The following is a 57,671-nucleotide window of genomic DNA, read 5'->3' as shown; positions in this document are numbered from 1 at the left end:
CTAGGCCAGCCTGCATCATGTAGTACAGTTCATTTGCTTTTTCCCAGGTTTCTTTGCTTAGATTTTCTCTGATAATCCTCGCATTTTCCCTTGCATTGGTCACAGCCGAAAGCATGGAATTGGAGTTCTCAGGATCAAAAGTCAAAAAATACATGACCTGATCTCTTTCAAAATCATTGTATTTTTTCTGGTACAATTCTAAATCCCCTGTAGCCATGACCAAAGGCTCCCATTGTTCCTTTAAGCCTGCCGGAAGATCCTGCATCAGATTAAAATTAACATCAATAAATCGGGCATAGTTTTCGGCTCTTTCCAGATACCTACCTAGCCAATAGATATGACTCGCTACTCTACTTAGCATGTTTGTTTTGATTAGTTATACAATACCCAGGTATCTTTACTACCCCCACCTTGGGAGCTATTCACGACCAAAGATCCTTTTTTCAGAGCCACTCTAGTGAGCGCACCGGGAATCACCTCTATTTCATCTCCATATAAAATATAAGGTCTCAAATCTACGTGTCGGGCATCTATTCCTTTGTCCGTAAGACAAGGAACCGTAGAAAGAGAAAGGGTGGGTTGGGCGATATAATTCTTGGGATTATCCTTTATGAGCTGACGAAATTTATCATGCTCTTCTTTCGTGGATTTGGGCCCGATCAGCATCCCATAGCCTCCTGCTGCATTGGTTTCTTTGACCACCAGCTCCTCAATATGATCTAGGACATACTTCCGATCCTCTTCCTCTCTACAGAGGTAAGTCGGTACATTATTCAAAATGGGATCTTCGTCCAGGTAATATTTAATAATTCTCGGAACATAGGCATAAACTGCCTTATCATCAGCTACCCCCGTCCCAGGAGCATTGGCAAAGGCGATATTTCCTGCCTTATATGCTTCAAAAATCCCAGGTATTCCAAGCATAGACTCAGGATTAAAGGTCAAAGGATCTAGGAAGGAATCGTCAATTCGACGGTAAAGGACATCGATCTGCTCCAAGCCTTTTGTAGTCTGCATATAGACGACCTTATCTTTGACTATGAGATCTACGCCGTTTACTAGCTCCACTCCCATCTGAAGAGCCAGATAGGAATGCTCAAAATAGGCCGAATTGTAAATGCCAGGTGTCAATACACCTACCACAGGTTTAGGTTTGTCTGATAAAAACTGAAGCATCTTAAGCAACTTAGCCGGATAATCCGAGACAGGCATTACCCCCTCATCATTAAATAGCTGAGGGTAAGCTCTTTTGATGATTTCGCGACTTTCAAGCATATAAGAGACTCCTGAAGGGCACCTGAGATTGTCTTCTAGAATGTAATATTCACCGTTTTTATCCCGAATCAAGTCTGTACCGGTGATATGACACCAGATGCCTTTGGGAGGTGTGAGCCCCATACAGGGCTTCAGAAAATCTGAAGAGCCTAAAATAAGCTCCGATGGGACAATTCCATCCTTTAAGATTTTTTGATCATTGTAGATATCCTGCAAAAACAAATTCAGGGCGTGAATCCGCTGCTTCAAACCAGCTTCTAGTTTTTTCCACTCCGAATTGGAAATAATCCTAGGAACTATGTCTAGGTGAAGGATTTTTTCCAAGCCTTGATTATCATGATATACATTGAAGGTCATTCCCATCGCCTTTTGGGCTTTGTTGGCAGAATGCTGCAATTGATTCATTTTTTTTGGCGAAGCCTTATTTAGATACTGAAAATACTCCTCGTAGTGTGGTCTGATTTTACCTTCTGAGTCAAACATTTCATCAAAATGCTCGTCACTTTTATACCCTTCTGTCTTCATGTTTTTTATTTAAAAACCAACCATAAGATAAAAAAATAACCTTGAAATCAAATTTTTAAGATGAAATTAGGCTAATACGCTTAATTTTTAGGGCAATTCCTTAAATGTGCTTTTTTACTTATTGTTAAATGGTTCTGCGGATAAGTTTATTGTCTTTTTTTCCTCAAATCGATATGATATCAAAATTTAATCGCGCTATTAAGGAGAAATGGTATTTTTGACTTATGGTAAAGCGTATACTGAATATACAAGATGCAGCTTGGGTGCAGCGAGTCACGGTTTGGAGGCAGGTCAAAGATGTCCTTTTTATTGGTATCGGTGTGGTGATGGCTAGTATAGGGCTCAAAGGATTTCTGCTACCGAATGGTTTTTTTGATGGCGGAGCTATGGGAGTTTCTCTTCTCCTTGAGATGGTCACTCCCTTGGACCTTTCGATTTTAATTCTTTTGGTCAACCTACCCTTTATCTATCTAGGCTACAGGCAAGTATCGCTTCGATTTGCTATCAAAAGTACCGTGGCAATTTTAGGACTTGCTCTTTTAGTTCATTACATAGAGTTACCCACTATCACCGCAGATAAGTTGCTAATTGCAGTTTTTGGAGGCTTTTTCTTAGGCAGTGGTATCGGCTTTTCGATACGAGGAGGTGCGGTGATCGACGGTACAGAAGTCCTGGCGATTCAAGTATCTCGTCGGTCTAGTTTGACTGTAGGTGATTTTATTACAGTATTTAATGTTTTTCTCTTTATCGTGGCAGCCTTGATTGTCAACTTGGAGACAGCGATGTATTCTATGCTCACTTATTTTTCCGCATCTAGGACGGTAGATTTCATTATCAATGGAGTGGAAGAATACCTAGGAGTCATGATTGTATCCAATCACTCCGATGAGATTAAAGATAAAATCACCTATGACCTTGGTAGGGGAGTGACGGCCTTCAAAGCAGACGGGGGTTTTGGTGAAAAGGCTAAAAATCCGGATCGCCATGTTTTGTTTTGCGTAGTGACTCGACTAGAAGTCACCCGTGTGCTGACCGAAATCGAGAAAATTGACCCCAAAGCCTTTGTGATTCAATACCCGATCAAAGACACCAAAGGAGGAATGATCAAAAAAAGACCGCTACACTAGCGGTCCAAGATTCGATTGATTGAGGGGATTTATCTCTTTGTAGGAAAGGCTTATTTCCCTTCCTGCAAAATTGATTTGATCGTCTGCACCAACACTTCAAACTCACTAAACTCAGTAGGCTTGCTACAAAATATTTTAGGGTCATATTTATTAGCCTTCCGCTTATCTTCCATATTAGAAGAGGTTGATAAAATCATAACAGGGAGATCAACAGTAATTGGATTACCTCGGATTTCTCTCAATACCTCGAAACCATTTTTGACAGGAAGGTTAATATCCAAAATCACCAAATCAGGCAAATCTTCTCTGGAAAGATCCTGCAGAAGATCAATCGCTTCTTTACCCGTTCTCGCTATTTTTATCTCAAAGGGAAAATCCGCTTCTTCCAGAGCCTCTGAGGTCAACAAAACGTCCCCCTCATTATCCTCCACCAAAAGTAATTGATAGGTTTTCATATTAAGGTAATTTTTTAGGAAGTGTAAAATAAAAGGCAGTACCCTCACCTACCGTAGATTCCAACCATATTTTTCCTCCAAAATTTTCAATGATTTTTTTTACTACTGACAGTCCTATACCCGTCCCTGCGTGAATATTTTTTAAATGAAGCCTTTGGAAAATAACAAATATCTTATCAAAACTGTCTTTGGGAATTCCTATACCATTATCACGAACCGAAAACTCATAAACTTCTCCGCGCGAAACACATTCAATTTCAATTTCTACTGGCACATTAGGTCGACCGTATTTAAGCGCATTATTGATGAGGTTGGTAAAAATTTGAAGTATGGGAGTCCGGTAGTTTTTTAACTTGGGCAGCTTTCCTATACTAATGGAGGCATTTTTTGATTGAACAAGCTTTCGCTGCATCTTGATCGCCTCATCTACTACTTCGGCTAGCTGAAAGGTTTCTTTTTGCTCCAAATGACTACCTACTCTAGAAAACTCCAAAAGATCCAAAATTACCTGTCGCATCCGCTTGGCACCATCTACGGCAAAATGAATGTATTCCAAGGCTTTTTCATCGAGATTATCTTTGTATTTGCGCTCCAACAGGGAGAGAAATGAAGAGATCATCCGCAGGGGCTCCTGCAAATCATGAGAGGCCACGTAGGCGAATTGCTCCAGCTCGGCATTGGATAGGGCCAACTCATGGGCTCGAGCTTCTAATTTTTCATTGAGGGATTTAAGAGAATTTTCAAATACCTTCCTATCAGAAATATCCGAAATAGCTCCTATTATCCTATTAGCCTCTCCCTTACTATTCCGGATGATTATCGCTCGATCAATCACATCGGCATACCTACCATCCGCTCTAGCAAAACGGTATTCATTTTGAATTTTTTCCTGATTGGGGTTTTGAATATGCTGATTGAGAGTAGTTTTGACTCGCTCCTGATCCTCAGGATGAATAGCAGATTCCCAGTTTTCGAAATTCAAATTCTCCTGCTGATGATCAATACCAAATAATTTTTTGAAGCCTTCGCCCCAGTATAAAGTATCTTTTGATATATCCCAATCCCATATCGCATCCTGAGTGGCCTGAGTGACTTTTTCAAAGCGTTCATTGGATTGACGGATCAGATCTTCTGCTAGCTTTCTAAGCGTGATATCCTTTAAATAAATAGAAATCCCCATGGAAGAAGGATAGACATTAAGCTCATACCATCGCTGCTCCTTGAAAAAATACTCCTCCATCTGTACAGGATCGTTAGTACCCATCAAATCAAGGAAGGTTTGATGAATCCGAGTTTGGGTCAACTCCGGGAATGCGTCCCAAACATTGGTACCCAATACTTTTTCTCGTTTATGCTTGAAAATATCCTCAGCCTGCTTGTTCCAATAGGTAATATTCCAATCCTTATCTACAGATAAGAAGGCATCACCAATACTCTCCAAGATCCTATTTTTCTCTTCTAAAGCTGATTGTAATTCTAGTTTAGCCTTTTTCAGAGGAGTAATATCCTGAATGGTACCAAAGACTCTTATCAACTTTTGATTTCTAAACTCTGCCTGCCCTTGAGTTCGTATCCAGATTTCATTTCCTTTGGCAGTGATGATAGGAAGTTCCAAATCATAGGGAACACCTTCTGTCATGCATCGGGTAAAATGATCGGTGATCACAGGAATGGCTTCCTTTTTATAAAACTTGATGCCATTTTCGATCAAGGGCACATAGTCCGGCTCCACCTCATGAATTTCTTTGGTAATCGGGCTCCAATATTGAGCGTCCTTGATGGCATCCCAATCCCAAAATCCAATTCGAGCCATTTTATTGGCACTTTCTAAAAGGGACTGAAGCTCTTGCTCTTCGGAGATGTCTTTGGCCATCAGGTAGACCAACTCTTCCTCTAGGTAGACAGTACTACTCCATTCCAGCCAAACCTCCTCTCCATTTTTGGTGCTTAGTCTACTTTGAAATTGTTTGGTGGCTTTTTCTTTGATGATTTCATCCCAGATAGCCTGGAATTTATTTTTCTCATTTTCTGGAAAATACTCAACAAGACTACTTTTAATTAATTCTTCCTTACTAAAACCCGTTAGTCGGACCATCCCCTCGTTGATGTTTTTCAGCTTTCCATCAAAACCTAGAACACAAATTATTGTCTGAGTTGAATCGAAAAGTTGAAGCAACTCCTCTTCGATTTTTTTACGCCGAATTTGAGCTCCTAGATCCTCTGAAATAGACTCTAGGATAGTCAGTGTAATCTTGGATATTTTGGCTGGATCATCCGATGCAAAAGAAACCACTCCAATCAGCTCCCCATTGACTTTCAGAGGTGTGGAAAACACGGCCCGAATACCTGATTTAAGTGCGTTCTCTCTTCTCTTTCCTTGCACTCCTGAGAGATCCGGAAGATAAATCGACTCCTCCTTTTGCCATACCGCACCGGGGATTCCTTCTCCTATTTCATAACTATGCCAGGCAGTCTCTCTTTCATAGTATCTTTTGCCCAAGGAAGAGTTATATGCTTTTGCCATCAGATTGATCCTAGTGCGGTCCTCATTGATGAGCCAAATTTCTCCTAAATCGAACCCACCAAATTTGACCAAATAATCGATGGTGTTATACAGTGACCCTTTGAATCGCTCCTCATTCCCAAAAAAGCGCACTGAATCAGCGATGATTTCTTTTGTGGTTTCTTCAATTTTCTGCTTTGTGACATCCCGTTGGATAGAAATCCAATGCGTATACAATCCATTTTCGTCTGACACAGGACTGATCGAAAAGTTTACCCAAAACTCATCTCCATTCTTTTTATAATTAATGGTTGTAGTATTACAACTTTCCCAGTTCGTAATTGCCAAACGAAGCTTATCGAGCTCAGATTGATTTGTTTTTTTACCCTGTAAAATCCTAGGTGTCTTTCCGATAATCTCATGAGGCTGATAGCCCGTCATTTGAGTAAAGGCCTCATTGACAAAAATCACCTTAGGCCCTGGATAATTGGAAGGGTATGCCTCCGTAATTAAAACTGCATCGGAGGTATTAGTGACTACACTTTCCATCAGTAAGAGTCGCTGCTCCTCCATCCGCTGTTTGGTCACATCATTAATCGCACCTACAAAACGGATCGCCTTGCCCCATTTGTCACGGCTGATAAACCCACGTTCATTGACATAAATCACTTGCCCGTCAGCTCTTATCATCCTGTAAGAAAGATAAATCCGATCTCTTCTTTCATCGATAACCGACTGCCATACCTGCTCCAAAATTTTATTTCTATCCTCCTCAACAACCTTACTCTCCCAATCTTCAATAGAATAAATCTCATCAGAAAGTTTATAACCCAAAACCTTCTCGAAACTTCCTCCCCAGAAAAGTCGATCATCTTGCACGTACCAATCATAGAAAATATCGTTGGTAGCCAAATTCACAAAGTTATAGCGCTCATTGCTGAGAATAAGTGCTTGAGAATTTGCGTCTTTTTCCATCACCACTCCGAGAAGGGAAGTGAATCTTTGCAAGTATTCCAAATCCCGATCATCCGCGGTGACAATCTGTTTGAATAGCACCGTAAATAGGGCCATTACTTTTTTATTGGAATCAAAAATCGGCTGTACCCAACAGGTACGGATTCCAAATTCATTTAAAAATGTTTTAAAATTTGCACTAATCTGATGCTTATTGATTGCTGAAACCTGACCTTCACCTGATAAAACCGCCTTTCCAAAAGGCCCAAGTTGGGCCAGGGAAGAAGGCTCGTCCAAAAAGCTAAAATCTCGCTGAGCAAAAGAAGGGGCTGCAAAAGGTCTTAATTTTACATTTTTTACTTTGATGACAGCCATTCTCCTATCCACTCCAATGTACTCTAGGCCTTGAAGGAAGTTGGTGAGAATTTCCTGAACTGGCTGGGTCCCCGCCATCGATTCTTCCAAAAGTTTTATTTCCAGCTCCTCCAATCGATCTCCAATAACCTGATTGGTCTGATCTATCGCCAAACCGATCATAGTCTCTTGTCCCAAAAATTTAGCTTCTTTACAAGTAAACTCCACATAAAGAAGCTTTCCATGCTTGGTAAAGTGCTTCAGTGGACGTTCACGAAGCAATTGATTTTCTTCTACATTTTCTATTTTTTGAGAAAATCGCTCAAATTCTTTAGTATCAAAAAGCTGATCTATCTTTAGTTTCAAAAATTCTTCTCTACTGTATCCATACTGATCACAGGCTTGATCATTTACCTCGACAATCTCAAAAGTCCCTTTTTTAAATACCCATTTGGGTATCGGACTCAGATCAAATACTGTTCGATACTTTTCTTCAGACTCCAGAAGCTTCTTCTCTGCCTGGACTTTCTCCGTGATATCATGTACCGTAATAAAAGAGGACCTCCGGCCTTTAAAATAAATCATCTGACCGTTGATTTCAACGTCAATCAGTCGTCTGTCCTTGGTAAAATGCCTGGATGTACCGTGAAAACTATTATCCCCATAATTGGAGTAGCCTTTCAATCCTTTTTTTAATTTCTGAATGCGAGGAATATCCTCCGGGGGACGGAGATCCATCACTGACATTCCGAAAAATTCTTCCCGGGTATAACCATAAAGCTTCAGTGCTCTTTGATTACAATCGAGTACTTCATCGGTCTCCAAATCCCACACATAGATACAGGCAGGATTATTTTCAAAAAGGTATTTGTATCGGCTCTCTGACTCCTTTAGGCTTTCTTCAATTTTGATCAAATCAGAAACCTCTGAGCTCGTAACTATAATCCCATGAATGTCGGGATCATCAAGCATATTGGTCCCAATTGACTGCAGCCATAGATAGGTACCATCCTTTCGCCGGATTCGATAGGGACTTGCCGTGACTTTATTTTCTGAAAAAATTCGATGAAACTCCTCTTTAATCCGCGCCAAATCATCAGGATGAACCAAGTCAAAAGCCAAAAAACCCTTCAATTCATCGATCTGATAACCCATCATATTCGTATAAGAGGGGCTATTATATAGGTAATGTCCTTCAGGATCCAAAACTGCAATCATTTCTACACCTTGATTGAGCATTTTTTCCATCCGGGAAAGTTCTGATCCCAAGTGGTGTATTTCAAAAATTAAGCTAACCGAATTTGGCTCTCCTTCATGACTAAAGCCTAGATTTGCAGCTACTAAAATCGATTTATTGTAAGTTTGACCGTCTAGAAAAACTGACTGCTTCCAGTGTCCATGAGTCAAAATAACTTGCCAGACTTGATCGCTGATCAGTGCTTTCCCTCCACTTTTCAGATCTTTAATAGTTCCAAATTTAAAAGAATCAGGCAATCCCAAGGTACTGGAAAAAATCTTCCATGAATCCGTCACCTTGAGAAGCTTTCCCTTCAAGTCAAATACCAAGAGGCCATAATTCTGATAATCAGGAGCGTTCCGGTATTCGTTAGAGTCATTGTCCCCATACCAATCAGCACTTTGCTTACTCATGATTTTTAATTAAATCCACACTATAATCTTAACTCCATCTATGTACCTTTCAATATAAATCAAAAAATAGTATCTACTCTTAAAATTTTACTACTTTTTCAAAGTGAAATAAACAGTACTTCCTCTCCCAACTTCAGACTCTAACCATATTTCACCTTTATGCTGATTGACTACCTTTTTGCAAATCGCCAAGCCCATACCCGAACCTTTATATTCCTGATTGGTATGTAATCTTCGGAATAATTTAAACACCTCTTTTTGGTATTCTTCTTTAATTCCGATGCCATTATCACTAATGCTAAATTTCCAAAAAGAACCTTTATCCTCACCTACAATTTTGATCAATGGCAATTCACCTATTTTTTGGTATTTCAATGCATTGCCGATGAGATTCTGAAACAAAAGCTTCATCGGTACCCGCTTTGCCCTAATTTTAGGAAGTTCTGAAAAATAAATTTTCGCACTTTTTCCCTCAATCAAATCAGTGTATAAGTTTAGTACCTCTTGAATCAATTCCTGGGTATTTATTTCTTCTTTTCCGGTCAGTTCATCACCCACTCTACTGTATTCTAGCAGATCGTCAATCAGCAAACCCATACGCCCCACAGCATCTAGCATAAAACCAATGTATTGCTGGCCCTTTTCATCCAACTTTCCCGCATAATGGCGTTGAAGTAACTGGCCAAAGCTCTTTACCATCCGGAGGGGTTCTTTCAAATCGTGGGAGGCGATGGAGGTAAATTGCTCAAGCTCTTCATTATTCCGAATCAGTGCATTCCTAGCATCTACTATATCTTGAATCAGCCTGCCTTCCGCGATCAAGGCTATCACCTCATGGGATTCCCCAAAGACAGGTTTCAGATTAAACAAAATAGTGGATGGCGTACGGTCTCTCCCCCACACCTCTACCTCATACTGAATAAACTCGCCTGCTGCAGCCTTTTTGATACTTTTCTTAAGTTTCTTCTGGGTGCTAGGAGAAATCTGCCACCAATAACAGTCCCAGAAGTTTTTACCTATGACATCCTCCGGTTTCAGTCCAGCAAAGTTTAATGCCGTTTGATTGGCCTCATAGACCAGACCCTCAGTATTTAAAAAACCGATAAACTGAAAGGTAGAATTGAATATACCTCGAAAAAGACTCTCTTTCTCAGCAAGTAGTTCCACAGCCTCTTTTTCCTTAGTAATATCCTGAATTTGGGCGATGTAATAGCGAAATGACCCATCTTCATTCCATACTGCCGAACCGCTCAAATTGATCCAAAGGATACGGCCTGATTGAGTGATGTAGCGTTTTTCGATCTGATAGGAATCAATTTCCTTTCCATACAATTTTCTAACCTTCTCCAGGTCTTTCTCCAAGTCATCCGGGTGGGTGATGTCTTGAAAAGTAAGCTTCTGCAGTTCCTCCTGACTGTATTCCAATAGCTTACAAAGACTATTGTTTGCTATGATCCATCTTCCTTCTTGATCTACCAAAGCCATGCCGATAGCCGCGAATTTAAAAGTCCTGCCAAATTCAGAATTCAAATCAATGACTATCTTCTTACCATCGAGGTACTTTATTACAGAAGGCTCATTTTTTTTATTCATAGCTGTCCATCTTAGTATATTCCTATCCTTTAATATCCCCGAAAGTTCTGAATAGCCTTGGAAAAAAACATGAACCAAAGGACGATATCTATCTTTTGCTGAAAAAATTTAGAAAAAGCACCGATAACCCACTTTATTAAAAGTTCTGTATCTTTTGCTTATAAGAAATTTTGAAAGAAGGGTGATATTTTATAATGGGAGAAATGTAATCAAAAAAATTATTTGTTGTATATGACTTTTATCACAAAACTTTAATTGGTGAAATAAAAATAAAAAGACCGATTGGCATCGGAAATAAAGATGGAATTATGTAACAAAAAAAAAGCCCACCTAGATTATCCGGTAGGCTTTGAAAAGTTTCATATAATTCTGATTCTTTACACTTAGGATATAGTAGAACCATTCGCGGTCACTTCGTGAGGCTGAAGAAGTTTGAGTTTACCATCCTTATCTTCAGCCATCAAAATCATCCCCTCCGAATCTATCCCCATCATTTTTCTCGGAGCAAGATTAATCAGCATGACTACTTGCTTTCCGATTAGAAATTCAGGTTCAAAATGCTCAGAAACCCCACTCAAAACCGTGCGCTGACCTACTCCGGCATCGACCTTAAGCTTGAGTAATTTCTTGGATTTAGGCATTTTCTCCGCTTCTAAAATAGTCACTATTCTCATATCCAATTTAGCAAAATCATCATAAGTGATGAGCTCTTTCATCGGAGTCACCGGTGCATTGGCTGCTTCATTCATCTTTTTCGAGTTTTGAAGTTTTTCTAATTGATTATCTACTACATGATCCTCTATTTTTTCAAAAAGAAGACCCATTTGACCTATCGTTTTACCTTCAGGCAGCAAATCTCGCTGCCCGGCTTCCTGCCATTTACTATCTTTCATCTGAAAGAGATCAAACAACTTCTGTGAAGTAAAAGGCAAAAAGGGCTCAGAAACAATAGCTAAACTGGCCGCAATGTTCAGCGCAATATTCATAATTGTTGCGGTTCTTACCTCATCGGTTTTGATGGTTTTCCAAGGTTCGGTATCAGCTAAGTATTTATTACCTAATCGGGCCAAATCCATCATCAGACCTAGCGCTTCTCTGAATCTGTATCGCTCGATAGAAGAGGCTACTTTAGCAGGAAATTCGGCTAAAGCCTTCAAAACCTCCTCATCGTATCCAGTCAACTCACCCTTTTGAGGTATCTGCCCCTGATAATATTTATGAGTCAGGACTACTGCTCTATTGACAAAATTCCCATAGATGGCCACCAGCTCAGAGTTATTTCTGGACTGGAAATCCTTCCAACTAAAATCATTATCCTTGGTTTCCGGAGCGTTGGCCGTCAGCACATAGCGTAGAACATCCTGTTTTCCGGGAAATTCCTCCAAGTATTCGTGAAGCCATACGGCCCAATTTCGAGAAGTAGAAATTTTTTCTCCCTCCAAATTCAAAAATTCATTGGCGGGAACATTATCGGGAAGCACGTAGCCTCCATGAGTTTTAAGGATGGCGGGGAAGATAATGCAGTGAAAAACAATATTGTCTTTTCCGATGAAATGCACAAGCTTGGTATCCTCACTTTTCCAATATGGCTCCCAATCTTTCCCATTTTGCTGGGCCCACTCTTTGGTCGAAGAAATATAACCTATCGGTGCATCAAACCAAACGTAGAGTACTTTACCCTCAGCATCTTGAAGAGGTACCTGAATTCCCCAATCCAAATCCCTAGTCATCGAGCGCGCCTGAAGTCCATCCCCTGCTTCTAACCAAGAGCGGCACTGACCAAGTACATTGTTTTTCCAATCCTCAGCATGATCTTCCAAGATCCATTTCTTCAAAAAACTTTGGTAACGGGCCAAATCCAAAAACCAATGTTTGGTCTCTTTCAATATCGGCGTACGTCCACTGAGTTTTGAGCGGGGATGGATCAGCTCGGAAGGGCTGAGTGAGGAGCCGCATTTTTCACACTGATCTCCATAGGCATGCTCAAATCCACACTTGGGGCAGGTTCCCTCAATGTATCGATCTGCCAAAAATTGTCCTGCCTCTTCATCAAAGTACTGTTCGTTGCTTTGCTCCAGAAACTCCCCTTTTTGGTACAAATCAGTAAAAAAACCTTGGGCTGTCTCATGGTGAATCGGGGCAGAAGTCCGCGAATAATGATCAAAGCTAATCCCAAACTGCTCAAAGCTTTTCTTCATCAACTGATGGTAATGATCCACCACTTCCTGTGGGGTCTTACCTTCTTTTCGGGCTTTGATTGTGATGGCTACACCGTGCTCATCAGATCCGCAGACGTAGAGGACATCTTTTTCTTTGGATCGGAGAAATCGTACGTAAATATCCGAAGGCACGTAGCATCCCGCCAAGTGACCGATGTGCAAGGGTCCATTGGCATAGGGCAAGGCGGAAGTAACAGTATATCTATTGAATTTTTTGCTCATAATGGGCAGGAAGTATTTTTCGGGAAAATAAGAGGGGCAAAGATAAGGAAATCAAAAGAAGCTAGCTCGATGCATTGGCAAATTCATTGCGGGCCTCTTCGGTAAGAATCCCCTCATAGATAATCGATATCGCCTGATCATAAATATCCGAAGCCGGGATATCCAAACCTCTCTGAAGAATAGTTGGAAATTGAGACCGGTAGTTTGGGTCCAAAAGGGATTGAACAGCAGCAGCATACATCATGACCACTAAACTGACGTTGAGATTAGGCTTGATCAGCCCTAGTTCTACTCCTTCTTCGATAAGCTTTTGGAAGCGGAGATAGGCGGATTCATTGATGTAATTTCGAAGGTCCTCCCATATTTCGGGAGCCATTACTTTCAAATCTTCAAACAACTCCGGACTGATAGGGGCCAAGTGCGTAGCCACAATCGAAAGGGTAGATTTTAATTTTAAAGGATAGCTGATGTAGCGGTTGTCCAAGATCGCTTCCGTTTTGGCAGTGAGTTTGGTTTTGAGCTTTTCAAATGACGCCGAAAGCAATTCTATTTTTCCAGGATAATAATTGTAAAGGGTTTTTTTGCTCATCCCCAACTCTTTGGCAATTTCTTCCATCGTGGTTTTGCGGTAACCTTTTTTTAAAAAATACCCAAAAGCGACATCGAGGATTTTACTTTCTAAACTTGCCTTAGCAGCCATTTCAGTTTTTTTGTCAAAGATAGCCATTCAAAAGTAACAGCCTAAGCCAAATTGAGTTGTAAATCCAGGACTTGCGAAGCCAAAATCCTTGGGTATTTTTACCCTCTAATTCTTTCAAATCTATCCATCATGACGCCACAGGAAGCCGCTGCTCGAATCGATCAACTCACCCGAGAAATCAATCACCACAATCATCTTTATTATCAAGAGGATAGAATAGAGATTTCCGATTTTGAATTTGATCAGTTACTTGAGGAGCTGATCCGTCTGGAAAATCAATTCCCTGAATTACTCAGCTCCGATAGTCCAAGTCAGCGAGTTGGAGGCACCATTACCAAAGAATTTAAGACCGTTGCCCACGAGTACAAAATGCTCTCCCTTGGCAATACCTACACGTTGGAGGAATTGATGGCCTTTGACGAGCGGATAGTGAAAGGCCTGGGAACTACGGCTTACGAGTATTTCTGTGAGATGAAATTTGACGGTGTAGCGATCAGCTTAGTGTATGAAGGAGGAAAATTGGTTCGGGCCGTCACCAGAGGTGATGGCAGCAAAGGCGATGATGTCACAGCCAACGTACGAACGATACGAAATATTCCTCTTTCAATCGAGGGTAATGAGATACCTGACAAGTTTGAAGTCCGAGGGGAAATCTTCCTTCCTCATCGGGAGTTTGAAAAAATCAATGCCGAACGAGCTGAAAAAGGAGAGACACTGCTGGCCAATCCCCGCAATGCTGCATCCGGAACCATCAAAATGCAGGACAGTGCAGTAGTGGCCAAAAGACGACTCAATTGCTACTTCTATCAATTACTAGGCGAGGAGCTCAGCGTAAACACTCATTCGGAGGCGATTCATCTTATTGAAAAATGGGGCTTCAACGTATCCCCTACTTATCAAAAGGCCGCTACGATACAGGATGTGATTCAGTACATTGAAGAATGGAGAGAAAAACGCCATCAACTTCCTCTAGATACCGATGGAGTAGTGCTCAAAATCAATGATTACGATCAGCGTGAGGAACTGGGATTTACCGCAAAAAATCCCCGGTGGGCGATTGCGTATAAGTATAAAGCTGAAAGTGCCGAGACCGAACTTCTATCCATCACCTATCAAGTCGGCCGCACAGGAGCGATTACTCCCGTGGCCAATTTAGCTCCCGTCAGTCTCGCCGGTACTACAGTGAAGCGAGCTTCCTTACATAATGCTAACGAAATCGAGCGGCTCGGTATACACGAAGGAGATTTTGTTTTTGTGGAGAAAGGAGGAGAAATCATCCCCAAAATCACTGCTGTCAATAGTGCCAAACGAAAAGAAAATGCGGCTGCAATCACTTACATCGATACCTGTCCAGAATGCGGTAGTACTCTTGAGCGAAAAGAAGGGGAAGCCAAGCATTTCTGCCCTAATGCCAACTCTTGCCCGCCACAAGTTTTGGGAAGAATCGAGCACTTTGTACACAAGCGGGCCATGGACATTGACTCCATGGGAACAGAACGAATCCGGGCTTTAATTGATCAGAAATTCATTCAAAACTATGCTGACATCTACGATCTGGAATCTAAAGAAAAAGATCTTCTAGGCCTTGAAATGAATCAGGATCAATATGAAAAAGAAGGTAGTGGTCTCCTCTATATTTCATTGGAAAAAGCCCTATTTGCCCTCACGGAAGGTATTTCCTTCAAACAAATCCAAGAATTCCTTCTCCAAACTGCTGAGTTCCCACTGCTTGATACCCTAAAGCGATTTCAGGATCAAATCCGACAATGGAGAAAAAAGGTACCTTCCAACGTAGGAATGGTAGACTACCTGATCAATTCCATAAAAGATCACGCAGAGCTTCCTAAACTGGAAGATTATGTACCTGTAGCTTTGGTTTTGGAGATTTTTCTGGGACGGAGAATTGCCTTTGAGCAAATTTTAGAAGCCAGCAAAAAGGAAGGCACAGTACATGGCATGCTCCTGAGACTGAACCTTGATCTACCCGACGAAATCCGCGATCGAATCAAAAAACTCAAAGCCAATACCTTTCAAGAAGGGGTCATTTCCAATATGCTTGAAGGAATCAGAGCTTCCAAAAGCCAGCCTTTTGAAAAGGTTCTTTTTGCTCTGGGCATCCGAAATATCGGAGAAAATACCGCTCAATTACTGGCTAGACATTTTGGGAGCATTCAAAAACTACAAGAGGCAAGCGCTGAACAATTATTGGAAATCAATGGCGTAGGCGAGACTTTGGTCCAAAGTGTTCAAGAGTTCTTTGCCGAAGAGAACAATCTCCAAATCATTGAAAAATTGGAAAAGCAAGGCCTTAATTTTGAAATTGATCAAAGCAACCAACAGCCACAAAGTCAAGCTTTGGCCGGTAAGAAAATTTTAGCCTCCGGCAAACTCGAACATTTCAAGCGCGATGAAATTGTAGATTTTGTCCAATCCCACGGAGGGCAATACCTTTCCTCAGTTTCTAAAAATCTTGACTTCATCATAGAGGGAGAAGGCATGGGGCCCAGCAAAAAGGAAAAAGCCCAGAAATTAGGCGTAAAGATGATCTCAGAAGAAGAATTTTTAAAAATGGTCAATCAATCTGACCTTTAGGTAAAAGGTAAAGCTTAGAGGCAAGCTAAAAGTCAAAAATCAAGATTCAGGAAACTAAATCCCTTTCCCAGCTCTTTACTATACAAGTCACAAATTTCAAAAGGTTGGGAAAATCGGATATTATTTCCCTAAATGGCTTCGTATTACAATGAATTTCTTCCAACGGAGAGGAAAAAACACCTCCCATCACGAGAAGCTTTTCTTTCTCTTTTTGCGATCCGAGATTTGATTGCGAAAAAATTTACATCACCTGACTTTCCGATAGGAAGGTCTTATCTTTGAGTCTTCAATTTAATATTACAATGAATTCATTTGCAGGCACTGGTGTGGCACTTGTCACACCTTTTCATGATGATTACAGTATTGATTTCGAATCCCTAAATAAACTGATCGATTTCACTCTAGCTGGTGGAGTAGATTATCTGGTGGTTTTAGGGACCACTGGAGAATCTGCCACCCTTTCACCAGGAGAGAAGAAAATAGTGCTTCAAGCCTGCATTGACCATAATAAAGGAAGAGTCCCTCTAGTTTACGGTCTCGGCGGTAATAATACGCAGGCGGTTTTGGATGAAATAGCCCAGACAGATTTTAGTGGAGTCGATGCTATCTTATCTGTCAGTCCTTACTACAACAAGCCAAGCCAATCCGGAATCATAGCACACTATAAAATTATAGCTGATGCCTCACCGGTCCCAGTCATTCTGTATAATGTCCCGGGTAGAACCATGTCCAATATGACTGCAGAGGCTACTTTGGCACTAGCGGAGCATCCCAATATCATAGGAATGAAGGAGGCAAGTGGAAGTCTCGAGCAGTGCATGCAGATAGCGGCAAACAAACCCGATGATTTTTTATTGATTTCGGGAGATGATTTATTGAGCAAAGCGATACTGAGTATTGGTGGAGTAGGAGTAATTTCTGTCTTGGCCAACGCGCTGCCGTCCACTTTCAGAGACCTTTGTCATGGCACCGAATCTGCAAGTCTCAAAGCAGCTTTTTCGCTCTTGCCAATCAATGATCTGATGTATAAGGAAGGAAACCCCGTAGGTATCAAAAATTTACTTTCGCATTTAGGGATTTGCGGAGATCAGGTACGACTTCCAATGTTAAGGGCGAGTATTGACCTCAACTTAAAGATTCAAGAAATTTACAAAACACTAGTCTAAGCCGTGCAAAACGCCTATTCCATATCCCAATTGGGCGAATTGATCAAGTTTACCCTAGAAAATGAGCTTGAGCCTACTTATTGGGTGATAGGAGAAATCGCAGATTTCAGACAGGCACCGCAGGGGCATGCCTATTTCGAACTGGCAGAAAAACAAGGCAATCAAGTGGTGGCCAAAATGAGATCCAACTGCTGGCAGTTTACCTTTCGGGGAATTGCCGCTCGATTTGAAAGTATCACGGGAGCAGGACTGAAAAACGGTATGAAAGTCTTGGCACAGGTACAGGCCACTTTCCACCCTATTTATGGCTTTAGCTTAAATATCAAAGACATAGACGCCTCTTTTTCGCTTGGTGAAAGAGCTCGTGTGCGACAGGAAACGATCGATCGATTGACAAGAGAAGGCCTTTTACGAATCAATGCCAGTCTTCCCTTTCCTCAGGTAATCCAGCGAATCGCTATCATTTCCAGCCCTACCGCTGCTGGATATGGGGACTTTATCAATCAATTAGAAAACAATCCTGCAGGCTACAAAATCTATCACCGGCTCTATCCAGCTCCCATGCAGGGAAATGAAGCTGTCAGTGGGATCATAAAGGCTCTCGAGAAAATAGAAACTGATAAGAGTGAGTTGGATTACGAGGCGATTATCCTGATTAGAGGAGGTGGTGCACAGCTGGACTTGGACTGCTTTGATGATTATCGACTAGCTGCTAAAATCGCACAGACTTCTTTACCAGTATTGACAGGCATCGGCCATGAGCGTGATGAAACAGTGGCAGACCTCGTAGCACACACTCGACTCAAAACCCCTACAGCCGTTGCTGAGTTTTTGCTTTCAGCATTTCGGATTTACGAAGAAAATATCAGTATGCTAATGAATAGAATTGACCGCCTGAGTAGGCAGCGGTTACAAGTAGCTGCTGACCAGCTTTCGCAGACCAATCATCGACTTAAAAGTGCTGTGCAATCCAAATTGAGCCTTGAGGCTGAAAAATTAAACTCACGGCATCAACGCATCGCTTTAAGTGTAAAAAACAACCTTAGTAATCAGCAGAGAAAACTAGATCAAATCACGCAGGAACTCGAAAGAGGAATACTTATTTTTATGAAAAACACTAGTTCAAAACTAGATTTTATAGAAAAGCAACTGCAACAGTTAAACCCCAAGTCCATTTTGGAAAGAGGCTATACCAGAAGCGAATTGGATGGAAAGCCAGTTCATCTGACCAATCCCCAGATCAATGACGAACTCCTCACATACAGTCAAAGCCAAAAAATAAAAAGTAAAATCACAGCTATCGATAAGCCATGAATGAATTGAATTATACTACAGCCATGCAGCGACTTGAGTTGATCGTCGCCCAGTTGGAGGAAGGAAAAAAAAGCGTAGATGAACTTTCCGAATTAGTCAAAGAGGCCTCTGATTTGGTCAAACTTTGCCGTACGAAGTTAAAAGCCACTGAAGAGGACATTCAAAAAGCCTTTGAAGACTCCTGAGAATCAATTAAACTAAAGAGGATTTTACCAGGTTCCTTCTACTTTAAACCGAGTTAATCAAGCTCATTGGCATACTTGTTGTCATTTTTTGATTAACAGTTTACAGCATTAATGCTGAATATTATGAAAAATACCTTCCCGATTTTGCTCCTAGTCAGTGCACTTCTTTTAAGTACTAGTGCCAGCGCACAGAATTTTTACAAAGAACGCATTTCAAGAGATCATCTTATCAGCTTGGGCATTGGACCTTCTTTTGCCTACATGGATAATGGTGGTCAGTATCGCTCTTGGAATTTTGAAATTAAGCCGTCTGTATCTGTCGCGATGACCAAGCGAATGAGTAAATTGCTCGACTTGAGAGCTACCACGGGAATTCAGTGGATCCAAAGTGGCGGGAGTCCGGGCCAAGTGCTCCAAGATGCGTGGACTGCTAATAATGCTTCCTTCACGGCTACAGGATCTGCGATCTATCTCGACATCATGCCCAGTATCAACTTGATTCCATTTTCAAACCACATGCATCGTTCTCGATTTAACCTGTACGGTGGACTAGGACTGGGAATTATGCAAGTGAATACAGAGCAGACAAAGTCATTTAGCTCTGAAGAAAACCCGAGTAAAAATAATCTGACTACAGGTTATGTGCCGATCAGAGCAGGGCTAAGCTACAGAATCGGTCCCTACTTAGATATCGCTGGAGAAGGTACCATGCTGTTGACTTTTACGGATAATTTGGATGGAAACATTGGATTCAACCGTTTTGGAGATCATATGGCCCAAGCCCAACTAGTGATAAGAAAATACCTTTCCCCTAAAATCAAGGAGTAAAAAATCCCCTAGCAGTTACTAGGGGATTTTTTTTGAAAACTCCAACTATTCAAGACTCTACCTTCTTTGGGAGCGTTTCTAAAAACTTTCGCTCTATACTTACTAGCATATTTTGATAAATTCCTGGGATTCTAATGACAAAGTAATCCTTATTACCTTTTTCTATACATTCCCCTTCCATATTCATCAAAGGCCCACCGATCACCTTTACTTGCTCTCCAGGTTCGATTTCAGAGCCATCAGTTTCTACTGCTACTCCTGTTTCGACGATTCTTTTGATCGTGTCCAAGTCTTCTTCTCTCACAGTAGCATGTTGTCCGCTGAAGTGAACAAATTTGACTGAACCGGGAACTTGCAGGCATTCCCAAAGTTGATTTCGCTTGGTTTTTACAAAAACATACCCGTTAAAAAGTGGTCTTTCAACCTTTTTTTTGCGATCGGACCACTGTCTGAGTTCTGTCACCAAAGGCAAATACACTTCCCATCCTTCCTCTTTGAGTCTTTTCGCCACTTTCTTCTCTGATCTTGAGGCTGTGTACATCACAAACCATTTCAATTCACTCATACTCATTTTTACATTTGGGACTTCAAATTTACAAATCCTAGACCATAAAAGGGGGATTTGTCACATTATCCTCAACTGATTAGTATAAACCCTTAAATCCTAGCTTGATAAGTATATAACTGGTAATACCTTCCTTTCTTTGCGATCAAATCTTCATGTTTGCCTTGCTCTACGATTTTCCCCTGCTCGATGACAAGGATTTGATCCGCTTGCCTGATAGTACTCAATCTGTGGGCTATCACAAAGGTGGTCCTACCCTTCATGAGTTCCTTTAAACTAGCTTGAATGAGGGTCTCTGACTCTGTGTCAAGGTTAGAAGTAGCCTCATCCAAAATCAAAATCCTAGGATCAGCCAAAATAGCTCTCGCTATGGCAATTCGCTGACGCTGACCTCCTGAGAGCTTTACTCCTCGCTCGCCGATTAAAGTATCTAATCCATCCTCGAATCGATCAGTAAATTCTTGAACATGTGCTGCTCTGACAGCCTGATCGAGCTGCTCTTCTGATGCTTCCGGTCTTGGAAAAAGAATGTTTTCCCTGATGGTACCTTCAAACAGAAAATCATCCTGCAACACCACACCCAATTGAGACCGGAAAGAGTCCAAAGTGACTTTTTGCAAATCGACTCCATCTAAAGTGATTTGACCAAAGTCGGGATTCAGAAATGTGGCGGCTAAGCCGGCAATCGTTGTTTTACCTGATCCAGAAGTCCCCACCAAAGCAGTTACTGATCCAGCCGGTGCTTCGAAACTTACCTCTCGGATCACGTCTTTTCCTGACTCATAGGCAAAGGATACTTGATCAAACCTAATCTCTCCTTTCAACTCAGTCATCTCTATAGTTCGCTCACGATCATCAGATTCCAGCGGAGTATTCATGATCTCTTCTGTTCTATCCAGTCCAGCAAAAGCCTCTGTCAATTGGGACCCAATATTAGACATCTGTACAATAGGAGCTATCATAAATCCCAAGTAGAGGGTAAATGCAAGAAAATCACCAAAGGTCATTTCACCCTCCATGATCATCCAGCCACCCATCCCCATGATTCCTGCTGATGCCAATCCCAGCAACAAGGTACCTGCAGAGGTTACAAAAGAGGTGGCCGTTAGACTGGATTTGACATTTTGAAAGAGTAGGTCGACCCCTTCTTCAAAAGTTCTGATTTCTTGTTGCTCGGCATTGAATCCTTTGATGACACGAATACCTCCGAGAGTTTCCGTTAATCTACCGGTTACCTGTGCATTGATTTTACCTCGTTCTCTAAAAATCGGTCTTATTTTTCCGAAAGCCTTCAGAGAAACCAGCCCAAAAACCGCCACAGGAACTAAGACATACAAGGTCATCATAGGACTGATGCTGATCAGAAGGATCAGCGAAATGATAGCAGTAATAATCCCTCCTATCATCTGTGCAAAGCCTGTCCCAACCAAATTTCGGACTCCTTCTACATCGGTCATAATCCTGGATACCAGCTCACCCGTTTTGGTATTATCAAAAAACCGAATCGGTAATTTAATAATATGACTCTGTACCCTTGACCGAAGCTTGGCAATTAGATTTTGAGCTTCCACAGACAATATCTGAGTCAGCGCATAGGAGGTCACAGATTGGATGACAATGGCCAATACTACTGCGAAAATCAACCATTTCAGTAAATCCAAATCATTGGAAGGAATCACATCGTCGACTAGATATTTACTTGCTCCTGGCAAAACCAAGCCTGAAAGTCTACTGATAATAATCAAAAACAATCCCAATAAGAGTTGCTTTCTCCTAGGCCAAATGATGGTTTGAAAGACCTGCCCAATGGTGACTTTCCGTTCTTTTTTCTTTTCCATAGATTACAAAGAGAGTGAACCCCAAATCGAACGCAGGGGTTCATTTAGTCAGTAAAGGTGAAACTTTTCTCTTTTGACAAAAAAAAACCTGCCAGTGAAAACTGACAGGTCAATAAGTTTATAAGAACGAGATTACTTCGTTTTCGGTAAGACGTTTGATATCAGAGACACCTTTTCGATCGGCTCTGATGCATTGGAGTAGATTCTTACTACCGAATTTTGCTTACCCATTTTACCTGCAGAATTGAAAGAGACTTCAATTTTTGCACTTGCACCGGGAGCAACAGGCTCTTTTGGCCAGCTTGGCACTGTACATCCACAGGTAGCCGCTACATTTGAAATCACCAAGGGAGCTGTACCTGTATTGGTTAATTCAAAGGTGTGTGAAACCTTATCACCTTGCTTCAAGTCTCCAAAATCTATAGACTTCTCCTTAAATGAGATTACGGGGCCATTTTCTGATTGGGCAAAAGCCTGTGTCGAAAACAACAAGACAAATACGCTAAAGATTAATCCTAATTTTTTCATGGTTTTATCAATTACTGGTTTCAAATATTCACTATTTTCATTCAAGTTCAAATTTTTACAACTCAAATCCTCTCTTCCTATCGAAAATACCTTGCCAAAGGTACCTTTTGACTCGTGTTAAATTTTCCTAAGTAGTGTTTCATAGGGACAATTTAAACAAAAAACTGAGGTGAAAAATTCAATAAATAAAGTTCCTCAGAAGACCTGGTAATAGCAGTGTATAGCCATCGAACGAAATCTTTATCTAACTGCTCATCCGATAGATAGCCTTGATCTACAAAAACCGCTTGCCATTGCCCGCCTTGAGCTTTATGACAAGTAAGTGCATAGGCAAACTTCACCTGAAGTGCATTGAGGTAAGGATCTTTTCGTATGAGTTCCAGTCGCTCGGACTTCTTTTCGATATCCGCATAGTCTTCCGAAACTTGCTCGTAGAGTTGCCTGTATTGCTCTCTTGTGAGCGAAGGGCTTGCTGAATACAAAGTGTCAAGGAGGACTTTGGCTTCGAAATGAGGCTCTTCAGGATAATCTAACAGACGTAATTCAAGCGATGCAAATCGAAAACCATACATTTCCTCAAAGTTTCGGATTTTCATCACCTCTACCATATCCCCATTGGCCAAAAAATTCACTTTCTCCGAATCTGCCATGTAGGTGTAGTTATTTTTGACAATCATCAAAAGGTCCCCTCCTGAGATTTCATCTTCAAAAAAATGAATCACCCTTCTGATGTAAAGATTATACTGAACTGCTGCTTTATTGGACCTAGTGATGATCACGGTATTATCTGTACCATATTTATCATAGGCATAGCGTAGACCATCCTCCAGACGCTCTCCAGTCATTTTATAAATATCCTTAAAGCCTGCTGTTTTGAATCGGATAGTAGTGACTTCTTGGAGAAGAATCTCTCGAAGGGAAGTAGCATTCTGTAATATACCCGAAGCCAAACGCTGTCGCATCACCTCTGTCAGCTCAACTTGTTCTGCTTGAAGCCTAAAATGACGGAGTAAATAACCCGACTCCAAGGCAGGGCTATACTCACTTCCCACTGGAGGCAACTGCGCTGTATCACCTACAAAAATCAATCGATTATTTTCACCGCCGAACACAAATTGAATCACGTCTCCCAATAAGTTTCCCGACATCCCGCCGTCATCAGCCAGCATGGAGGATTCATCAATGATAAAGACTGTATTCTTGTAATAATTCTTTTGCAAGACAAATGTACCTCCAAGCGTTCCGGGATCGCCTTTAGGCTTATAAATGATTTTGTGAATAGTGTAAGCACCACGACCGCTGTAATTACTCATCACCTTAGCTGCTCTTCCGGTAGGCGCCAATAGCAAAGAACGTAAGTCCAGTTTGGGAAGAGCTTGAACTAAGGCAGAAATGACCGAAGTTTTCCCCGTACCCGCATAGCCTCTGAGGACAAAAGTGGGCTTTTCGGCAGGATCAAGGTCCAAGAAGTGATTCATCCGTTCAAAAAATTGTGCCTGCCCTGCCGTTGCTTGAAAAGGGAAAAAATTTTCCATCAAAACAGATGGCTTCAATTTGGTCTTTCTATCTTTACCCATAGCAACGAAAGTACATGACCCAAGACAAAATCGGTAAACAAATTGCCACAAAATTCGGAAACCGCTTAAGAACTCGAGTCAACGGTGTACTGATAGAGGCTGAAAAGATCCTAATGATCAATCATCAAATGAGTGATCAGCAGGATTTTTGGTCAGTTCCGGGAGGAGGCATGAAATATGGCAGCAGTGCTCATGCCAATCTTCAAAGAGAATATTTGGAGGAAACTGGGCTCGAAATAGAAGTAGGTGATTTCCTTTTTGTTCATGAATTTCTAGAACCTCCACTTCATGCGGTTGAGCTGTTCTTTGAGGTAAAACTGAAAGGAGGCAGTCTCCACTTGGGCACAGATCCAGAATTGGAGAAAGAAAACCAAATATTAAAAGAATTGACATGGATGTCCTTGGAAGAGCTCCGTTCATTGCCAAATGCGTCAGTTCATCAAATCTTTTGGACAATAAAATCCTTTCAAGACTTAGGATTGTGGAAAGGATATTTTAATTTTGAAAATAAATACCTAAAATAGCACGTTTTAAAAACCTTCAACCTTACCCAGATTTATAAAATTTCAACAAAATGAACCTAACCAAAGTATTATCCTTTGTTTTCTTTCTGGTGGCTTTAGGCCTTGGCTACCTTCTATGGAAAGGCGTAGATGACGTAGTAGAAGAAGAAAAGCGAATTGCCCTTATTGAAAGCGCCATCATCGAAAAACTTCAAATGCTTAGAGATGCTCAGTTGGCTTATGAAGCTTCCAACCGTAAATATGCTGACAACTGGGATTCTTTAAAGAATTTCATCCAAGAAGGCCAAATCTGGTTGATCGAGCGAAGTGAAACTACCAAGCTTCTCGATTACGGAAAAGAAGAGACCACTGTAACCTTTGACACCTTGGGCTCAGTAGCTGTGATAGATTCACTATTCAATGAAAGAAAATATCCTGATTTTGATCTTGAGCGATTAGCAGTTGTACCGGGTTCAGGAGGTAAAATGTTCGAATTCTTTGCTGATAAAATAGAGCGAAACTCTTATGAAATCAACGTGTTTGAGATCAGAGATCCCGCCCCTATCAATCCTGAAAGAAGATTAAACAACAACGAAAAAGCGCTAAAAGTAGGATCTAGAACAGATGCCTCCACAGAAGGTAACTGGAGATAATTTCATCCCTGCTTTGGAAAACCTACTTAAAGTATTTAAAAGTGATAAGTTTGATGTAGAAGATACATCGAGCTTATCACTTTTTTTATACCCTGATTCCTTGGTCATATTTGCCAAGGATAAGAATCAGGCCAATATTGGCGTTCACTTTTATCCTGATTTTTTATTAAATCAACTGGATGAGCTTATCACCACAGATCAATTGATGAAGCTAGACGTTCCATGTAAAATCTATCTTCATCGAAAAGAATTTAGCTTAGTTCCTGGAGTACTTTTTTCTACGGGTAATGAGGCAAACTTTCTACGTTTTTCTACTGAACTACCCCAAGCGTCTTTCTATTTCAATACCCCTTTGGACAGTAATAATTTACAGGTAGTTTCTTTGGTAGAGGAGAAACTCAAAAGACATTTGCAGGCTAGATTTAGTGAGCTCAGCTTTCATCATGGATCAGTCTCTTTTCTTTCCTATTTGTTCAAGGAGCGCTTCAACCTTATCGGTCAGGAAATCCTAATTAATATTATCGGAAATCAGTTTTATGCCGCAGCATTCACCGATCAAGAGCTCAATGCCTTCAATATCTTCGACCTCGATGATAAAGAAGATCTTTTAAAATACGCGCTTATCCTTATTAAGCAGCTCAACTATGATCGAAATCATGTAAGAATAACGCTTTACGGCGTTCCTCCAAAATCTGAAATTACGGAGGATTGGGGAAAAACTTATTTTCATAATTTTCGAATTCTGACTCCCCATGCTAATCAAAATTATTCGCATGGATTTAAGCATTTAAAAGATTTAGGGCTTTTGGAAATCTACTGGCAATTTGATTAAGGCTATCCTCGGGTAACCATGATTTTATCAACAGATCGGTTTAGGTAAGCCAAGGGTAAAAAAGAGAATTGGAGAATGCCTCCGGCTTCAAATAGCCGATAGCGATGAAGCTGATAAATAAACAACTCATGAAATCGAGCACGACGCAAACGACACACAGGGGCATGCCCCGATGCAACGCGGAAAATGTGCGAGATTCTCCCGAGATGTTCGGGACAAGTTTTGACCAATAAAAATCAATGACAGAGACATGAAGAAAACTGCAATTTTCCCAGGCTCATTTGATCCCTACACGATGGGGCATCACGATATCGTAATGAGAAGTCTAGAGATTTTTGATGAGGTGATCATCGGTATCGGCTACAATTCCACTAAAAAGAATCGTTATTTTGACATCGATCTGATGGTCAAAAAGATCAACTCCGTCTATTCCAGTGAACCAAGAGTCAAGGTAATTGTCTACAATGAATTGACTTCCACTTTAGCCAAAACCCACGAGGCAGGATTCTTAGTGAGAGGATTGAGAAATACCACAGACTTCGAATACGAAAACACCATCAGCCAAATGAATCGCTACCTCAATGAGGATCTGGAGACTGTATTTTTGATTACTTCTCCTCAATACGCAGCTATCAGCTCCACCGTGATCCGGGAGGTACATCGATACGGAGGAAATGTCAGCGAATTTCTACCTTATGAAATCTAGAATTGCTTTAAAAATTGCTTGAAGAGCCAGCGCATAGAAGGATAAGAATTAATCAGGGCTATTTTGGCTTCCGCTTCTCTAAACCAACGGATATCGTCTATTCCTTCCTCTTTTTGTGGTTTCATTCCTTCATCAGAAAGACAGCTCATCGTATACCAATAGGTCTTTTTCAAGATACTCTTTCGATTGTGCGTATAGGTATGCCAAGTATTACAAATGGGCTTACCTAACTTGACCTTGATGGCGCATTCTTCTTCTACCTCTCGAAGGGCACATTGTTCGGGCGTTTCGCCCTTGTCAAATTTCCCCTTGGGAAAATCCCACTTCCCTAAACGGTAAATCAATAGAATTTGAGACTTTTTGGTCACAACTCCTCCTGCCGCTTTGATGATTGAAAATCGACTTTTGACAAATTGCTTCAGTGCCGACTTATCTTTAGAGATAAGCGTAATCGAATCCAAATCTCTGAGCTTTCGTGTTCGAAGCTGGTAAAGTATTTTAATAATCAGATCATGAGAAGGTTCGTGAAAAATCACATCATCCTTCCAAAGTCCAATGACCGGAAGCACATCCGATTCGTGAAAAGTAGCATCATAATTTTTTGCCGGATTGAGGTCTTCATAGCTAAGAAGGTCTAACGGCTTATCATTGACAAAGATTCTCATTAGGGAATCGGATAGGTTGGGTTTTGCCAAAAATGCATAAAAAATTCCCTTGCACCAACCTCCTCCCAACATATTCGCTTATTTTTGAAGTATGGAAATTTTAGATCAAAGTGTAGCTGCAGAGGTAGCTGACCAATTACTTGAAATACAAGCCATTCGCTTACAGCCTCAAAAACCTTTCACCTGGGCATCAGGATGGAAATCGCCCATCTATTGTGACAATCGCCTGTCTCTTTCTTTTCCAAAAGTCCGGAATCTAATCAAGGATAATTTAGTAAAAAGCATTCAGCACTTCTTTCCGGAAGTAGAAGCGATCGCAGGAGTAGCCACTGCGGGGATACCACAAGGCGCTCTGTTGGCAAATGAACTCGACCTCCCCTTTGTCTATGTCCGATCCAAACCCAAAGGTCACGGCATGGAAAACATGATAGAGGGAAAAGTCAGTCCTGGTCAAAAAGTCGTTGTGGTCGAAGACTTGATCTCCACAGGCGGCAGTTCGCTCAAAGCTGTCGAAGACCTCCGAAATGCTGGAGTTGACGTACTCGGAATGGTGGCAATTTTTAGCTACGGATTTTCTATCGCTGATCAAAATTTCGAATCTGCTAAAGTCAAGTTAATCGTCCTATCGCATTACGAAGCGCTGCTTCCCCAAGCACTGGAGCGAAATTATATTGATGAAAATGTGTTGGAATCTCTGACTCAATGGAGAAGAGATCCTGCCAATTGGGGGAAATAAGCTTTCGCTACTTCATTTACTTTAAGCCTCTTTTGAGGCTTTTTTAGGCTTTTTCAAATAGTCCAATCGAACCACCAACCCAATCTTTGTCCTTATTAAACTTTACCCCAATCATCTCTCCTCTACTTAATCTTACCAAATTCCCTAGGAGCGTGGGCCTTTCCTCTCCTTCTGGCCAAAGTGCTAAGAGACGCACCTCCACTTTTACCTTGCCATCTGGAGATTGAATCACGGGTAGGTAATTGACTTTTTTTTGGAGAATAAAAAGCTCTTTTTCTTTCACTGCCAGAATATCTTCTTTGGTTACATTGAAAACTACTCCTGCACCCGAAAAGGAAAATAGCGGTTTCAGGACATAGTTTTCCAAATCATCAGGAATAGCTTCTAATTCGCTAAGCAATTTGGAATCAATAAAGTAAGGACCTTTGAGGTGGGGTAGAATAAATTTTGAAATCCTCGTGTACCAATTGGGATGTCCTGCCCACTCTACTTCTAGTGAATCCGTAAAACTGAAATCCAACTCTAAATCTTTGCGACTTTCCAACTCATCAAAAATCACACGGTTGTAAATCCGCTTGATTTGAATTTCCTGGCCCTCAGCATCGATATAAAAAAGTCTCCTGTGTTTTTTTCGAATTGCTGTCACACAGCAAATCGGAATTCCAAGATCTTTATGGCAATAATAAAAGTCAATCTTGGTGTTTTGTTTCTCAGGCTCGATTTCCAAAAGCACTACTTCTTGAGGAGAATGACCATTTAAGACAACCTTTGAAAGCAAGTCTAAATAGCCCGACTCATCCAAGCCATTTAGGTAAGGTGTAAAATCAGCTAGAAAAGGATAAGCTGACTGAAATTTCCTGAATAGATGCAGTTGGAAATTAAAAATAGACGGAAAGCCCTGCACCTCAATCAGCTTGGGTATAAGCTTCCCCTCTTCTTCGCAAATCCCAAAATCAATAGCCAAAAACTGAGTATGATCATCCTCATCAGGCACCTCAGTATTGAGATCAAGCGCTTGCTGTGTCAAACTCTTAAAATCAGGCCTTTTGATAAAATCAATCACTTCATCAGCTGCTTCAGTCAGTTGATTTTCAAGTTCTTTGGGGATAAAAAAAGGAGTCTCAGCAATTCTAAAAGTAGGTCTGTAGTGGAAGTCTTTTTCGATAGACCCTAAAAGACTTTCATACTTTTCTTTCGAAAATTCGGCATTAAATCTTAATCGATGGATCTCTTTCATAGCAGTACTTTTTTTAAATGGGCAAGCAGGCTAGACCAAAGGCTACTAAAACTATCCTATTCCTTAGGTCAAAATTTAAAAATCTACACTTTCAATTCTATTTTGAATTTCGCTCAGGAGAGTACTTTTACTTCCTTTACTCTAAGTTTTTTGATGGCGTTTTCCAGAAAATTGGGAATCAAAGTTTCATTGGTTTTATAAATTTTGGCATCGTCAACCAGATTTTCCAGCATGGTTCTAAACTTGGCTTTTCCTTTCATAGCGATGATTTTTTCTCTAACCTCTGGCTTTTTGAGATGGGCCAAAAATGAAACTGGATCGGCTTCAGGATGAAACTGTGTGCCCACTATATCATCCGAGAAACGAATCCCCATGATCGCCCGCTCATATTCTACATGAGATCGAATTTTTTCCAAGGCGATGATTTTTGAACCCAAGAGTTTAAACTTCCTGTTTTTTGGCTGCACTACTTGATAGTCTCTACTATCTACTGCCCAGAAAGGATTGTCCAAATTTCTAAAAAGCGGATCTTGCATCCCATCTACGGTTTTATGCACGGTCATCACGCCAAATGATGTAGATTTTCGCTTGGTGATCTGCCCCAGCCCAAAATGCTTACAAGCCATCTGAAAAGAGTGGCAGATGAGTAAGAGTTGCTTCTTTTGAGAATGATTTTGATTCCAGATCCAAACCTGATCCAGAAAATCAAAATACTTCAAATCCCATTCTCCATTTCCCTGAAGCGGATCTCCCGGACCTCCGGTAGAAATGTAGATATCAAAGTCACGGATTTCGGGGATTTCAGCCTTTCCCCGAACATCAAATACACGGTAGCTAATATCCCGATGAAAACGATCTAGAATATCCTTGATACAACGCATCCCCTGATTGGGTTCTCCGTCGTACATGTCCAAAACCGCCAATTGCAACTTCTTCTTTCCCACTTGCTATGATATTTACTTTTTCCTCCACAAAGGTACGCAATTGCCTAGATCCCCTCATTAAACTTTCCCGTAATATAATCCACCACTTTTTTGAGATCATTGGTTTGCTCGAATACTGCCAGCTGCTGATCCGCGCCGGTGCCATTCTTGAGGATGGTATGTACATATTCAATTTCCTCCCTGCTTCCCAATTCATCTACCACATCATCGACGAAATCCAAAAGCTCCATAATCAAGTCCGTGGTGGGTACTTCCGATTTCTTCCCAAAGTCAATCAGCATTCCTTCTAAACCATTTCGTGCGGCTCTGAATTTATTTTCCCGAATCAAGGCAATCCGATAAATGTTGAAGCTGGTATTACTCATCAAAAGCTTATAAAGCTTTGCGACTACCGCCTGAATCAAAGCCACTACACAAATGGTCTCATTGACCGTCAGACACATATCACAAATCCGAAACTCGATGGTGCTGAAGAAAGGATGCATCCGAAGGTCCCACCAGATTTTTTTTGGATTATCGATGCAATTCGTTTTTACCAAGATCTCAAGAAAATTATCATAGGACTGCACAGAGTCGAAATATTCTGGAAGTCCAGTTCTTGGAAATTTCGCAAAGACTTTAGCTCGAAAAGCCTTAAAACCCGTATTCCTACCTTCCCAAAAAGGAGAATTTGTCGTCAATGCATAAATATGAGGAAGAAAATAGCAAGCTTGATTCATCAGTTGCAGGGCAATCTCTCTATTCTCTATACCCACATGCACATGCATCCCAAAAATAAGATTAGAACGTGCTATGTCTTTGAGCTCATTCACAATAGTATGGTACCGAGGATCATCTGTGATTTCCTGATCTTGCCATTTGGCAAAAGGGTGGGTACTTGCCGCACCTACTACCAAGTTTTGATTTGCTGCCAGCTCTGAGATTTTATTTCTTAGAAAAGCCACCTCTCTTCTTGCCTCGGCCACATTTTGACAGATATTGGTACCCACTTCGACTACAGATTGATGCATCTCTGCCTTGACCTGCTCCCTCAATTGGATTTTTCCACCTTCCACTATTTTGGACATGTGAGATCGCAAATCTCTGGTTTGTGGATCAATGATCTGGTATTCCTCCTCTACTCCCAGCGTAAACTGGGGCAGCTTTTTGATTAAAGCACACATAAATTATTCTTTAAGCTCAAAATCGCTTTGCCATACTGACCGAGTTTTTGACAAAAGTCCCCCAAGTCAGATTCATTTTTCCAGGTTTTTGAGCCTTCGCATAGCTAATCGCCATTTTAGCAGCTTCTTCTACCACCCATTCAAAATTTTCCTGACCGACAGAATTGACATCTGCATCTGGAGCAGGGTTACCAAAATCTATCGCATAGGGTACTCCGTCTCTTACAGCAAACTCCACCGTATTAAAATCATATCCCAATCCTTGACACAGCTTAAGTGTATAATCCTTCACAGTAGAAAGCAATTTCTTGGCAGCCGGAGCCTTGTCCACTACATAGCGAAGATGATGTGGGTTTCGCGGCTCATATGCCATGATCCTCACTGCTTTTCCACCAAGGCAATACACTCTGAAATAATCATCAAACACGATCTCTTCCTGAAGCAACATGACCAGTTGCCCTGTTTCAGGATGCTTTTGGAAAAACTCTTCTTTGTTTTCAAGCCGATAGACATTCTTCCAGCCTCCACCAGCATAGGGTTTCATGTAAGCAGGGAAACCCACATAATCAAAGATCCCTTCCCAATCCAAAGGAGCTTGTAAATTTCGAAATGACTTGGACGTCGTATCGGTAGGATGCTCAGCTGAAGGAAGGATTACGGTCTTGGGTAAGGGTACGCTTAATTGATCGGCAAGGCAATTATTGAAAAACTTATCATCTGCACTCCACCAAAATGGATTGTTGATCACTGCAGTACCTGTCAAAGCTGCGTTTTTCAAATATGCTCGATAGAAGGGTACATCCTGAGAGATACGGTCAATTATCACAGCATAGTCAGTCAATTCATTTTGGATGACCTTATCAATTTTAACCGCTTCTGCCAAAATGCCTTTTCCGGCTTTTTGATTTACTCGCTCGATAAAGGCTTGAGGAAAAGTATCCTCCATGCCGAAAAGTATTCCGATTTTTTTCATGCTTTTTCTGGTAAAAAGGTGAATTATAATTTAATTAAACTTTATTCTACTTAGGTAATGAGGAAACATCTCCTTCCAAATCGGCCAGTCGTGGCGTTGATTTTGACGAACATCTAGCCAATGAGGCAAGCCCTTTTTTTCTAGGCATTCATGGAGTTTTAGGTTGGCATCCAAGCAGATATCCCAATTGGAGGTACCGAGTACAACATCCATGTTCCAAAGCTCCTGATCATGAAGACCCGGCAAATATTCCAAGGGGCTATTGTAAAAGATATCATCGTGCTGGTAATCATCCATAAATGTCCGAATATCAAAAGCTCCCGACATACTAAACATATGGCTGACATATCCAGGATGACGAAAAGCGAAGTTTGCTGCATGATAGCCTCCAAAGCTACAACCTGCCACTACGACTTTGGCCGCTCCTGTATTAAGTCGCACTCTTTCTACAAGTTCATGACAGATCATTTTGTCATAAGCGACGTGATTTTGGATTCGCTGATGGGGATGGACCGATTTATTGTAAAAACTTCTAGCATCATTGCTCTCCGGACAGAATACCTGAATTAGCCCCTGCTCAATGTACCATTTTGCCGAATCAATCAGCCCCATGTCTTTATTCTCATGAAATGAGCCTTTGGAAGTGGGAAACACAATTACAGGGTAACCTGCATGTCCAAAAACCAACATTTCCACCTCTCTATTGAGATGTGGAGAAAACCATTTAAAATATTCTTCTTTCATAATTTAGGGGATACGACACAAGACTCCGCATCACTTTGAAATACTAAACAAAATCCTTTAAAAAAGAAAAGATTCAAAGGATAACTTCTTCAAATAAAAAATTAAATCTCGTATCTGGAAGAAGTCTCGGAGGAATATTTTTTTGCTATCAAAACTCTAATCAACCCGCTCAAAATCGATAGCATTAAAAAAACCACTAAAACCCACTTTGAACTGGTAAAAATAGAGGCCAAGACGGCTATATTCTCTGGGATGGCAGGAAAAGTTTTCAACAACACCAAAACACTCAAATTCTCTATCAAATCAAAGAAAGCTATCGCTAAAGGAAGCCAAATCAAGCGCGACACCCCCCAAAGTCTGTATAGAATCGCCGAGAAGAAAAGGCAGTAAACGATCATGTAGGGAAAATCAAGTAGCCATATCCCAAGCTGATAAAAACCCCTGACTCCCTCACCCATAGACTCTAGAGCAGAAAAGGCCTCCGAAACTGAGTAAGCAAATTTTAAATCCAAGGCGAGCTCCCTTGGCATAGTCAGCATCAACATCCCATTAAAGAAAATCAGAAGTATCGCGAGTAGGAAAATAGAAATAGGCTTAGCTATAAAATGCATCAACTTTTTCATAAAAATTAGATTAAAAGTGAAAGTTCGAAATTAAAGAAAATGAGAGCCTTAGGAAAATAAATGGACGTGAAATTTTAATTTCTCAAAAAAGAAAAAGCTTTTCAAAGCTCTCGGAAAGATTACTAAACAGTTATAAGTGAGAACTATTAGAAAAAGAATAAAAGTCTATATGATTATCTGCAATGATGCCAGCAACCATATTGTACTTGCATTCATAACTAGAAGACTAATTACGGATGGCTGAAGATGCCTTAAAGCCAAAGTTTACCAAATCGTAGGTCGATGTTGATTTCTTGCTTGTAGAAAGGCACTTATAATTGAAAAACTATTATTAGGTATTTGATCCATTAAATAGCTTTCAGATTTATTTAAGATCTTTCGAGTCCAACTGGCAAAATTCCGTCTTTTTCAAAACTCATTTTTCTTACATCGAAAGAGTGTTCCAGCTGATAGGTTGTATTATCATTTAACAAAAAATCAATTATTTCCCCTCAAACCACTTGGCATACATGGGATAGTTTCTGGCAGTCCTTAAGATCATTTCCTCCATCTCCGGGCCAGTGCTTTTAATGCGCTTGGCAGGAGTTCCGGCGTAGATTGAATCAGCTTCTACAATCGTATTGGCCAGTACCACTGCTCCTGCTGCAATTACCGCCCCAGAATGAACAACCGCCCCATCCATTACTATAGCCCCCATTCCTATGAGTACTCGATCATGAATCGTGCAGCCATGGACGATGGCATTGTGTGCTATCGAAACTTGATTTCCAATATAGGTGGGTGCTTTTTGATAGGTGCCATGAATCACAGCACCGTCTTGAATATTAGTATCGTTGCCAATCCTAATTTCATGAACATCCCCTCTCACGACTGCATTAAACCATACGGTACAGTTGTCCCCCAAAATCACATCACCCACCAAGGTAGCGTTAGGAGCAATCCAACAATCCGAACCAAATTGGGGGGATTTTCCGTTCAATTCTAATATCAATGGTTTTTGCATCGGCCTACTAGTTAAATTTTATGAAACAAATTTCACATATTTTTTCATCAAGGTGAACTTTTTTTACAGAATACAGTTTTCGTGTATATACATCAATTATTGAAACTAAATCACAAAAACTTATGAAATTGATCAAACAAACTGGTCTTTTCCTGGCTTCGGCATTGTTAGTAGCTGCATGCGGAGCACCCAATGACACCGTAGAGACTTCAGAAGCGCAAGAAGTAGCAGAGGCTACAGGCATCACGCTAAATCTTGACCCTCAGGTCACCACCATTGCCTGGACAGGTTATAAGCCTGCTGGTAAGCACTTCGGCAAAATCCCTGCTACCACAGGAACACTTTCTGTAGAAGGAGACCAAATTACCGGAGGTACCTTTAACTTTGATATTACTGGATTGGTGATCGAAGATTTGGAAGAAGGTAGCGAAAATTACGGTAAACTTTGGGGACATTTGCAATCTCCTGACTTCTTTGATGCAGCTAATCATCCTACTGCAACTTTTGAAATCACTGGTGCTGAGCCATTTACTTCTGATGACATGATCGCTGACAAAGAGGAGTTTGAAACTGAGTTTACTCCTGCTGCTGATAGTGAGTTATCTCCCGAAGCTCCAACGCATTGGATCAGTGGAAACTTGACCATGAGAGGAAATACTAAAAACATTAAATTTCCAGCTACAGTGAACATCGCCAATGGAACTGTAACTGCAAAGGCAGGTTTTAACATCGATAGAACCGCTTGGGGATTATCGTACGGTGATGAAGCTGATGCTGTAGACAAAGCCAAAGATCAGTTTATCTACAACACGGTATCTTTGCAGTTGGATGTGAAAGCCAACTAATTTCCTACAATAGATTAATAAAAGAGGAGTCCAATCGGATTCCTCTTTTTATTTTTGCACCTATGACTGATGCAAGATACACGTACAGGCCTTGCACTGATTCTTGGAAGTATAATTTACTTCGCTGGGCTAAGGATTCCTTTTCATTTTTTTGCTGGACCGACGGAAATGACTACCCCTATCCCGAAGGTGCTTTTTCAGTTCGGCTTCTCGCCGGAAATAAACAGCTAAAAGACGATGACATTTGGAGGCCTTCCACTTATTTAAGAGCTGGAATTATTTCGTATGATTTCAAAAATCAAATCGAAAAGTTACGCTCTCAAAATACCGCACATTTCGCGCTTCCCGACCTTTGCTTTTTTGAAGCCGAGCTTGTACTGACCTTTGAGGAAAACTTGATAAAATCAACATTGCCTGTTCCAGATTGGGTTTGGCAAGAAAGTAAGCCAGCTAAACACAACAACTCAGTACTTTTTCAGCCTCAAATTGATGAAGAAAGCTATCTAAGACGCTTTATGGAAATTCAGGAAGAAATCGTCGAAGGAAATACCTATGAACTGAACTTTTGTCAAGCTTTCCTTGGAGAATTTGAAGAATTTGACCCGATTCGGGCCTACCAAGACCTGAATTCAACCTCTCCCATGCCCTTCTCGGCGCTATTCAAAAACAAGCAGCAATGGTTGATTTCAGCCTCTCCGGAAAGATTTTTGAAAAAATCAGGATCCCAACTCATTGCCCAACCCATCAAAGGAACTGCAAAACGGTCTCCTGATTTAACAACCGACCAAGCCAATAGAGATCAACTCGCAAAATCCGAAAAAGAGCAAGCCGAAAACCTGATGATCACCGATTTGATGCGAAATGACCTTTCCAAGGTTTCCAAAACAGGATCCGTTCAGGTTTCCGAACTTTTTGGTATTTATGCCTTCCCCAAAGTATTTCAGATGATCAGCACAGTCAAATCCGAACTGCTGCCCGAAGTGGGTTTTCAAGAGATTATCCGGGCAACTTTTCCAATGGGAAGTATGACTGGCGCACCAAAAATCAAAACCATGGAAATCATCGAGGAAAAGGAATCCTTCAAGCGGGGATGGTTTTCGGGAGCATTGGGGGTGATTGAACCTAATGGAGATTTTGATTTTTCGGTGATCATCCGAAGTATAATTTGTGATTTGGGGCAAAAAAAACTGTACTTTGGAGTAGGCAGTGCCATCACCATAGATGCCAATGCAGATGCTGAATATGAGGAATGCCTGCTGAAAGCCGAAGCCATTTTCAAAACACTCCGTGGAGAAATCAACTCAAGCGACTGAAAGAATCAGAAAAATTATCCATGTGGACATGGACGCTTTCTATGCATCTGTGGAGCAATTGGATCATCCAGAATGGCGAGGTAAACCCTTGGTGGTCGGAGGCAATGCGGCCCGGGGAGTAGTCGCAGCGGCGAGCTATGAGGCACGGAAATTCGGGATTCACTCAGCGATGTCTTCGGTTTTGGCAGCAAGAAAATGTCCGCATTTGATTTTTGCCAGGCATCGATTTGATCGCTACAAAGAACTCTCCTCCCAAATTAGAGAAATATTTTATGAATACACCGATCTCGTGGAGCCATTATCTTTGGATGAGGCATTTCTCGATGTCACTGAAAATAAAAAAGGGCTAAAATCTGCAATCCTTATTGCGAGACAGATTCGGGAGAAAATCAAAGAAAAGACCGGGCTCAATGCCTCCGCAGGAGTGAGCTACAATAAATTTCTGGCAAAAATCGCCTCAGACCTCAATAAACCCAATGGACAAGCCGTCATTTTACCGGAAGAAGCCGAGGATTTTTTAGAAAAACTGCCGATTGGGAAGTTCTTTGGTATCGGAAAGGTCACTGCCGAGAAAATGCAAAGTCTCGGCATTCACAATGGCCAAGATTTAAAAGAGTTTTCCCTTCAGTTTTTGACCAAAAAATTTGGAAAATCAGGCCTTCACTATTTCAATATCGTCCGAGGAATTCATCTATCTGAAGTGCAACCTAACCGAATCAGAAAGTCCCTGAGTGCCGAAAACACCTTTGAAAAAGACCTGATTTCTTTGGATGAAATGGAGGAAAACCTCTACCCTATATTTGAGGAGGTAATTCGAAGGATCGAAAAAAGTGGCATCAAAGGCCGGACCATCTCGCTCAAACTCAAATACGCCGATTTCACCTTACAGACGCGTAGCAAAACCCTAGAGCAATATGCAGATACAGATCAAATTTGGCAAGTCAGTTTGGAATTGCTGCACCAAGAAGAAATCCCGAAGCCGGTCCGCCTCTTAGGACTGGGACTTTCTAACTTAAATATCACCGAAGAGCAGGTTCATTTTGGGGAACAGTTAAAAATCCCTTTTCACAATAAATAAGAGCTTGAATCCTGCCATTTTGTCCGATTTTTAGTAATTTCGCATCTTCATAATTCAAGCTTGAATGAACGACCTAATTAAAGACATTGATATCATCACCGGAGATGAAGCCCAGGCCGTGGACTACAAAACCACCGTGGAAGAAAATACCGGTAAAGCCAAAAAAATATACATTGAGAGCTACGGCTGTCAGATGAATTTTTCTGATTCGGAAATCGTAGCCTCGATCATGAAAGAAAACGGCTACGACACCACCTCGGATTTTCAGCAGGCAGACGTGGTGTTTCTCAATACCTGTTCTATTCGTGAAAAAGCAGAACAAACTGTTCGAAATCGTCTGAATCACTTCAATGCTGTAAAAAAACACAAACCCGAGATGACTATAGGAGTCTTGGGTTGCATGGCAGAGCGACTGAAAGACAAATTGCTCGAAGAAGAAAAAATCGTGGACGTAGTCGTCGGACCGGATGCCTATCGCGATCTTCCCAATCTAGTCAATGCCGCCGAAGATGGACAAAAAGGCGTCAACACCTTCCTATCAAGAGAAGAAACCTATGCGGATATTGCTCCCGTTCGATTGAACTCCAATGGAGTCACAGCATTCATTTCCATTATGCGTGGCTGTGACAACATGTGTTCCTTCTGCGTAGTACCCTTCACCCGAGGCCGAGAAAGAAGTCGTGATCCACATTCCATTGTGGCTGAGGCTCAGGATCTTTTCAACAGAGGCTATCGAGAAGTCACACTCCTTGGTCAAAATGTCGACTCCTACAAGTGGTCACCTGAGGAAAACAACAAGGCTCGACTCAATAAAAAAGAAGGTGAAGTGACTGAAGTGGTGAATTTTGCCAATCTGCTGGAAATGGTAGCCCAGGTAAGCCCACTCCTTCGGGTTCGTTTTTCAACTTCACATCCCAAGGACATTACAGATGAAGTATTGTACACCATGAAAAAGTACGAAAACATCTGCAAATACATCCACTTGCCTGTTCAGTCCGGCAATAGTCGTGTACTCGAACTGATGAATCGGACTTATGACCGTGAGTGGTACTTGAACAGAGTGAAAGCGATCCGCGAGATTTTAGGAGAAGAATGCGGCATCTCATCCGATATGATTGCGGGATTCTGCACCGAAACCGAAGAGGAGCATCAGGATACCTTGACCATGATGGATTTGGTCAAATATGACTTTTCATACATGTTCTTCTATTCTGAACGCCCGGGAACGTTAGCCGCGAAAAAATACGAAGACGACATTCCCCTTGAGGTAAAGAAAAGACGTCTAGCCGAGATCATCGAAAAACAACACCAACTTTCCTTTGAGCGAAACAAGCTTGATGTAGGAAAAGAACAGTTGATTCTAATCGAGGGAACTTCCAAAAAATCACAACAAGAACTAAAAGGAAGAAACTCCGCCAACAAAGTAGTCATCGTTTCAGCGGAAGGCTTGAAGCTTGGTGATTACGTGAAAGTAAAAGTTACAGACTGCTCCCCTGCCACTCTATTTGGAGAGGTGTTGGAAATCAACCCTGCTTTAGCATGATCACCCCCCAGGAAATACAAAGCGTCAAGCAGCGGTTTGGAATTATTGGGAATAGCCCCCTACTCAATCATGCCATTCAGGTAGCCATGCAGGCTTCCCCCACTGATATGACCGTGCTCATCACGGGTGAAAGCGGAAGTGGAAAAGAGAGTTTTTCCAAAATCATCCATTCGCTTTCACTCCGGAAGCATGGAAAATTCATCGCCATCAACTGTGGAGCAATCCCTGAAGGTACTATTGACTCAGAGCTTTTTGGTCATGAAAAAGGCTCATTTACTGGGGCCCATGAAGCCCGAAAAGGCTATTTCGAAGTCACTGATGGAGGATCCATCTTTCTGGACGAAATCGGTGAAATGCCACTGGGCACACAAGCCCGTTTACTAAGGGTTTTGGAAAATGGAGAATTCATTAAAGTAGGCTCTTCCAAAGTCCAAAAAACAAATGTTCGGGTCATCACGGCGACCAATGTTAATTTGATCAAAGCAGTAGAAAAAGGTAAATTTCGAGAAGACCTCTATTACAGACTGAATACGGTACCAATTTTTGTACCTCCGCTTCGCGAAAGAGGGGAAGACATGGTTTTGCTTTTCAGGAAATTCACTTCTGATTTTTCTGAAAAATATCATGTAAAACCCATCAGCTTGACTCCTGAAGCACAAGCAGTATTGATGAGGTATCGTTTTCCGGGGAATATTCGCCAATTGAAAAATTTGGCCGAGCAAATATCACTGCTAGAAGAGGAACGCGAAGTAGACGGTTCGACGCTCTCGCGTTACCTACCAGCAGATAATTCTCGACTGCCAGTAGCCCTGACAGGGGGAAGCAATTCTTCTGAATCCATGGACTTTTCCGAAAGAGATATCCTCTATAAGGTGCTCTTTGACATGAAAAAAGACATGAATGAGCTTAAAAAACTCGTTTTGGAATCTTACAAAAGCGGGGGACTCAACCAAAGTATTATTCAAAAGCATAGCGAACTCTTTGAGGATATGGACAGCAATTTGGCTCCAGCAGAATCACATGAAGGCAATCCCAGCTATATGCCTTTGGTACTTGATTCTCAGAAGTCTGCCAATCAAGACTCGGATGAATATGAGGAGGAAGTAATCGAGGATATTATTCATGAAGAGGATGATAATTCGCTTTCTTTAGAAAAAAAGGAGAAAGAAATGATCCTAAAAGCCCTACGAAAGCATAACAATAAACGTAAATATGCTGCTAGCGACTTGGGAATCTCTGAGCGCACACTGTATAGAAAAATCAAGCAGTATGAAATCGATCAATAAACTTGCTTCCTTAACTTTCGGTCTGATACTTCTAATATTTTCAGGCTGCTCGGTGAGTTATAGTTTCACCGGAACCAACATTAACTACGAGTTGGTAAAGACATTTTCTGTAGAAAACTTCTTTAATGACTCTGGGGCAGGTCCTGCCAATATGGAACAGCGATTCACAGAGGAATTGAAGGAGTTTTACCAGCGAAACACGCAGCTGGAATTGATCAGAAACAATGGTGATCTTCAATTCTCCGGAGCGATCAAACGCTATGCATTGACTCCACAGGCAGCCGTATCAAGTGGCAACCCCAACCTCCCCGACCGTGCTGGGCAAATGCGACTGACCATAGCTGTAGAAGTGGAATACCTCAACTTGACAAATGAAGAAGAAAATTTGAAGAGAAGCTTTTCCTTTTTCCAAGATTATGATCCCCGGTCTACTACCCTTTTGGATGTGGAAAACCGGTTAGTAGAAGAAATATTTGACAATATCATTCAAGATATCTTTACGGCCACCGTTGCCAACTGGTAATTTTCTATATTTCAACTAAAATCCCGACTGTGAACGCAAGCCAATTTCAAGAAATCCTCAACAAGGAGTCTGCCATAGGAAAGACGGAGATTCTTCAATTGAAAAAAATTCAAGAGAATTTCCCCTATTTTAATATTCCCCATATTCTAAGTTCTCGATACGAATATCAAAAAGGGGGCGAAGCGGGTTTTAACTTGGGAATGGCTGCCATTAATAGCCCTGATAGGATCTATCTAAAAAAATTGATAGAAATGCCACTTTCAGATAAAGTAGAAGAAAAGTCGGTGGATTTTCTTCCTGAAGAAATACCCCAAAAATCAGATGCAGCCAGTCGTACACAATCTCTACTCAAACTTGGTGAAAACCTAAAAAGCCAACCTGAAAAATCAACTTCTCCGAGTCCAAAGCCCAAAAAGCGTACTCGAAGACCCGGCGCAGGAGAGGATTTGATCGAAACGATCAAGAAAAAAGAGAAAAAGGAAATCCTAGACGATAAAAAGAAGGAGCAAATAGACCTAATTAAAGCCTTCAGCAAAAAAGAAATCAAACTAGCCACTATCAAAGAGATAGAGGCGAATCAAAACACAGAAAACCTCGCCGAATCAAGTACTCAAATCAATGATAATATTGTTTCTGAATCCCTGGCAAAAATATTTGCCAAACAAGGCAAAACCCAGAAGGCAATAGAAATTTATAAAAAATTGAGTTTGAAGTTTCCAGATAAAAGGGCTTACTTTGCGGACTTGATTGAAAAATTGAATAAATCTTAATACAAAAGAATATGTTTACCTTATTAATCAGCATCATCTTAGTCCTAGCCGTATTGCTTATTTTGGTGATTCTAGGACAAAACTCCAAAGGAGGGGTAGGTGCTGCATTTGGTGGAAGTGCTTCCCAAATCATGGGAGTAACTCGTACAGGAAATGTTTTGGAAAAAGCAACTTGGATTTTAGCAATCTCTATTCTGGTGCTTTCGCTAGTTTCTTCAGCTTTTTACACAGAGAGTCAGCCCAATCAATTCTCCTCTCCAAACATTGAAAGTGCAAAGCAGCAAGTGGTCACTCCTGCTTTTGGGGACAGCGAAAATGAAAGCTTGCTTCCTACCACACCAAGTGAGGAAAACACCCAGTCAGACACCACGGAAAATTAAAAAACCTCCTTTCGGAGAAGAATTTAAAAGATTTATGAAGTCCGCCCTAGACAGGCGGACTTTTTTATTTATTTTAGTCCTTTGTTGCTTAGTGAAGAGCAGGCAAACAACTTATTCTTCGATAAGCAAAAGCCAAACTATCAAACTATCAATTCTAATTTTATGAACAAACAGCCTTTAAGCCTAGAGGACTTAAATCTTGAATCCTGGCCTAATATTATTCTTTGGGCAGCACCGATCATGTTTTTGTTAGTATTTATCGAATGGGGTATCAGTTGGTATCAAAAAAAAGACACTTATGATACCAAGGATTTCTTTGCTGCAGCCACTATTGGTTTTGTCAATGTAGGGATCAGTGCCGTGATTAAATTAGCGGTATTTGGATCAGCACTTTTTTTCTACAACATTTCTCCATTTCAGATCCCTGCAACTTGGTGGTCTTTTGTCCTTTGCTTTATTGCCGTTGATTTTGCAAGATATTGGGCGCATAGAATTGCTCATGAGCAGCGATTCTGGTGGGCAACACACATCACGCACCATAATTCATCTAAATACAATTTCTCTGTTTCCTTCCGCTTAGGCTGGACCCAGCACATCAAAATTATTTTCTTTTTCCCCGTGATGTTTATGGGATTTGATCCCTTTGTGTTTTTTATCTGTCATCAGATCGCAGTACTTTATCAGTTCTGGATTCATACCGAATATATCACCAAACTTCATCCAGTGGTAGAATACATTTTCACAACACCATCACATCATAGAGTTCATCATGCGAGTGATGAGCACTATTTGGATAAGAACTACGGGTCGACATTCATTATTTGGGACAGGATGTTTGGCACATTTATGCCAGAAGGAGAGCGTCCAAACTATGGCATCACCAAGCCTGTGACCTCCTACAATCCCGTCTATTTGGTTTTTCACGAGTGGAGAGATATTGTCAGAGACCTTGGTCAGGCCAAAAGCTTTAAAGAAGCTTGGAGAATTTTGTTTGATAAACCCGGGGCTGAGATAATTGCTAACAGAGTCAAAAAGGAAACAGAGTTACAATCGAAAGACTCTTCCAATCCTGAAAAAAATGAAAAAGTACTAGAGGCCGTTTAGGCCTCTTTTTTTAGCCCCGTTCATTTCCCTATTCGCTCTAGCAACAGTCTTTTACTGAGTGGCAAAAGGGTCTCTTCCAAAGGAACGGTATAGTTGCTATGGACTCTCCAAGTGGCAGGATTGGGCAACTCTTTGACTTGCTGAATTAATTCTAATTTCAGGTTTTCCATGGTCCTGTAGAGTGTTTTTCTAAACAAGCCCAAAAACCACATCTTAAGGCTTCTAAATCGTTCGCCTGCTAGCTGTAGCAAACTAGACCTATAGCGATAGGTAAATATGTCGGAGCTATTCTCTTGGGTCAAAAACACAAACCCTTCTTTGGTGTAGAGAGGCTGTATGCCGATAGGCTCTATTTCTACCTGCTCTTCTACAAAGTCAAAAATCGACCTTCCCTCCTTGATTTTTCCTTCAACTCTTGGCAAAGCAAATTCAGCAATTTGATTGATCTCCTGTAGTACTTCATTATCATATTCCGGCGACTGATAGTGAATTTTGACATTTTTCAAATCAACATGAGAGATGGCCTTGGGAAAAAGATCTGCCAACTTGGACTTGCCATATTTAAAAGCCTCCAACTGCCGGTGGTGCTCGATCAAATCAGCAAGAAATGGATAGAGTTTCACCTGTCCAAACTGTCTATTCGTCTCCTGCAAATAAGACAGAAGTTGGTATTTTTTGTATTCAAAATCAATCAGACCTTCGGTCATCCAATTTTTAGGTAGTGTTTTCATGGGCATTTGAATTTTGATGAAAAAATTTAAACAAAATGTGACAGTATTTCTAGCGCTTGGGGAAATTTTGGCAGTATCAGGTAAGAGAAAAAAGGAAATAGTAAGTCATAAAAAGGGGGAAATTCCGACTATTTGTCAGCCTTTTCAGCAAAACACTCATTGGCATAGATCTCGCAAAAGAGGATTTAGCATTTTAATCTAACCTTTAAACGATTTCATACTATGTCAAACGTGAACATCAAACCTCTTGCAGACCGAGTGCTAGTACAGCCCGCTGCAGCCGAAGAGAAAACCGCTTCCGGCCTTTACATCCCGGACACTGCTAAAGAAAAACCACAAAAAGGAACAGTCGTAGCGGTTGGTAATGGTAAAAAAGATGAGCCCTTGACTGTGAAAGTTGGAGACACTGTGTTGTACGGCAAGTACTCAGGCACAGAATTGAGCGTAGACGGTGCAGACTACCTGATCATGCGTGAGTCTGATATCTTTGCGATCCTTTAATTAATCACCAAGAACATTTAAAACAAAACATCAAAAAAAATGGCTAAAGAACTATTTTTCGATACAGACGCTAGAGACAGACTGAAAAAAGGTGTCGACGCTCTAGCTGACGCAGTAAAAGTGACATTGGGACCTAAAGGTCGTAATGTGATTATTGACAGAAAATTCGGAGCTCCTACGATCACCAAGGATGGGGTTTCTGTAGCAAAAGAAATCGAACTGGAGGAGCCTATCGAGAACATGGGTGCTCAGCTCGTGAAGGAAGTAGCTTCCAAAACAGCAGACAATGCAGGTGATGGTACTACCACTGCTACCGTATTGACCCAGTCTATTTTCAATGTGGGAATCAAAAATGTAGCTGCCGGAGCTAACCCAATGGACCTCAAAAGAGGAATCGATAAGGCAGTCGCTGCTGTAGTAGCTCAGTTGAAGGCAAACTCAAAGCCTATTTCAACTTCCAAAGAAATCGCTCAAGTAGCCACTGTATCTGCCAACAATGATGATGAAATCGGTAAAATGATTTCTGACGCCATGGATAAGGTAGGAAAAGACGGGGTCATCACTGTAGAAGAAGCTAAGGGTACCGAAACTGAAGTAAAAACTGTAGAAGGCATGCAGTTTGACCGAGGCTACCTTTCTCCATACTTTGTAACCAATACAGAGAAAATGGAAGCTGAGCTTGAATCTCCTTACATTTTGATCTACGACAAGAAGATTTCTTCCATGAAGGAATTGCTTCCAGTATTGGAGCCTGTAGCTCAGTCCGGCAAGCCTTTGGTTATCATTTCCGAAGATGTAGACGGAGAAGCTTTAGCTACTTTGGTGGTGAACAAAATCAGAGGTGCCCTGAAAGTAGCAGCAGTAAAAGCTCCTGGATTCGGAGACCGAAGAAAAGCCATGCTAGAAGATATTGCTATCCTAACTGGCGGAACAGTAATCTCTGAAGAGAGAGGTTTCAAACTTGAAAATGCTACTGTTGATATGCTTGGAAGAGCTGAAAAAATCAACATTGATAAAGACAATACTACGATCGTCAATGGATCTGGAGATGCAAATGCCATCAAAGGACGTATTGCTGAAATCAAAGCCCAAATCGAAAAAACTACTTCTGATTACGACAGAGAGAAATTGCAGGAAAGACTTGCAAAACTATCCGGTGGAGTAGCTATCCTGTACATCGGAGCTGCTACTGAAGTAGAGATGAAGGAGAAAAAAGATCGTGTAGATGATGCCTTGCATGCGACAAGAGCTGCCGTACAAGAAGGAGTAGTTGTAGGTGGTGGTGTAGCACTAGTGAGAGCCGCAGAAGCACTCAATGATCTTAAAGGCGAAAACGAAGATCAGGACACAGGTATCAATATTGTGAGACAAGCGATCGAATCTCCATTGAGAACGATTATCTTGAATGCGGGTGGAGAACCTTCTGTAGTGATCAACAAAATTCGTGAAAACAAAGGAAACTTTGGATACAATGCTCGCACTGATGTTTACGAAGACCTATTTGCAGCGGGTGTAATCGATCCTACTAAGGTGACAAGATTGGCCCTAGAAAATGCAGCGTCTATCGCAGCGCTTCTTTTGACTACCGAATGCGTGGTGGCAGATGTCAAAGAAGACGGTCCTGCTATGCCTCCTATGGGTGGCGGCGGAGGAATGGGCGGCATGATGTAATCCATTCTGATAAGCATAGAAAGGAGGCAAAATGCCTCCTTTTTTATTTCATACCCAAAGTATTTTCGGTCTAATCAAAAAAAAGCTGAAAAATGGTTTTACTTGCAAAGGGAATAATCGTATTTTGGCCTATAGAGAATAAGAGCAATACTTTTGACAAATCAATGATTCATTTTGACGCTATTTTTCTAGTAGATGATGACCCGATCAATAACTTGATCAACAAGCGTCTACTTAAAAAAATGAACTTTTCAGAAAATATCTATGAATTTTTAGAAGCAGAACAAGCCCTGGAAAACATCGCCCAAATCCCTAGTGATAGTTCCATAATGGTCTTTTTGGACATTAACATGCCCGTGATGAATGGATGGGAATTTTTAAACCAATATCTCGAAAAATTTCAAAATCGAAAAGACAAAATTGTCATACTCTCTAGTTCTATCGATTATCAGGACAGACAAAGAGCCTTCGATTATGAAGTAGTCAGTGGATTTTTAGAAAAACCTCTGACCCTGGACAAAATCAATCTACAAATCCAGAAATACCTCAAGTAAAATTTATTCCTGAAGTAAAGGCCCTAAGCGATCCCATAATTGCCGAATCAATAAAAATGGAATCTCACCCGAATCCGGGCCCGTCCCCATTCTGACAATTACCAAGTTTTTTGAAGGGATAACCATTAAAAACTGACCATTCAGCCCCATAGCCTGATACATATCCTCAGGAGCGGCAGGAATCAAAGGTCCATCAAACTCCCGATCTGTCCGAGGCAATTTATAGAAGGATTTACCATTTAGCCAGGTCAAATACCCATAGCTCGGATTCAAATCTTGACTAGCATTGCTCAAAGTTTGAAAAAAATCACCTGAATAGATTTGCCTTTCTTCCCATTGCCCCTCGGCCAACATAAGCAGACCAAACCTTGCCATAGACCGAGGAGTGCTGTAGAAGACATTATTCTGTCCACTTTTCTGCCAAAAGCCTTTCATCCCAATAGGTTCTCCTATTTTTTCCTCATAAAAATCTTGAAAACTCATCCCACTTGCCGAAGCTAAAACTTGCTCCAAAATCGTGTAAGGCCCATTGTGATAGCTCCATCTGCTGCCTGCTTTAGCTTTGAATTGGAAGTCTTTCGGGTCGATGCTGTTTGGATTAGCCACCTGCTCATCTAGCCCTGTGGTCATGGTCAAATGATTCCTAATCCGAATCTTTTTTTCATCAGCATTTTTCATCGAGGTCCATCCTTTTCCCAAGTACTTCTGAGTTCGATCTTTGATTTTTAGCAGTTTTTCATTCTCAGCTATGCCAATTAAGGTAGCCGTAAGGGTTTTTCCAGCTGAGGCCCAATACCAAAACGACTCTTCATTCATTGGACCTAGGCCCGTCAATTTGTTACCCCAGTACTCCTCTACTACCAATTTACCATCTTTCAAGATGATAAAGGCACGGGTATTTGTGCCCGATACCCACTCCAGAAACTGCCCTATACCCTCCTGGTCCAGACCAGCTTCTCTGAGACTCATTTTTTCCCAATCAGCAGCATCGGTTGGGGGAAAATACAATCCAGAAGATTGAGAATTTTGGGCAAATGAAATGAAAGAAGCGCAATAAAGTCCTGCGAAAATTAAAGTCTTAAAACAAGCTGTCCTATCAAAACACATCTTAAGCTCTGATTATTTGCGTAAAGTAGACTCGATAAATTCTTTCAGATCGTCTCTGAATTTTTGTGCAGAAGGAAGGTCTGTATACATCATATGTCCTGCTTCATAGTAAGTCATGATGATCCTATCCAGTGCAGATTGGGGCAAGTCGATATGTGAGATGCTATGCTCCACTCCGTAAAATACCGTCGCCAAGTCATAATACCCATTCATGATCAGCACCTTGACGTTTGGATCCTTACTGAGGGCCTCGGTCATATCCGGAACAGTAGTCACTGCTGCGTCTGCACCCCAGAAATTATTTCCTTGGTGTTTCCAGTCCCAGTTAAAGCCTTCTTTGGTATAGGCAGAGGTAGAATAATTCCATTCTTTACTAACTCCCAGCTGCCCGTGGAAATAATCCAAAAAGCCCATGGTATAAGCCGGTGAAATCGCATCACTCTGAGGATCGGTAAAAGAATCCATAGACAGCGGATCTAGGTTGATGCCCTTATACCTAGAATCCAGCCTTCCCACTGTATTCCGTTCCTCTCTGAGCAATTCTTGGAAAAACTCTCCTGCCTTAATTTTCAAATCGGCCCGCTCCCAGACCTCGGCACCGACTCCTGTAAGACTTGCAAGTTGTGTTGCTATGCTCCTTTTTTCTTCCTGCGAAATTCGGTTGCCCTTAAACAAAGTAGGCACATAGTGATTCTCAGTAAAATCTCTCACCTGATCCATAAAATTGTCTAAGCTTTCCGGCTTATTAGGAATCTTGTCATGATACCAAGCTGTAGCAGCCATAGTGGGTAAATAAACGATGTAAGAAAGATCTTCATTCGGTGCAAAAAAGAGTGATCGCAAGTCAAAGACGGCCGAAACCATCACCACACCATTCAAGGCATATCCTGCATTAAGTAAGTAATTCATCACTCCGGCATTCCTAAAGGTTCCATAACTCTCGCCCAAAATATATTTAGGAGAATTGAGACGGTCATAGGTTTTCAAAAACTGCATGATAAATAAACTCACACTTCTAATATCCTGATCCACTCCCCAGAAATCTTTTCCTGTGGCTTTTCCAATTGGTACAGAGAGCCCCGTTCCCACAGGATCCATCATGACTACATCAGCCACATCCAAAATCGAAAACTCGTTGTTTACTACTTCATAGGGTGCCGCTTGATTGTAATTAGGATCATCGACCACTATCCGTCGGGGACCCATAATTCCCATATGCAACCAGTAAGAAGAAGAGCCCGGACCCCCGTTATAGGCAAAAATGATCGGCCTATCTTTCCCTGCATTTTCTTTGAAATAAGCAGTAAATCCAAAAAGCGCGATGGGTTCATTGTTCTCATCTTTCAGCTCCATAGTCCCTGCTTTGGCAGCTAGATTGATCACCTTTTCATCAATTGTTACGCTTAGTTTGGAGTCAAATACTTCAGCTTTTGGAAGCTCTTTTATTTCTGTTTCCTTCTCTTGAGCTACAGCGAAGGAAGATATTAAGAGCAAAAAGAAAATTAATCTTAATTGAAAGTACATGGTCTTAATGTTTGAGTGTTCGTATTTTAATTGTCTACTTTTCTATGGTGTGTGTCTTTTGTTGGGATTTTCTATTCACCACTCAAATTTTTCCAAGAGGATGAAGATGGCTACTCCCTATATTTAATTTTCAGCCTTATAAACCTTTCCTTCTTTCATTACAAAAATCACCGACTTCATCACCTCAATATCCTTAGAGGGATCACCGACCACAGCAATGATATCTACTAATTTACTAGCCTGAATGTATGTTTTTTGGGCAAAGCCTGAAAGGGTCAGATAAATTCCTAAGGTAAGTAAAGCTGTCTTTTTAATAGGAGATGATTTTTTAGAGGGAGAAATATAGTTAAAAATTACTTGAGGCAACAATCAAAACCACAGGAGCTTTCTGAGGAACAAATGGGCTAGTCTTCAGATAAAAGAAGTAATCAAAGCTATAAAGATTAAGATTGAGAGGATAAAAAGGGATTTTAGTCCAATTATTTATATATTAAAACTCTATTAGAATCAAACCATGACAGGAGGAGCGGGATTTAGTCGGTCGAGTATGCAGTCCTTCAAGGACAATCATTCACTCGGAAAAATAAGACCTCAATCACAAGTAGAGGGAAAGGCACGTAGCGGCAAAAATGCCTGTGAAAAAGACATTGAAATTGCTTTCCAAATGCATCAGGAGAAAAGACAAAGTAACTATTCAAAAAAGCGTTTTCTTTCCTGGTTGATTTTTAGTTTGTTTTTGACTTTCCTATTATGGTACTTTCTCAATTGAGCACATCTTGTAGATCTTTTCGCTTTTTAAACATCGCCTTAGCAAAAGGGCAAAGAGGGATGATTTTGATTTCCTTTTCTCTTGCATAAGCGACCAACTCTTCTAAAAGATCCGCTCCGATACCCTGACCGGTCAGCGAAGGATCCACTTCGGTATGCTCGATGATCATTTTCTTAGCACCGGCCATCACGTAGACCATCTCAGCAAATCGTTTGGCTCCTTCTTCGATAAAAAAAGATCCACGTTTTCCGTCAGATTGATGTTGGATTACTATCATTAGCTTTTTGTTCTTCCCTCAGTTAATTGATCATACACTTCATCATTTGGCTCCCAGAGCTCAATAGCATGTCCATCAGGATCCAGAATGTGAACGAATTTCCCATATTCAAACTCCTCGATTTCATCCAAAATCCGAACGCCATTACTTTTCAATTCTTCTACCAAATCAAGCAAATTTTCTACCCTATAGTTAATCATAAAATCCTTCGTTGACGGCTCAAAATAGCTCGTATCATCCTTCATCGGAGACCATTGACTGAAGCCTTTTTGATTGGGATTTTCAGCACTGCGCCACTCAAAGGCTGTACCGTATCGGTCGATATTAAACCCTAGGTGTTGTGCATACCAGCTTTTGGTTGCATCAGGATCTTTCACCTTAAAAAACACCCCGCCAATTCCTGTGACTTTTTTACTCATAGATTTTGATTGTTTGTATTCTACTAGGCATCTTTTCCTTTCACTACCAAAAACCAATCCCCGTCCAATGGCAAATAGCCATAATCGTAGCAAAAGTGATAGATACTTCCCTTTTTGGTTTCGTAGGTATGAGTTTGATATTTGAACTGAAAGCCTTCCCGAAGTAGCCGTTCTTTGGTCGTTTTGCCCATTTCTTCTCCCTCAGGAATCATCGCTTCCAAGATATTTCGATTTTTTTTCAAAGAATGATTGACACGACGAATGAGATTATTCGAAGCGGCGTATTGCTGATAATTGTAATTATTGCGGCATTGATCATCACAGAATTTCTTATCGATCCTGCCCTGTATAGGTTCTCCGCAATTGAGACAAAGCTTTTTTTCCATGGCTGCACAAAAAAGTTTGAATTAAATTTAGAGTATTAGTTTAAAAAATCAAGAAAAAGCCTGAAAATCTTACTTTTTTCCCAAGAAACGAATTACGGCAGACTGCCCGACATGATAAGCACCTTCCTCCAAGAAGAGCTCCTTTTCCTCAAAAACCAATTGACTTAGGCTCTTAAAATCCTCCTTTAATTCACTTTGGGAAAAAAGCATGCTGACTTCTTTAGGGCCTCCAGCTTTTGGGTTTTTGGAATTGAACTGCAAGTGTTTTTTTGAAAAAGCTTCTAAGATCACCATACCTCCAGGCTTTAACAATTTCAACAGTTGCTGATGAATATCCCGGCGGAGATTTGTCGGGAAATGTGCAAAAATCAAGACAATCAAATCGAAAGAATTATCCTCAAAATCCAAGTGATCCAGAGTACCAACACGATAGTCAATAGATACACCTTTCTCTTGGGCAAGCCGCCCAGCTTTTATTTTTGCTGACTCACTGATATCAAAGGCCGACACATCCCAGCCAAGAGTAGCTGCATGCACTGCATTTCTCCCCTCTCCCTCTGCCGGAAAAAGTGCTTTTCCAGGCTTTAATTCCGCCAACTGTGCTCGCAAAAACAAGTTAGCTTCCTTCCCATAAACATATTCCTCGGCAGCATATCGCTCATCCCAAAACTCTTTCATAATCTCTTGATTGATTTAGGAAGAAAATAAAAAAGGGAACTCGAAAGTTCCCTCTTTAAACTACCTTGTAAACCTCACCCAATCCAGATTCACGGTATTCCAAATACTAATTCCAGATGCTGTTTGTAACACAAAATAAAGGTCATGCACACCATCAGAATCACTAAGTGCGATCGAAATAGGGAAATACCCTTTTCTACCACTTTGTTGCAACTCAGCCGACTGACCCAAAAGCGGACCGTCAGGATCGCCTGACCTGATTTCGATAATTCCTGAAATTCCTCCAGGATTTACTAAAAGCTCTAGACCCCTGATACCCCTCAAGTCCAGCTGATCAAAAGCAATCCAAGAGGCCTTTTCAGTGAACTTTATAAAGTTGAGCCCGTCAGCATTGGCCTTAGCTGTATTTTCAAAACGATCTGCCGTCACTGCTTTGACCTCAGGGTGCCGAAGCAGGAATTGAGTATTTCCACGAAGGGGGCCTATTCCATTTGCTCCCTGATCGGTATAACTCGCTTGAATCAAATAGTAGCCTTCCGATTGCAAGTTTTGATCGGGAGTAAATTCACCTTCCAAAGGCAATGTCACTTTACCATAATCCGGATCTTTCAGTGCCAAAATAAAATCAACCATCTCGCCTATCTGATCCTCCGGTAGGTGCAGGTGACCCGGCATGATACGTTCATCACTCCAGACCCCACCGCCACCGTTTCTGATCTTTCCGATTAGGTATGCCTTTGCATCAGCTTGGCCTTTGTATTTGGCGGAAACTTCCTCATAAGTCGGGCCCACAGATTCATTGGCGATGGCATGACAGGCTTTGCAGCCTGCTTGGGTGATGAAATTTTCCCCAATAGAAACTTGCTCTTCCTGATGACCTGCCTGAATCAAATCATAACCTCCGGAGATATAATCAATAGAGAAATCGACATTTTCGGGATCGACCTCACCATCTTCCCGGTCCAAAACCTGCACCGAATAATTGACCGATTCGTTTTCAAAATAGAAGCTGCTATTGCCCGACCATTCGATAAAGACTTCAGGGCGCTCATTTCCCACTTGAATTTCGATCGAAGCGGTAGCTTTTTCTCCCTCAAGATCTGTGACGGTCAAAGTCACCGAATAAATCCCCGGCTTCTCAAAGGTATGGGAGGGATTCGCCTCCTGACTACTCGCATTAGTATCCCCAAAATCCCATGAAAAGCTCAATTGATCTTCAGGATCAAAATCCATAGAACCATCCGAGGAAAACTGAACAGTCAGAGGTGCTGCACCGGTTCGATTGTCAGCAGAAATCCTAGCTACCGGCTGACGATTGCCGGGGGCAAACTCGATCCGATACAAGCCCGAGTCATCATTCTGTGCTCGCCAATAGGTCCCATATTCCAAGACATAAAGCGAACCGTCTTTGGCAAACTGCATATCTACCGGTTTGTCAAATACCGTTGAGGGCATAAAGCGCTCCATAGTATCATACTCGTAGTTTTCCGTGAGAGAAACCGTAAAAATCCAGTTGCGCATCCAGTCATAGATAAATAGCTTATCATTGTAATACCCTGGAAATCGAACTGACGATTGCTCAAAATCCTCCCGATGATAAACCGGTCCGGCCATGGCATTTCTGCCTCCTGTCTCCAGCATGGGAAACTCCTCCGACTCATCATAAGGGTACCAAATCAGTGCTGATTGGGCAGGAGGTAATTTTTCCAAACCGGTATTGTTTGGGCTGGTATTGACTGGGGCTGCTGGATCAAATTCAAAAAGACTTTCTTGGGACTCAAAATCATACTTCCAGTACGGCTTATTATTTCCCACAAAATACGGCCAGCCAAAAAAGCCTGCTTCTCGGGCTAGGTTAATCTCATCATGTCCTTTGGGGCCTCTGCGTAGGGAATCGACCGAGGCATCAGGGCCCACTTCCCCCCAAAAAAGATTACCTGTATGCTGATCGATGGATATACGGTAAGGATTACGGTTTCCCATCACATAGATCTCAGGTCGGGTATTAGGTGTACCGGGAGGAAAAAGATTACCTTCGGGAATGCTATAAGTCCCATCTGCTTCTGGCTTGATCCGAATGATGGCACCTCTCAAATCATTGGAATTACCGGAAGTTTTTTGGGCGTCCACATTGGCAGGTCGGTCTTGGCGCTCATCGATAGGATTATAGTTATCCGACTCAAAGGGTGTGGTATCATCTCCAGTAGATAGAAAAAGTAGTCCATTGGCATCAAACTCAATCGAACCCCCAGAATGACAGCAACCTCGAAATACGGGGATTTCGAGCATGATTTTCTCGGAAGTTAAGTCTAGGCGATTATCGATGAAGTCAAATCTCGAAAGCCGGTTGACGTCAGGGCTGTAATCATTCGGAGCATAATACAGGTAAATCCAGTTATTTTGACTGAAATTAGGATCCTTTGCCATCCCCAATAACCCATCTTCTCCCTCAATATAAACATCTAACTCTCCCACCACAGTAGTTTCTCCGGTGGCAGCTTCATATAATTTAAGTTTACCCGCCCGCTCAATGAAGAGCACATCTCCATTATCGAGGACTTCGAGTTCCATGGGTTCATTGAGCTTTTCGACCAAAGTTATTTTGGTAAAGCGAGTCTCGTCAGGTTTGATGGTAGCAAAGGGGTCTACCTCTTTTGGGGAGCAATTCCAAAGCAATCCGAGCAGGATGAAAAATCCTGAAAGTCGACCAAATTTCATGAAAGCAGGTTTTTAGGTTTATTTAGCCTTCAAGATATACATGCTTAGGCAAAAGTCATGAACCGATAGTAGAAATGAATGGAAACGATTCCGTAAAAATCACTCACTCATCGCCAAGCGATATCGCCACACTTCCCTCACTTGCTCTATCGCTACTTCGAAGGGGGAATAGATGGGATTGGAGGAGCAGAGCAATAATTTCTCCTGATCTTTGATGCGATTATAGGCGATTTTGAAAGTCACTCCATCCTGCTCGGTAACGATTACGTAGCGCTCCCCATCCTTGATCGCCATCCAATCATCCATGTATTCGCAGACGATCCAAGCTCCATCAGGAACTGGCAGCATGGAGTCACCATCTACCTGAAAGACCCGGTGCTTTTTGTCCATAGGGAGAAAAGGCAATGAAAATCGAGGTAGCTCCGAGATAAATTCCGGATCAGAAAATCCGGCTAAGTAACTCGCCTTGGCCCGCTGAGAGACCACTTCGATGAGTTCTCGACCCTCAGCATCCACGGTAGTGGAGAGAATCCGCAGCTTTCGCCCACGCAGAAACTGATCCGTCTCGAGCAGTTCGCGTAGCTTGTATTCGGAGTAGCTGCTGAGATCCTCTTTGAGCAAAATATCAAGTGATACTCTGAGGTAATCAGAGATCTTGACCAAGGTCTCGATTGGAGGATTGATGTTTGACTCATACCCTGCGAGTTTGGAGCGTGATATCCCCAAGGCTTGAGCAAGGGATTCTTGGGTGAAATTTTTCCTTTTTCGGAGGAATTTGAGGTTAGAATTTATTTTCATAGAAATACAGTGGAAATATTATGGAAATAAGCCCCACAAGCGGGGCGAAATAGTAGAACACCGCATAAATATCTTCCAATTTTAAGTAAGAAATACGGTAGAAATACATTTGAAATAAACCTTTCAGGCGAGGTGAAACACAAAGTTAATCATCAGCTTTAGGCTGATTTTTAGCCGAATAAGTGGCTTTGATCATGTTGTTAAATTTAACTTGAATATCAGTTTTGAGTCGATTGATTGATTCGAACTCTTGATCAGATACAATACATCGCTCAAAGCCTAAATCAATCCAATGATCCACACCCTCAGACAAGGAGGCTCTAGAAATGTAGTAAAACCGAATTTTTTCCAAATAATGAAAACGGGCATAGCCTTCGGCAATATTCGCCCCAACAGAATCTATAGATTCAAGCATCTGATCCCCCCATACCTTACGCTGTTGGAATGACAGCCTTTCATAGATATTCCAAGCCATGGATGACAACTTTCTAGCTAATCTGTAGACTTCCAATTCATGAACTGGAATAAATTTCTTTTTAGCTTCCATAACAATAACCTTATGATAATCAATTGTATTTCGTCGAGCAAAGCGAGACCTATTTCCACCGTATTTTACGAAGTATATTTCACCGACCGAAGGGAGGTATATTTCTACTGTATTTCGCGAGGCGTATTTCTTTTCCTATACCCTGACAATTACTGCCACTTCTATTTGAACCTTTCCCAAATCTAACAAAAATGATTAAATTATAAACATTAAAATGTCAAAATAATTAACAAAAAGCGATGGAAGGGAAGCGGAGTATTGCGCATATGGATTTGGATACGTTTTTTGTGTCAGTAGAGCGGCTTTTTGATAGTCGGCTCGATGGGAAACCCATCCTGATCGGAGGATCGAGTGATCGGGGTGTGGTGGCTTCCTGCAGTTACGAAGCACGGAAATTCGGTGTACACTCCGCCATGCCGATGCGGACGGCGAGGCAGCTGTGTCCCGAAGCTATCATCGTCAAAGGGGATTTTGAAAAATACAGCCAAAAATCCCATGAGGTCACCGAGATCATCAAGGAATCCGTCCCACTTTTCGAAAAATCTTCTATCGACGAGTTCTACATGGACCTGACGGGTATGGACCGCTTTTTCGGTTGCTTCAAACTCGCCCACGAACTCCGACAGCGAATTATCAAAGAGAGTGGACTGAATATCTCCCTAGGACTCTCCGAAAACAAAACCGTCTCCAAAGTGGCTACCGGAGAGGCCAAGCCCAACAATGAAAAACAGGTGCCGATCGGGCAGGAAAAACCCTTTCTCGCCCCGCTCTCAGTGCGCAAAATCCCCATGATCGGGGAGAAAACCTCCCAAACGCTTTATAATATGGGTGTTAAAAAAGTCCATACGCTCCAGCAAATGCCCTCCCAATTGCTGGAAGCAACTTTTGGGAAAAACGGGAAGATGATCTGGGAAAAAGCAAACGGAATCGATCGAAACCCGGTCATCCCCTACTCCGAGGCCAAATCAGTTTCCTCAGAAAATACTTTCGAAGAGGATACCATCGATGTTCAACTACTGGAAGCTACCCTCGTGGCGATGACGGAGCAACTCGCCTCCAAACTCCGTCAGAAAGGCCAACTCACCGCCTGTGTGAGTGTGAAGATTCGTTATTCGGACTTTGAGACGCATACCATGCAGCAGCGCATTCCTTACACTTCCGCGGATCATAGCATCCTGCCCGTGGTCAAGGAACTTT

55 protein-coding genes (2 of these 55 cut by a window edge) are annotated in these 57,671 nt (G+C 41.5%); 25 read left to right on the top strand and 30 right to left on the bottom strand.

Features of this window, described 5'->3' with window-relative positions; translation table 11 throughout:
- Both BLQ57_RS02845 and BLQ57_RS02840 read right to left on the bottom strand, forming a co-directional pair.
- On the bottom strand, positions 1-361 hold the beginning of the coding sequence (locus BLQ57_RS02845; protein ID WP_087939195.1) for an alpha-E domain-containing protein. 620 nt of this gene lie to the left of the window's left edge; the window shows 361 of its 981 coding nt (coding positions 1-361); it begins with the start codon at positions 359-361; its stop codon lies beyond the left edge, outside the window.
- An 11-nt stretch (positions 362-372) separates the two neighbouring features.
- A complete protein-coding gene (locus tag BLQ57_RS02840; RefSeq protein ID WP_087939194.1) occupies positions 373-1,800 on the bottom strand; it encodes a circularly permuted type 2 ATP-grasp protein in 1,428 nt (475 codons plus the stop codon).
- 224 nt (positions 1,801-2,024) lie between these two features.
- Here BLQ57_RS02840 and BLQ57_RS02835 point away from each other — a divergent pair, with 224 nt between their 5' ends.
- The gene (locus BLQ57_RS02835; RefSeq protein ID WP_087939193.1) at positions 2,025-2,927 is read left to right on the top strand and encodes a YitT family protein; all 903 of its coding nucleotides are present in this window, start codon (positions 2,025-2,027) and stop codon (positions 2,925-2,927) included.
- Between the two features lie 50 nt (positions 2,928-2,977).
- On the opposite strand, the gene BLQ57_RS02830 is transcribed toward BLQ57_RS02835, so the two are convergent.
- The 5 genes from BLQ57_RS02830 to BLQ57_RS02810 form a co-directional block, all read right to left on the bottom strand.
- Complete coding sequence (locus BLQ57_RS02830; protein WP_087939192.1) at positions 2,978-3,382, bottom strand: response regulator; 405 nt, start codon at positions 3,380-3,382, stop codon at positions 2,978-2,980.
- A 1-nt stretch (position 3,383) separates the two neighbouring features.
- Complete coding sequence (locus tag BLQ57_RS02825; protein ID WP_087939191.1) at positions 3,384-8,843, bottom strand: PAS domain S-box protein; 5,460 nt, start codon at positions 8,841-8,843, stop codon at positions 3,384-3,386.
- A gap of 90 nt (positions 8,844-8,933) precedes the next feature.
- A complete protein-coding gene (locus BLQ57_RS02820) occupies positions 8,934-10,436 on the bottom strand; it encodes a sensor histidine kinase (protein ID WP_139162646.1) in 1,503 nt (500 codons plus the stop codon).
- 383 nt (positions 10,437-10,819) lie between these two features.
- Complete coding sequence (metG, locus tag BLQ57_RS02815; RefSeq protein WP_240507788.1) at positions 10,820-12,877, bottom strand: methionine--tRNA ligase; 2,058 nt, start codon at positions 12,875-12,877, stop codon at positions 10,820-10,822.
- Positions 12,878-12,938: 61 nt separating this feature from the next.
- On the bottom strand, positions 12,939-13,577 hold the full coding sequence (locus BLQ57_RS02810; protein ID WP_087939217.1) for a TetR/AcrR family transcriptional regulator: 639 nt from the start codon (positions 13,575-13,577) through the stop codon (positions 12,939-12,941).
- A 129-nt stretch (positions 13,578-13,706) separates the two neighbouring features.
- Between BLQ57_RS02810 and ligA the strand changes: the two genes are divergently transcribed.
- The 5 genes from ligA to BLQ57_RS02785 all read left to right on the top strand — a co-directional run bounded on the left by ligA (position 13,707) and on the right by BLQ57_RS02785 (position 19,662).
- The gene (gene ligA / locus BLQ57_RS02805) at positions 13,707-16,169 is read left to right on the top strand and encodes an NAD-dependent DNA ligase LigA (protein ID WP_087939188.1); all 2,463 of its coding nucleotides are present in this window, start codon (positions 13,707-13,709) and stop codon (positions 16,167-16,169) included.
- A 302-nt stretch (positions 16,170-16,471) separates the two neighbouring features.
- Positions 16,472-17,335 (top strand): 4-hydroxy-tetrahydrodipicolinate synthase, encoded by an 864-nt coding sequence (gene dapA, locus BLQ57_RS02800; RefSeq protein WP_087939187.1) that lies wholly within the window; start codon positions 16,472-16,474, stop codon positions 17,333-17,335.
- 3 nt (positions 17,336-17,338) lie between these two features.
- The gene (gene xseA / locus BLQ57_RS02795; RefSeq protein WP_087939186.1) at positions 17,339-18,649 is read left to right on the top strand and encodes an exodeoxyribonuclease VII large subunit; all 1,311 of its coding nucleotides are present in this window, start codon (positions 17,339-17,341) and stop codon (positions 18,647-18,649) included.
- A complete protein-coding gene (xseB, locus tag BLQ57_RS02790; RefSeq protein ID WP_087939185.1) occupies positions 18,646-18,834 on the top strand; it encodes an exodeoxyribonuclease VII small subunit in 189 nt (62 codons plus the stop codon). The genes xseA and xseB overlap by 4 nt, the downstream gene beginning before the upstream one ends.
- Before the next feature lie 123 nt (positions 18,835-18,957).
- Positions 18,958-19,662: a hypothetical protein gene (locus tag BLQ57_RS02785; protein WP_087939216.1), complete on the top strand. Its 705-nt coding sequence runs from the start codon at positions 18,958-18,960 to the stop codon at positions 19,660-19,662.
- A gap of 49 nt (positions 19,663-19,711) precedes the next feature.
- Here BLQ57_RS02785 and BLQ57_RS02780 read toward each other — a convergent pair whose 3' ends face one another.
- The 4 genes from BLQ57_RS02780 to BLQ57_RS02765 all read right to left on the bottom strand — a co-directional run bounded on the left by BLQ57_RS02780 (position 19,712) and on the right by BLQ57_RS02765 (position 24,128).
- Positions 19,712-20,227 (bottom strand): UpxY family transcription antiterminator, encoded by a 516-nt coding sequence (locus BLQ57_RS02780; RefSeq protein WP_087939184.1) that lies wholly within the window; start codon positions 20,225-20,227, stop codon positions 19,712-19,714.
- Between the two features lie 92 nt (positions 20,228-20,319).
- Positions 20,320-22,065: an ABC transporter ATP-binding protein gene (locus BLQ57_RS02775; protein WP_087939183.1), complete on the bottom strand. Its 1,746-nt coding sequence runs from the start codon at positions 22,063-22,065 to the stop codon at positions 20,320-20,322.
- Between the two features lie 132 nt (positions 22,066-22,197).
- Complete coding sequence (locus BLQ57_RS02770; RefSeq protein ID WP_087939215.1) at positions 22,198-22,593, bottom strand: DUF1573 domain-containing protein; 396 nt, start codon at positions 22,591-22,593, stop codon at positions 22,198-22,200.
- A gap of 152 nt (positions 22,594-22,745) precedes the next feature.
- Positions 22,746-24,128: an ATP-dependent DNA helicase gene (locus BLQ57_RS02765; RefSeq protein WP_240507787.1), complete on the bottom strand. Its 1,383-nt coding sequence runs from the start codon at positions 24,126-24,128 to the stop codon at positions 22,746-22,748.
- 56 nt (positions 24,129-24,184) lie between these two features.
- Between BLQ57_RS02765 and BLQ57_RS02760 the strand changes: the two genes are divergently transcribed.
- The 4 genes from BLQ57_RS02760 (at position 24,185) to coaD (ending at position 26,864) form a co-directional block, all read left to right on the top strand.
- Positions 24,185-24,694, top strand: coding sequence for an NUDIX domain-containing protein (locus BLQ57_RS02760; protein ID WP_087939181.1), 510 nt, complete (start codon positions 24,185-24,187; stop codon positions 24,692-24,694).
- Positions 24,695-24,744: 50 nt separating this feature from the next.
- Positions 24,745-25,326 (top strand): hypothetical protein, encoded by a 582-nt coding sequence (locus BLQ57_RS02755; RefSeq protein ID WP_087939180.1) that lies wholly within the window; start codon positions 24,745-24,747, stop codon positions 25,324-25,326.
- Entirely contained in the window at positions 25,298-26,158 is an 861-nt protein-coding gene (locus BLQ57_RS02750) for a DUF3822 family protein (protein ID WP_087939179.1), read from the top strand. Before BLQ57_RS02755 ends, BLQ57_RS02750 begins: the two co-directional genes overlap by 29 nt.
- A 250-nt stretch (positions 26,159-26,408) precedes the next feature.
- Positions 26,409-26,864, top strand: a complete 456-nt coding sequence (coaD, locus tag BLQ57_RS02745) for a pantetheine-phosphate adenylyltransferase (RefSeq protein ID WP_087939178.1) — start codon at positions 26,409-26,411, stop codon at positions 26,862-26,864.
- Here coaD and BLQ57_RS02740 read toward each other — a convergent pair.
- A complete protein-coding gene (locus BLQ57_RS02740) occupies positions 26,861-27,529 on the bottom strand; it encodes an NUDIX hydrolase (RefSeq protein ID WP_087939214.1) in 669 nt (222 codons plus the stop codon). The two genes, coaD and BLQ57_RS02740, sit on opposite strands and share 4 nt — an antisense overlap.
- Before the next feature lie 91 nt (positions 27,530-27,620).
- Here BLQ57_RS02740 and pyrE point away from each other — a divergent pair, with 91 nt between their 5' ends.
- Positions 27,621-28,265: an orotate phosphoribosyltransferase gene (gene pyrE, locus BLQ57_RS02735; RefSeq protein ID WP_087939177.1), complete on the top strand. Its 645-nt coding sequence runs from the start codon at positions 27,621-27,623 to the stop codon at positions 28,263-28,265.
- Between the two features lie 43 nt (positions 28,266-28,308).
- On the opposite strand, the gene BLQ57_RS02730 is transcribed toward pyrE, so the two are convergent.
- From BLQ57_RS02730 to BLQ57_RS02700, 7 genes are all read right to left on the bottom strand, one after another.
- Positions 28,309-29,502: a hypothetical protein gene (locus tag BLQ57_RS02730; protein WP_087939176.1), complete on the bottom strand. Its 1,194-nt coding sequence runs from the start codon at positions 29,500-29,502 to the stop codon at positions 28,309-28,311.
- A 113-nt stretch (positions 29,503-29,615) separates the two neighbouring features.
- A complete protein-coding gene (locus tag BLQ57_RS02725; protein WP_317042211.1) occupies positions 29,616-30,446 on the bottom strand; it encodes a type 1 glutamine amidotransferase in 831 nt (276 codons plus the stop codon).
- A 44-nt stretch (positions 30,447-30,490) separates the two neighbouring features.
- Entirely contained in the window at positions 30,491-31,609 is a 1,119-nt protein-coding gene (locus BLQ57_RS02720; protein WP_205635619.1) for a carboxylate-amine ligase, read from the bottom strand.
- 16 nt (positions 31,610-31,625) lie between these two features.
- Complete coding sequence (locus BLQ57_RS02715) at positions 31,626-32,582, bottom strand: ATP-grasp domain-containing protein (protein ID WP_087939174.1); 957 nt, start codon at positions 32,580-32,582, stop codon at positions 31,626-31,628.
- Between the two features lie 30 nt (positions 32,583-32,612).
- Positions 32,613-33,326, bottom strand: a complete 714-nt coding sequence (locus tag BLQ57_RS02710) for an esterase family protein (RefSeq protein ID WP_087939173.1) — start codon at positions 33,324-33,326, stop codon at positions 32,613-32,615.
- A 101-nt stretch (positions 33,327-33,427) separates the two neighbouring features.
- Entirely contained in the window at positions 33,428-33,949 is a 522-nt protein-coding gene (locus tag BLQ57_RS02705) for a hypothetical protein (protein ID WP_087939172.1), read from the bottom strand.
- 481 nt (positions 33,950-34,430) lie between these two features.
- Positions 34,431-34,952, bottom strand: coding sequence for a gamma carbonic anhydrase family protein (locus BLQ57_RS02700; RefSeq protein WP_087939171.1), 522 nt, complete (start codon positions 34,950-34,952; stop codon positions 34,431-34,433).
- 122 nt (positions 34,953-35,074) lie between these two features.
- On the opposite strand from BLQ57_RS02700, the gene BLQ57_RS02695 reads away from it, so the two are divergent.
- The 9 genes from BLQ57_RS02695 to BLQ57_RS02655 all read left to right on the top strand — a co-directional run bounded on the left by BLQ57_RS02695 (position 35,075) and on the right by BLQ57_RS02655 (position 43,794).
- Entirely contained in the window at positions 35,075-35,797 is a 723-nt protein-coding gene (locus tag BLQ57_RS02695) for a YceI family protein (protein ID WP_087939170.1), read from the top strand.
- Between the two features lie 62 nt (positions 35,798-35,859).
- Positions 35,860-37,110 (top strand): anthranilate synthase component I family protein, encoded by a 1,251-nt coding sequence (locus tag BLQ57_RS02690; protein WP_087939169.1) that lies wholly within the window; start codon positions 35,860-35,862, stop codon positions 37,108-37,110.
- Positions 37,085-38,188 carry a DNA polymerase IV gene (dinB, locus tag BLQ57_RS02685; protein WP_262481069.1) on the top strand — a complete coding sequence of 368 codons (1,104 nt, stop codon included), beginning with the start codon at positions 37,085-37,087 and terminating at the stop codon, positions 38,186-38,188. Before BLQ57_RS02690 ends, dinB (BLQ57_RS02685) begins: the two co-directional genes overlap by 26 nt.
- A gap of 64 nt (positions 38,189-38,252) precedes the next feature.
- Positions 38,253-39,731, top strand: coding sequence for a tRNA (N6-isopentenyl adenosine(37)-C2)-methylthiotransferase MiaB (gene miaB / locus BLQ57_RS02680; RefSeq protein ID WP_087939168.1), 1,479 nt, complete (start codon positions 38,253-38,255; stop codon positions 39,729-39,731).
- Positions 39,728-41,017 carry a sigma-54 interaction domain-containing protein gene (locus tag BLQ57_RS02675; RefSeq protein ID WP_087939167.1) on the top strand — a complete coding sequence of 430 codons (1,290 nt, stop codon included), beginning with the start codon at positions 39,728-39,730 and terminating at the stop codon, positions 41,015-41,017. The genes miaB and BLQ57_RS02675 overlap by 4 nt, the downstream gene beginning before the upstream one ends.
- Positions 41,001-41,540 carry an LPS assembly lipoprotein LptE gene (gene lptE, locus BLQ57_RS02670; protein ID WP_087939166.1) on the top strand — a complete coding sequence of 180 codons (540 nt, stop codon included), beginning with the start codon at positions 41,001-41,003 and terminating at the stop codon, positions 41,538-41,540. Before BLQ57_RS02675 ends, lptE begins: the two co-directional genes overlap by 17 nt.
- A gap of 29 nt (positions 41,541-41,569) precedes the next feature.
- Positions 41,570-42,310, top strand: coding sequence for a hypothetical protein (locus tag BLQ57_RS02665; RefSeq protein WP_087939165.1), 741 nt, complete (start codon positions 41,570-41,572; stop codon positions 42,308-42,310).
- Between the two features lie 11 nt (positions 42,311-42,321).
- Positions 42,322-42,690 (top strand): preprotein translocase subunit SecG, encoded by a 369-nt coding sequence (gene secG, locus BLQ57_RS02660; RefSeq protein WP_087939164.1) that lies wholly within the window; start codon positions 42,322-42,324, stop codon positions 42,688-42,690.
- A 162-nt stretch (positions 42,691-42,852) separates the two neighbouring features.
- Complete coding sequence (locus tag BLQ57_RS02655; RefSeq protein WP_087939211.1) at positions 42,853-43,794, top strand: sterol desaturase family protein; 942 nt, start codon at positions 42,853-42,855, stop codon at positions 43,792-43,794.
- A gap of 20 nt (positions 43,795-43,814) precedes the next feature.
- Here BLQ57_RS02655 and BLQ57_RS02650 read toward each other — a convergent pair whose 3' ends face one another.
- Positions 43,815-44,525, bottom strand: a complete 711-nt coding sequence (locus tag BLQ57_RS02650; RefSeq protein ID WP_139162645.1) for a hypothetical protein — start codon at positions 44,523-44,525, stop codon at positions 43,815-43,817.
- A 222-nt stretch (positions 44,526-44,747) separates the two neighbouring features.
- Here BLQ57_RS02650 and BLQ57_RS02640 point away from each other — a divergent pair, with 222 nt between their 5' ends.
- From BLQ57_RS02640 to BLQ57_RS02630, 3 genes are all read left to right on the top strand, one after another.
- Complete coding sequence (locus BLQ57_RS02640; RefSeq protein WP_087939161.1) at positions 44,748-45,026, top strand: co-chaperone GroES; 279 nt, start codon at positions 44,748-44,750, stop codon at positions 45,024-45,026.
- Between the two features lie 39 nt (positions 45,027-45,065).
- Positions 45,066-46,697, top strand: coding sequence for a chaperonin GroEL (gene groL / locus BLQ57_RS02635; RefSeq protein WP_087939160.1), 1,632 nt, complete (start codon positions 45,066-45,068; stop codon positions 46,695-46,697).
- Between the two features lie 164 nt (positions 46,698-46,861).
- On the top strand, positions 46,862-47,251 hold the full coding sequence (locus tag BLQ57_RS02630) for a response regulator (protein WP_087939210.1): 390 nt from the start codon (positions 46,862-46,864) through the stop codon (positions 47,249-47,251).
- A 3-nt stretch (positions 47,252-47,254) separates the two neighbouring features.
- On the opposite strand, the gene BLQ57_RS02625 is transcribed toward BLQ57_RS02630, so the two are convergent.
- The 3 genes from BLQ57_RS02625 to BLQ57_RS02615 form a co-directional block, all read right to left on the bottom strand.
- Entirely contained in the window at positions 47,255-48,220 is a 966-nt protein-coding gene (locus tag BLQ57_RS02625) for a serine hydrolase domain-containing protein (protein ID WP_240507786.1), read from the bottom strand.
- 150 nt (positions 48,221-48,370) lie between these two features.
- The gene (locus BLQ57_RS02620) at positions 48,371-49,882 is read right to left on the bottom strand and encodes a S10 family peptidase (RefSeq protein WP_087939158.1); all 1,512 of its coding nucleotides are present in this window, start codon (positions 49,880-49,882) and stop codon (positions 48,371-48,373) included.
- 123 nt (positions 49,883-50,005) lie between these two features.
- Positions 50,006-50,248, bottom strand: a complete 243-nt coding sequence (locus BLQ57_RS02615; RefSeq protein WP_087939157.1) for a hypothetical protein — start codon at positions 50,246-50,248, stop codon at positions 50,006-50,008.
- A gap of 148 nt (positions 50,249-50,396) precedes the next feature.
- On the opposite strand from BLQ57_RS02615, the gene BLQ57_RS02610 reads away from it, so the two are divergent.
- Positions 50,397-50,651: a hypothetical protein gene (locus tag BLQ57_RS02610; RefSeq protein WP_087939156.1), complete on the top strand. Its 255-nt coding sequence runs from the start codon at positions 50,397-50,399 to the stop codon at positions 50,649-50,651.
- Here BLQ57_RS02610 and BLQ57_RS02605 read toward each other — a convergent pair.
- The 7 genes from BLQ57_RS02605 to BLQ57_RS02575 form a co-directional block, all read right to left on the bottom strand.
- Positions 50,644-50,928, bottom strand: a complete 285-nt coding sequence (locus BLQ57_RS02605; RefSeq protein WP_240507785.1) for a GNAT family N-acetyltransferase — start codon at positions 50,926-50,928, stop codon at positions 50,644-50,646. The genes BLQ57_RS02610 and BLQ57_RS02605 overlap by 8 nt on opposite strands.
- A complete protein-coding gene (locus BLQ57_RS02600; RefSeq protein WP_087939208.1) occupies positions 50,928-51,347 on the bottom strand; it encodes a VOC family protein in 420 nt (139 codons plus the stop codon). Before BLQ57_RS02600 ends, BLQ57_RS02605 begins: the two co-directional genes overlap by 1 nt.
- Before the next feature lie 23 nt (positions 51,348-51,370).
- Positions 51,371-51,733 (bottom strand): DUF2116 family Zn-ribbon domain-containing protein, encoded by a 363-nt coding sequence (locus BLQ57_RS02595; RefSeq protein ID WP_087939155.1) that lies wholly within the window; start codon positions 51,731-51,733, stop codon positions 51,371-51,373.
- Positions 51,734-51,802: 69 nt separating this feature from the next.
- Complete coding sequence (locus BLQ57_RS02590) at positions 51,803-52,411, bottom strand: class I SAM-dependent methyltransferase (protein WP_087939154.1); 609 nt, start codon at positions 52,409-52,411, stop codon at positions 51,803-51,805.
- Positions 52,412-52,471: 60 nt separating this feature from the next.
- The gene (locus BLQ57_RS02585) at positions 52,472-55,129 is read right to left on the bottom strand and encodes a PQQ-dependent sugar dehydrogenase (protein WP_087939153.1); all 2,658 of its coding nucleotides are present in this window, start codon (positions 55,127-55,129) and stop codon (positions 52,472-52,474) included.
- Between the two features lie 99 nt (positions 55,130-55,228).
- Positions 55,229-55,927 carry an XRE family transcriptional regulator gene (locus BLQ57_RS02580; RefSeq protein WP_087939152.1) on the bottom strand — a complete coding sequence of 233 codons (699 nt, stop codon included), beginning with the start codon at positions 55,925-55,927 and terminating at the stop codon, positions 55,229-55,231.
- A 145-nt stretch (positions 55,928-56,072) separates the two neighbouring features.
- Positions 56,073-56,474: a four helix bundle protein gene (locus tag BLQ57_RS02575; protein WP_087939151.1), complete on the bottom strand. Its 402-nt coding sequence runs from the start codon at positions 56,472-56,474 to the stop codon at positions 56,073-56,075.
- A 239-nt stretch (positions 56,475-56,713) separates the two neighbouring features.
- Between BLQ57_RS02575 and dinB (BLQ57_RS02570) the strand changes: the two genes are divergently transcribed.
- On the top strand, positions 56,714-57,671 hold the 5' portion of the coding sequence (dinB, locus tag BLQ57_RS02570; protein ID WP_087939150.1) for a DNA polymerase IV. The gene runs 233 nt beyond the window's last position; only the first 958 of its 1,191 coding nucleotides appear in the window; it begins with the start codon at positions 56,714-56,716; its stop codon lies off the right edge, out of view.

It is taken from the genome of Algoriphagus faecimaris (genome assembly GCF_900101705.1).
Taxonomy (GTDB): Bacteria; Bacteroidota; Bacteroidia; order Cytophagales; family Cyclobacteriaceae; genus Algoriphagus; species Algoriphagus faecimaris.
The sequence above is the reverse complement of the archived record's forward strand: the minus strand, read 5'-3'. Positions and strand labels throughout refer to the sequence as shown.

Coding starts and splice junctions, on each gene's coding strand:
- BLQ57_RS02840 (WP_087939194.1), bottom strand. CDS start 1,800: ATGAAGACAGAAGGGTATAAAAGTGACGAGCATTTTGATGAAATGTTT.
- BLQ57_RS02835 (WP_087939193.1), top strand. CDS start 2,025: ATGGTAAAGCGTATACTGAATATACAAGATGCAGCTTGGGTGCAGCGA.
- BLQ57_RS02830 (WP_087939192.1), bottom strand. CDS start 3,382: ATGAAAACCTATCAATTACTTTTGGTGGAGGATAATGAGGGGGACGTT.
- BLQ57_RS02825 (WP_087939191.1), bottom strand. CDS start 8,843: ATGAGTAAGCAAAGTGCTGATTGGTATGGGGACAATGACTCTAACGAA.
- BLQ57_RS02820 (WP_139162646.1), bottom strand. CDS start 10,436: ATGAATAAAAAAAATGAGCCTTCTGTAATAAAGTACCTCGATGGTAAG.
- metG (WP_240507788.1), bottom strand. CDS start 12,877: ATGAGCAAAAAATTCAATAGATATACTGTTACTTCCGCCTTGCCCTAT.
- BLQ57_RS02810 (WP_087939217.1), bottom strand. CDS start 13,577: ATGGCTGCTAAGGCAAGTTTAGAAAGTAAAATCCTCGATGTCGCTTTT.
- ligA (WP_087939188.1), top strand. CDS start 13,707: ATGACGCCACAGGAAGCCGCTGCTCGAATCGATCAACTCACCCGAGAA.
- dapA (WP_087939187.1), top strand. CDS start 16,472: ATGAATTCATTTGCAGGCACTGGTGTGGCACTTGTCACACCTTTTCAT.
- xseB (WP_087939185.1), top strand. CDS start 18,646: ATGAATGAATTGAATTATACTACAGCCATGCAGCGACTTGAGTTGATC.
- BLQ57_RS02785 (WP_087939216.1), top strand. CDS start 18,958: ATGAAAAATACCTTCCCGATTTTGCTCCTAGTCAGTGCACTTCTTTTA.
- BLQ57_RS02780 (WP_087939184.1), bottom strand. CDS start 20,227: ATGAGTGAATTGAAATGGTTTGTGATGTACACAGCCTCAAGATCAGAG.
- BLQ57_RS02775 (WP_087939183.1), bottom strand. CDS start 22,065: ATGGAAAAGAAAAAAGAACGGAAAGTCACCATTGGGCAGGTCTTTCAA.
- BLQ57_RS02770 (WP_087939215.1), bottom strand. CDS start 22,593: ATGAAAAAATTAGGATTAATCTTTAGCGTATTTGTCTTGTTGTTTTCG.
- BLQ57_RS02765 (WP_240507787.1), bottom strand. CDS start 24,128: ATGGAAAATTTTTTCCCTTTTCAAGCAACGGCAGGGCAGGCACAATTT.
- BLQ57_RS02760 (WP_087939181.1), top strand. CDS start 24,185: ATGACCCAAGACAAAATCGGTAAACAAATTGCCACAAAATTCGGAAAC.
- BLQ57_RS02755 (WP_087939180.1), top strand. CDS start 24,745: ATGAACCTAACCAAAGTATTATCCTTTGTTTTCTTTCTGGTGGCTTTA.
- BLQ57_RS02750 (WP_087939179.1), top strand. CDS start 25,298: ATGCCTCCACAGAAGGTAACTGGAGATAATTTCATCCCTGCTTTGGAA.
- coaD (WP_087939178.1), top strand. CDS start 26,409: ATGAAGAAAACTGCAATTTTCCCAGGCTCATTTGATCCCTACACGATG.
- BLQ57_RS02740 (WP_087939214.1), bottom strand. CDS start 27,529: ATGAGAATCTTTGTCAATGATAAGCCGTTAGACCTTCTTAGCTATGAA.
- pyrE (WP_087939177.1), top strand. CDS start 27,621: ATGGAAATTTTAGATCAAAGTGTAGCTGCAGAGGTAGCTGACCAATTA.
- BLQ57_RS02730 (WP_087939176.1), bottom strand. CDS start 29,502: ATGAAAGAGATCCATCGATTAAGATTTAATGCCGAATTTTCGAAAGAA.
- BLQ57_RS02720 (WP_205635619.1), bottom strand. CDS start 31,609: ATGTGTGCTTTAATCAAAAAGCTGCCCCAGTTTACGCTGGGAGTAGAG.
- BLQ57_RS02715 (WP_087939174.1), bottom strand. CDS start 32,582: ATGAAAAAAATCGGAATACTTTTCGGCATGGAGGATACTTTTCCTCAA.
- BLQ57_RS02710 (WP_087939173.1), bottom strand. CDS start 33,326: ATGAAAGAAGAATATTTTAAATGGTTTTCTCCACATCTCAATAGAGAG.
- BLQ57_RS02705 (WP_087939172.1), bottom strand. CDS start 33,949: ATGAAAAAGTTGATGCATTTTATAGCTAAGCCTATTTCTATTTTCCTA.
- BLQ57_RS02700 (WP_087939171.1), bottom strand. CDS start 34,952: ATGCAAAAACCATTGATATTAGAATTGAACGGAAAATCCCCCCAATTT.
- BLQ57_RS02695 (WP_087939170.1), top strand. CDS start 35,075: ATGAAATTGATCAAACAAACTGGTCTTTTCCTGGCTTCGGCATTGTTA.
- BLQ57_RS02690 (WP_087939169.1), top strand. CDS start 35,860: ATGACTGATGCAAGATACACGTACAGGCCTTGCACTGATTCTTGGAAG.
- miaB (WP_087939168.1), top strand. CDS start 38,253: ATGAACGACCTAATTAAAGACATTGATATCATCACCGGAGATGAAGCC.
- BLQ57_RS02675 (WP_087939167.1), top strand. CDS start 39,728: ATGATCACCCCCCAGGAAATACAAAGCGTCAAGCAGCGGTTTGGAATT.
- lptE (WP_087939166.1), top strand. CDS start 41,001: ATGAAATCGATCAATAAACTTGCTTCCTTAACTTTCGGTCTGATACTT.
- secG (WP_087939164.1), top strand. CDS start 42,322: ATGTTTACCTTATTAATCAGCATCATCTTAGTCCTAGCCGTATTGCTT.
- BLQ57_RS02655 (WP_087939211.1), top strand. CDS start 42,853: ATGAACAAACAGCCTTTAAGCCTAGAGGACTTAAATCTTGAATCCTGG.
- BLQ57_RS02650 (WP_139162645.1), bottom strand. CDS start 44,525: ATGAAAACACTACCTAAAAATTGGATGACCGAAGGTCTGATTGATTTT.
- BLQ57_RS02640 (WP_087939161.1), top strand. CDS start 44,748: ATGTCAAACGTGAACATCAAACCTCTTGCAGACCGAGTGCTAGTACAG.
- groL (WP_087939160.1), top strand. CDS start 45,066: ATGGCTAAAGAACTATTTTTCGATACAGACGCTAGAGACAGACTGAAA.
- BLQ57_RS02630 (WP_087939210.1), top strand. CDS start 46,862: ATGATTCATTTTGACGCTATTTTTCTAGTAGATGATGACCCGATCAAT.
- BLQ57_RS02625 (WP_240507786.1), bottom strand. CDS start 48,220: ATGAGTCTCAGAGAAGCTGGTCTGGACCAGGAGGGTATAGGGCAGTTT.
- BLQ57_RS02620 (WP_087939158.1), bottom strand. CDS start 49,882: ATGTACTTTCAATTAAGATTAATTTTCTTTTTGCTCTTAATATCTTCC.
- BLQ57_RS02610 (WP_087939156.1), top strand. CDS start 50,397: ATGACAGGAGGAGCGGGATTTAGTCGGTCGAGTATGCAGTCCTTCAAG.
- BLQ57_RS02605 (WP_240507785.1), bottom strand. CDS start 50,928: ATGATAGTAATCCAACATCAATCTGACGGAAAACGTGGATCTTTTTTT.
- BLQ57_RS02600 (WP_087939208.1), bottom strand. CDS start 51,347: ATGAGTAAAAAAGTCACAGGAATTGGCGGGGTGTTTTTTAAGGTGAAA.
- BLQ57_RS02595 (WP_087939155.1), bottom strand. CDS start 51,733: ATGGAAAAAAAGCTTTGTCTCAATTGCGGAGAACCTATACAGGGCAGG.
- BLQ57_RS02590 (WP_087939154.1), bottom strand. CDS start 52,411: ATGAAAGAGTTTTGGGATGAGCGATATGCTGCCGAGGAATATGTTTAT.
- BLQ57_RS02585 (WP_087939153.1), bottom strand. CDS start 55,129: ATGAAATTTGGTCGACTTTCAGGATTTTTCATCCTGCTCGGATTGCTT.
- BLQ57_RS02580 (WP_087939152.1), bottom strand. CDS start 55,927: ATGAAAATAAATTCTAACCTCAAATTCCTCCGAAAAAGGAAAAATTTC.
- BLQ57_RS02575 (WP_087939151.1), bottom strand. CDS start 56,474: ATGGAAGCTAAAAAGAAATTTATTCCAGTTCATGAATTGGAAGTCTAC.